Below are 46,482 nucleotides of genomic sequence, written 5' to 3'. Positions count from 1 at the left end.
AGAAAAAGCTAGACAAAGATTAGCTAAGGGTCATCTTAAAATAACTAGGCAACGTAAAGACTTTGCTGTGAAGTTAGCAAGGTGCGTAGTTCACTCTAACGATGTGATAGCTTATGAAGATTTAAGAGTTAAGCACTTAGTCAAGAATCACTGTCTAGCTAAAAGTATAAATGATGCTGCATGGTATCAATTTAGAGAATGGATAGAGTATTTTGGGGTTAAATATGGCAAGATAACAATTGCCGTTTCGCCAAACTACACTTCTCAAAACTGTTCTAGATGCGGTGAAATGGTGAAAAAATCTCTATCAACAAGAACCCATGTATGTCCTTGTGGTTGTGTATTAGATAGAGACGAAAATGCAGCCATCAATATTTTGAAGAAAGGACTAAGTACCGTAGGGCATACGGGAACTTTTGGGCTAGACCCAATAAACGCTTGGGGAGAGAATACCCCTACTTTCTCAGAAGTAATTCTGTCTAAGCAAGTAATCTCCGTGAACCAAGAATCCCCGTACCTTTAGGTCGGGGAGTGTCAATTAGAGATCTTGCTGCAACTGGGGTGGGGACAACCAACAGAGGCTTCCTATCAACGCAGTTTGCCTCACTCTGGAAGTCGAGGGTTTCATGCGGTTTATCCGGGAACTCGCCCCATTGGATAGGTTTTTCCCCATTTAGCCTAAGCCAAAATCCGTGGGGGCAACCGGTTCAATATCGGGATCAAAGCCTCTCACTTGATTGATGCGTAAACGGCTCCCTGATCCAAAGTATCAATTTAATGACAACTACTCTAACCGGATTTGATATTACCTCTTCTCTATCCACCTGCCAATAAGCGCTGTTTTAGCATCCCAAGATAGTCCGAACGAAACTTTCTTAGCTGGTAATCGCGAGGATCTTTTTCCCTTAAATCCATCCAAGCTTTTTCCCTTTTTTGCGAGTTCAATTCTCTGGCTACTGTCAACATTTCTTCTGTCACCTTAATTCCTGCTTGAGTCATAAATTCGTAGCCATAAGAATCCATAATCGGCTTTGCCACGCTCTCAATTATTTCAATTTCAGCATCGCTTAAATCTTGCTTAAATTTATCAATGTTAGCGAGTATCGGCGGCGAAGAATTAGTAGACCATAAAGCCGATAAGACAGCTATTTCTTGCGCTTCACTCGATTGGGAAACATCCAGCATCGAGTCTAAAAACTCAATCTCCAAAAACTGACAAATCTGCCGCAAAACCCCTTCTTGATGGGTCAAAAAATCCTCATATCGGATGGTTAAAACCCTCTCTGGATATTTTTCCGCAAGAGCCATAGCAGTCTCGTGGGCTTTAACCCAAGTTATAGCGTTTAGTACAGTATCGAACTCGTGAATAATAGCCCGATTAATACTATGGATTTGAGCTCGGGGATCGCGAACCACATTCAAAAACTTGATGTCTTCAAACAGAGAGATTAACTCTTCAGCATAATAGACGTTATCCAAGGATTTGTCCATCACTACTTTTGCCCCATGCTGTTGTCCTGCTTGAAACAACATTTCCCAAGCAACCGTATGCACGCAGCGAGGACGATCTTTAATACTCTCAAAAATAGCAACTGGCTCTAAAGCCACGTTTTGCCATTTCACCATAGTTGCATTTTGCAAACCGACTAAATCGATAACCAACTGAAAATAAGTAAAGTCATCAGCTAAATCCCCATAAAGCTCTAAGAGTGGCATAAAATCCACCAGATGCAGGGGGTAAGGAGAATAGAACTTGGGAGAAAAATTCAAGCGCAGGCGCAAGGCATGACTGCCACAACGCCGGATAGGAGTCATTAAAACTGGTTTTGGCCGTTTGTTTTTATTATTCATTGTCATTATTAAATTGAAGACTTCTGGGTAACTGTAGGCTAATAGTTAGGGCCCGGACTAGCATAAATGCTGCCAAAGATAACCATAGAATTTGATTACTACTAACATACCATGCCCAGATAGCTATAGGAGTAAATCCTAAAAAAAATCCACTTAAAGCTGAATTTCGAGGGGCGCTTCCGTCTGATAAACCTAAAAAGTAGCCATCCAGCATAAAAGCAACCGATAAAAAGCCTAGAACTGGCACTAACCAGGGAATGTAAATCTTAATTTCGTCGGTCACTTCAGCGTGGTTGGTCAACAGTCCAAATAGAGCTTCAGGAAAGAGGAGAAACACTAGGGCAAAGGAAAGCCCAATAAAGACACTATTTGCGACAGCGATCGCCACTAGAGAAGTCAATTTTTGAAACTCTCCTTTACCTCTAAAGTTACCGCTTAAAGTTTCCGTAGCAAATCCTATGCCTTCAATAAAAGATATAGTCAGTAAAATTACTTCTATCATTAAAGCATTTCCAGCTAGGATATTCGTTCCTATGGCCGCGCCTAAATTGGTGAATAAGAGCAAAGTCCCTCGATTCGCTAAAATTCTAATGAATATATCCCCGTTTAGTATAAAAGTTGCTTTAAACTCCAACCAATTCCAGAATCTTTCTGCCACTGAGAAGATTTCTTGAAACTTAATTTGCCGACTAATCCAGATAATTCCTATTAGCAAGGTTAAATACTGACTCAAGCAGGTAGATAAACCCGCCCCCCAACTTCCCCATCCCCAGCGAACTATAAAAAAATAGTCTAATAGCATATTGGCTCCGTTCCCTAGTGCAGTCATCCAAAGAACTTGAGTGCTTTTTTCTAAGCCTAGCAGCCAACCTATGATTACTAAATTTATTGCGACGGCAGGAGCGCCCCAAATTCGGGCATTAAAATAGGCTGCACCTGCCGTCTTAACTTCTGGACTGGCGCTTAAAAGATCGAACCACAACTTTTCCATGGGATACTGGAAAATTAAAATGGCGCTCCCCAATACTAGGGCAATGAAGCCATTGCGGAGGCAAACTAATAGTACAGTTTCTCGGTCATCTGCTCCTACAGCTTGAGCCGTTACTCCTGTGGTTCCCATTCGCAGAAAGTTCAGCAAGCGGTAGAGATAGTTAAAGATAACTGCTGCGACTGCCACTCCTGCCAAATCGTAGATTTCTGTTAGATGTCCTAAAAAAGCAACGTCAACTAAACCCGCTAGGGGAACCATGATATTTGAGAGGATATTGACAAATGCTAATTTATAGAAACGGACGAAAAAGCCTTCTTGTTTTAGTTGCAGTATGTTCATTTGAGTTACAGAAAAAAAATTACAATCCAGCTTTTTTGTGATGTATTCAACTCTCGATCTACTCGATCTAACTAAATTTCTTGAGGTTCACTAAGTTCATGATTGATTGTTCATTGTTTATTATCCCAAGCCAAAATCTGTCGGGGCAACCGGTTCAATATCAGGATCGAATCCCCCAACTTGATTGGTGCGGAGCATCCAACAGACGGCTCCCTGGGATAAAAAGGTTTTGGTGACCACATCATGGGCCAGTTTTGGCAACAAAGAGCGCCAACTGGCTAAGGTACTATAAATGGTTTTTGCCGGTTGCTCGATCGCAAATTGTCCCAAGGTAGCGCTATCCGATCGCCAATCTTCCCGTACAATCCTTAAGGGAGCCAATTGTTTCCTTAAATAGGGCCCCAATTGCACCAACTGCTCAAAACGTTGGCTTTGCTCATGGTGGGGATTAGCTTCTAACCACCGTTGAATTTCTCGATTAGCTTTAAACTGCTCTACAGTACGCTCGATCGCCCGATATAAGGCTTGGGAAGAATCCTGAACGCAGGAATTAATCGGCGTTACAAAGGTGGTTCCTGTGCCATCGCCAATGCGGTAACGAGCGGCCATAATATCCAATTCCAGGATAATATTATCCAGAACTGAAAAGCGTAGACCATCAAAATTATAGTCATCGGTCAAGGGACTAAACTTAATCAGAGTATCCCCAATCGGACGGCATCCCACCCATCCCCATTGGCGATCGCCGCTATAGCGTTCCCAAGATAAAGAGCCAGCAATAATCCCATCCGTGTTATGGGTATAGATTTGCCGATATTCAATCTCAAATTTTAGTGATCCAGTAAACGGATCTTCTACCACATGGGCAATTCCATAGGAAAAATGACCAAAGAAAATCCCCATCGGGGCAAACTCAGCCTTTTGTCCCCCAATTCCGCCATACATATGAATCAACAAGAGGCGATCGCCCGCATAAATGCCCCGATTGCTTAAACTCGCTTGATTCGGGTCATTCACCAATAGCACTTTAGAAATCGTCCCTTTTTTCGCCGGTAAATTCGCCCAACAGTCCCGGTCAATATAGCGTTGGGTGTCTCGTTTCCCTTCAATCATCCGATCGGCCGTCACCGTAAACAGACTCTGTGGAGCCAGAGAAAGTACCACAAATTCCCCTCGATCGTTTTTAGCTCCCGTAATTCGCCATCCTTGGGAATTAACTGGAGAGCGTTCAAGCTGATAGTTGGTGGATGGAAAAACCCCATGGCGATCGGCTACAACAGAGGGAATATAAACGGGTTCCTCCGGGCCATCAAAGTATTTTGACTGGGGATTATAATGGCGTACCTGGAAGCGGTCATCCCCCAAGGGGCCCAAGATCATAACTAACCCTTGGAAGCGTCCAGAAATTTGTACCGGTTCCCGACGAATCACCAGGGTGGGCCGTAGTCCCGGCTGTTCCAGCACCACCACTGGCCCTGATAATTTCACTAGCACATCATCCACCGGCCTTGCACCAGCTAATGACTCTAAGGGAGTGACGGCTAACCAATGGTTGAGGCGATCGGGATGCACATTACCCTGCTGTTTACTCACCCGCACCTGATCCACAAAATGTACATCTTTAGTCACTTCCTGGAACAAGGTCGCATCGGCCGGATCGTCACTCCAGCGCAAATTTACCACTTGACCCACCAAATATTGATACCGATCCTCCGTATGGTGAACTTCAAACAACACCCCGCGCAGGCGCTGCCGTTGATTCGCTTTCGGCAATAAGAGCCGTCCCATCCAAGTCCCCACCGGTTTATACAACTGACGATTTACCGTTTGCTCCAGGGGATAATAGAACGGATAACTCTCCGGTTGATTAAACAACACACTGCGATAGCGCTGATAATTACTCATTGCCACTTGGTGAGGATTTGTGCCCATTGTCCAATCCTCTAACAGGATACCGGTCATTAAATCCACCGTTTGATCCAGATAGCTACGTCCATCGGGTAAAAATGTATAATCATCTAACGGCCCCGTCGGCCCATCATGGCCCACAGGCCCCAAATCGATCAGACTAATTTTTCCACGACGTTTTGCCCGGTTCCAATTGGACTGCACCATAATCGGCCAACGTCCAGGAAATAGAACTGGCCCCAAGCGTTCCACATTATCTTTTTCGCCCACCAGATGATAGAGATGCTCCACCTCCATCGCTCCCGTATTTCCACTAATCACACCCGCTAGAGAAATCACTTCAATGTTAGCTCCTGTGGCTCCATAGAGATAGGAAACTGCCGCCATGGACATCTGTCCCCCCCCGCTATAGCCAATTAAGGTAATCGGGGTTTTACTCTCCACCTGATAGCCAAAGTTAATCAGACTCTCGAACAGAACTTGAGCCAGTCCTTGGTTTTGAATGGGGCCATAACGAGGATCGGCGGCCACTGCAACGGCAACAATATTACGAACATTGACAATAAAACCAATGGGACTATCGGGTGCTTTGAGTCTAATAGAATCAATAATGCGCCAGAAGAAGGCAAAGGGACGATTTTCCGTCAAGGGGCGGTTGGTGACGGAATAGGGCATAATCCCTTTGACAATTAAGATATTTTCAGGAACCTTATCTGCTAAACGATTGAGCAGGAGTTCCACATCAGGTAAATATTCGTGGGTTCCTTGGGAAATGCCGTCTAAATAGATGACGTAGCGGGAAATTTTGGTAGAATTGGAGGCTTGACGGACGGGGGTTCCAGGATAGCTGAGTTCTTCATCGCCATACCATCCAGCCCACCATCCTAGGCTTTCGGTTGGGGTGAGGATGATGGCGAACAGGAGCGCGATGAAGCTAATGATGCTCAGGTCTACAATTAGATCTACTGTTCGACTGAGGGATGCATACCAATTCGCTAGGAGTTGATAGGATGAGGGGGAAAGCAGGAAGGCTAAAATGATACCTATGAAGACGGCAATTAGGATTTTGGCATAGCCGGGAAAAGAACGCTTTGAGGGGGTGGGTTTGGCTTTTTCTTTGACCCAATTGGCTTTTTTCCGACCCTGATATCCGGCTCTGACTCGTTCTTCGAGTTCGGATTTATCCCAAACCAGTTGAGTACCAGCAACCGTATTCATGAGCCAACCTCCCAAGGCGGTAATGGGACGGCCAATGGTACGCTGACACAGTTGTAGGAAGAGCCATCCTAAAACAGCACAGCTAAAGGCGGGCCAGGTATCGAGTTGGGTAAGGGTTTCAAAACTGACGATAACGGCTAGGAAACTCCAGATGGAGAGAATGACCCCGACGGGTACACCTAGGTAGGGGATAGCTACTAAGAAACCGAGCATTTGAGGGGCATAGCTCAGGCCGATGATATTGGCCACTTCGGCAAACTGGGTATCGAGTTTGAAGAAGAAGTTACCGACAAACCAAACGCTCAGAGACCAAAATCCGTAGGCGATCGCAAATAAAAAGGCGGCAAAGGTTAAACTTAAGCCAAAGCGAATCGGTTTAACTTGATTAATATAGAGAACAATGGATTGACCGATCGCCTGAGCCATGCCCGCAGAGAGTACCACAATCAGGGCGACTCTGCCCCCTAATGGCAAGCTATTGATCAGTTCAAAGGCTTCTGGGTTAAGGGTTAATGCACTACTTACGAGATGCCAAAATTGATCGAGGGCAGTATCAGTCATGGGTTCTTAGTGGGGCCTATTGCCGTTGCATCCTGAAGGATTTTGGCTCGATTGTACACCGACTTGGTAACATGAGAGTACCAAGTTGAGAGCTTCAGATTGATTTTACTATTTTGAGGGCGATCGCCATGAGTGCTAATTCGCAAATTGTCGGTTATTTTCTCGAAGAAGCTAAGGAGCATCTTGATACCATTGAGCAAGGCTTGTTGGATCTTCAGTCCACGATGAAAGATCAGGAAAGTCTCAATGAATTATTCCGAGCTGCCCACTCGGTTAAAGGGGGAGCGGCTATGTTAGGTTTTAGCAGTATTCAGAAAACCTCTCACCGTCTTGAAGATAGTTTTAAGATTCTCAAAGAAAATCCTAAAATTGCGGTCGATCATAAGCTGGAAAATTTATTTCTCAGTGGCTTTGATGTGCTACGAGATTTGCTCGAACGAGTGCAAGGGCCTTTTGGACTTCGGGATGATGAAGCCAAACAGATTTTAGAGGAAGCTGAACCGCGATTTTTACAACTACAAGCTCATCTAGAAAGCCTTGATAGCGGTGGCCCAGGCATTGAAGAAGAAGTTACGCCGCCCCCTCCGAAGAAAGCGCCTGCTCCTGTAACGGCCTCTAGCAGTTCTGACTTTCCTCATCAAGTTACCCGCGTTTTACGGGAAATGTTACAAGTATTTAAGCAAAAGACGACCCCTACAAATCGTCAGCAATTAGAGGAAATTTGTTCTGGGCTGTTGAATTTGGATGAACAATCAGCCGAATGGATCTCTTTGGTAGAAACGGCGCAAACGGCGATCGCCAATACCCAAGCGTCTTATGAAACTTTAGCGCCTTTGGTGATTAAGGAGCTGAAAATCGCTTCAGAATTGGTTAATGTGGGTCGTACTCAAGAGGTTAAACCTTCTCCTGAATTGGCTCAATTAGCAGCATCAGCGACGGCTAAACGAGTAGCCATTAGTCTAGAACCGCAAGCGGCGGCTCAAGTGTTGATGGCTTCCTTTAATTCCAAGCAATTACAACAGTTATTGGTTGCTCTGAAAAAAGGTGCGGCTTAATTGTCCTTCAAGTGAAGGGATTTAAAGGGTGGGTTGTTCTGTTTCTGGCTCGGCAGTAAGATCGGTAGCTCTTTGACTAAAGAGTTGAAAATATAAGGAACGCAATCCTTCTTTAAGGGGAAAAGCCAAAAAGGTAATCGGGTTAATGGTCACAATAATATTGCGACTATCGGCTTTGGCTTGATGAATGATTTGCTCGGCAACCCAATCGGCAGATAAGACTCCAATGGGATTGAGATGACTTTTAAAGGGCCCTAAAATGAGTTTGCGGACAATACAAGGAGCATCCAAACGGCGCAGGGTGACTAAATCACCGATGGTGCGCTTGCTAAGTTCATATAAGGGACTAAAGGCGGGGGAAACTTCGGCTTCTGAGGTGTTCACCCAAACTTCTTTACAGGCCATATCTCGGTTGGTGTGAATGGTTTTGAGGAATAATTCCATCAAGCGCCAACTGGAAAAGGCGTTCACCTGATAGGAGGTTTCGATCGCCTCTGGAGTGCGATCGCCATGGACATTAATGCCATGATTGAGAATTAGGATATCAATGTTTTGCAGATGCTCTTGTAGTTCGGACTCTTTCCCCACTTGCCAAGAAAGAGTCGGGATAGTCACCTGTTTCTCGTTAACTGTAATTTCAATATTTTGAGTTCCAGAAGTGAGGGCGATGGGTTTTGCCCCTTGGTGATGTAACTGATACAGGAGCGATCGCCCCAAGGCTCCAGAAGCACCGGTTACCGCTACCGTTTTTCCCTTCAAAGATAAAGCTGTTCCCATAATCCGATCCACAAATGTAAATGTGCCACAAAAATAAGCATTCTGATGATCAAAATGATGCCGCCAATGATAACTGCGATTCACCAAGGTGTGACTGGGAATGGCATCAAACGCTCCCGGACGGTGGGTTGAGTCTGTCCACTCTTCCATTCCCGGAACCCCCGATCCTCGCCCTATGGCTGTCAATAGAAAGGTCGCTGAATAGATGATGGCAGCTCCCGTTCCCCAAAGCTGATCGTTGAAATATACAGCACCGATCAACCCTAAACTTGCAGAAAGCAGCATCACTAAACTTTCCGGCACATCATTGTACCAATGGGCTTTTTGATAAATTTCTGTACTCACTGGGTTTAAATCGGGGCGAAAGACGCGATGATGCCATACATGCAACCGGTAGAGGGGTTTCCAGACATGGGCTAGAGCATGATAACCATCGCGAACACATTCTACGGCCGCGATCGCCAGTAAGCCCCAGGCTAAACTCAGCCAGCTCAACTGATTGAGAGTATTCATCCACTCTGCCCACAGCAGACCATCGAAGGCAAACAAGAGCAGAACGAACCAACTAAACATACACACTCCTACAGACAACCCGTTTTCTTCCCCCTAGAGCATAGATCCTCTAGGGATTTCTTCCCAGTGTACAATTGCTTTCTCGTTAATCACCATTGAGTTTAACTATAGATATCTGCATCAGATTTAGCGGGGAAGGGTTCAAAGAATTCTACAATGGGATGTTGACTCTTACTGAAAAACTCCAGGTTAGGTTGTGAAACTCTTTGTTTACCATACGCCCGAATTAACCCCTACCGATCGTTTACCCGAATGTGCGATCGCCGTGGATGTTCTCAGAGCCACGACGACCATGGCTACAGCCCTCCATGCTGGGGCAGAAGCGGTACAAGTCTTTAGCGATATACAAAAGCTCATGGATGTGAGTAGCCAATGGCCGCAAGAGAAGCGCCTGCGGTTTGGAGAACGCGGTGGGGCAAAGGTGGAAGGATGCGATCTCGGTAATTCTCCCTTAAGTTGTACTCCAGAGGTTGTCAAAGAAAAGCGTATTTTTATGAGTACAACCAATGGCACTCGCGCTCTGCAACGGGTGGAAGCCTCTAAAACTGTGGTTACGGGAGCCTTAATTAATCGTCAATCTGTTGTTAATTATATTACTAGCCAACAACCGGAGAGTATTTGGATTGTTGGATCGGGATGGGAAGGGAGTTTCTCCTTAGAAGATACGGTGTGTGCTGGGGCGATCGCCCATAGCTTATTAACCGAATTTACCCTCGCTTCCCCGATCTCGGAGGTCAATGATGAGGCGATCGCGGCTGTAGCGCTCTATCGTCAATGGCAAGAGCGTTTAGTCGATCTGCTGCAACAAGCCAGCCATGGCAAGCGCTTACTGGGTTTGAATGGTATGGAAGATATTGAGTATTGTGCCCAACTCGATAGCCTCAATGTTTTACCCATCCAAAAAGAACCCGGAGTTTTAGTTTCCCATCATTAATCATTCGGAGGTGTTTTCATGAAAGCCATGGTTATGACCGCTCCTGGAGGCAGTGAGGTGCTACAACTCCAGGATGTGCCCGAACCTAAACTAGAAAATGAGCGACAACTGCTGGTTCGCCTAAAAGCGGCTGGAGTCAACCCCATTGACACCAAACTACGGAAAAGAGGAACCTTTTACCCCGATCGAATGCCTGCTATTCTCGGTTGTGATGGGGCGGGCATGGTTGAGGCGATCGGTTCAGGAGTACAAAACTTTAAAGTGGGTGATGCTGTCTATTTTTGCAACGCTGGACTCGGCGGCCATCCGGGAAACTACGCCCAATGGGCCACCGTTGATGAACGCTTTGTCGCCCACAAACCCACCTCCCTCAGCTTTGCCGAAGCTGCATCCGCCCCCCTGGTATTAATTACCGCTTGGGAATCCCTCTATGACCGCGCTAGGCTGCAACCGGGGCAAACCGCTCTCATCCATGCAGGGGCGGGAGGAGTCGGTCATGTGGCGGTGCAACTGGCTAAACTGCAAGGGGCATCCGTTTGTACCACAGTCGGCTCCCCAGAAAAAGCCCAGTTTGTCGAATCCCTAGGAGCAGACCGAGCCATCTTTTATAAAGAGACTGACTTTGTGCAAGAAACCCTTAACTGGACATCAGGAGAAGGGGTTGACGTGGCTTTCGATACTGTCGGGGGGGCAACCTTTGCCCAAACCTTTCCCGCCGTCCGTATTTATGGCCATCTGGTGAGCATTCTCTCTCCAGCAACGGATACGAACTGGAAAATTGCCAGAGACCGGAATCTGAGTATTAGTTTAGAATTGATGCTCACTCCCATGGTGCAAGGTCTAGTCTCTGCCCAACAAGATCAAGCCAAAATTCTTCAGCAGTGCGCCCGTTTAATTGACCAGGGAGACCTAAAAATCCATTTGGGCACGACCTTTTCCCTCAAAAATGCCGCAGCCGCCCATGAACTCCTGGAGAAAGGTTCAATGATGGGCAAAATTGCCCTCTTGATTGAAGACTAGGAGGCTAGGGAACAAGATATCTTTGCCTCCCTTTTCCTCTATATCTAGACCCTAGCTTGACACTCCCCGCTCTAAAGAGACGGGGATTCTTAAGCAGCCCATTCATGTCCGCTTTGCGGAAAATCGGACTCTTAAAGGCGTTGTCAAAGCGCCGCTACCTAGTCGGCTTAAATCAATTTCAAACCTTCTAGCTACCTTTCTGAGGATATTTGCTGCTCCATTGCAGTCAGCATTAATTAACCAACCAGCATCTGATTGATACAGACCTCGCTTAATTCGTTTTCCAGATGGCTTCCAGTTGTCGGGTTTCTCACCGTAAGTAGGAATAAAATCACCATCTAAGAATGAAGCTTTTGAAGTATATGATTCTTCAGTTTCTATGAATTGAATCCCATATAGATCGCTAAGTTGTTTAATTCTATTTTTCAGTCTAGCTGTAGGGATTAAGACGAACTCTTGATTAATCTTTCCTCCTAATTTAATGGACTGTTTTTGTCCTTCATTCCAACCCAACACTATTTTGCCAATCTTATATTTCAAGCAATGATCAATAACGATTCTTGCAGCTTTATTTATAGCATCTCGCATTTGACGATTACGCTTTTCGGTAAGAGCAGCAAGTTGCTTAGACCAGAATCCTTGTGGTTTACCTTCTTTTAGGATTGCCACTCGTTTATTATACCATTGATTCTTAGATTTGATGGGTTTGCCGTCAATAATAAAGCTATGTCCCTGAGTATCTACGCAAGTCAACCAATTATCTAATCCGTGATCGATAGACAAAGCATGACCGGTATCTAGTTCTTTTGGTTGTTCTGTCACCCCATAGACATATTCAGCATAGAAACAGCTATTCCGAGGTAGGATTCTAATCTCTTTAATTGAGTCCCAGTCTAAGTTTTTAGCCATAGGAACATAAAAGCTATCAATCCCAAACCAAGCTTTTACCTTAAGCCCTAATGGAACTCTGATTCCTTTTTCGGTAAGCTTGAGCCATTTTTTAGGATAAGAAACAGTAAAAAGTCCTTGTTTTCTGTATTTGGGCGGTTTAGGCTTAAACTCCAACTTCCCTTTCTTGAAAAGGCTAAGGAGTTCTTTGAAGCTTTTGAAAGATTCTACCACTCCATTACAAATTTGTTGGGCACTAGAGGCATACATTGCGCCAAAATGTCTATTCCACTTCATTGACCGACAAAGTTCAGCCCTACCCATGAAACGATGTTCTTTGAACCATATTTGTCTAGCCAAGTACACTGAACAATTGAATACTTTGTTGGCTTCACCACATAGATATTCCAGGATAGCCAACAAGTCTTTATCAGGATGCAATAAGTTTTGTTGACATCCTATTTTTTGATTATTTTTCTTCATGCTGTTATTATAATAGCATTGTCGATAAGTTTCAATCTGTCAACATGAGAGATCGATCAAAGGAATACCGCCATAGCAATCAATCAGTAGGTTTAGCCCATGTTCACCTAGTCTGGATACCTAAACGGCGCAAGAAAGTTCTGGTTAAGGGAATAAAGACTAGATTAGCTGCAATTTTAGGAGAAGTTGCAACTGAAAATGATGGGTTGATCAAAGGGTTAGAAATAGCCCCAGATCACGTTCATGTATTGCTAGAACATGGCTCTGATGTAGCTATTCATAAAATAGTCAAAGCTTTGAAAGGGAGATCTTCTCGATTGCTACGACAAGAGTTTCCTGTTCATGTCCGCTTGCGGAAATTGCTTAAACTTCCCAGTCTATGGACTCACAGTTATTTTTACGATACAACCGGAAAAATAAGTACAGCCAAAGTTCTAAAATATATGAACGATCCTCATCAGGGCGACTAAAGTCGCCCTGTCGCTTTTCCGCCCCGAACTAAAGTTACGGGGCTACCAAGCTCCCGTGCTATTTTCGTGTTGGAGTGAATTGTAGAATCTATGCCCTATCCTGTCCCCCCTCAACTTCCGCCGGTTGTTCATGCTATTCCCTATCAAAGTGTCAGTATTGCCGAGTCAACTGAAGGACTAGATTGGGCGGCTCCTGCACCTGTGGCTATTTCTGAAGCAGTAGAGAGTCCTGAAGCTGTTTCTATGGCGGAAGGGAGGAAGAGTGAACCAGAACAGTTGACTTGGGTAGGTGGACAGAGCCTATCCCCCATTTCTGCCCCGGAATTGTCTTCTCCTGATGATGAACGCTTGGTTGCCGGTAATGAGGCTTCAGCGTTAGGGGGTGAGTTGTCGGTGAGTTTGGAGAGTAAAGATCTGAGTCCGGAGTCGATGACTGAGCCGGAATTACCGCCAATTCCAGCTCCTGTGTCTTCCTGGGAAACGACTCCAGCTTCTGAGTTGATGGAAGAAGGGTTATGGGGGCATCGGGAAACTCTTGCCCAAACTCCTGCGATGGAGGCTCTTCCGGCTTCAGAAATTACGCCCCTTAACCGAGATCTTCCGGAGCCTGTTCCCCCTAGAGAAAGGGAGATCCCTGTGGAAGAGGCTGAACCGGAAGCGGTTGAGATTCCTATTGCTCCTCCGGGACAAGACTCAGTGATTGAATTAACAGCCGATCGCCAGGAATTTGACGATCAACGGCAGATTTTCACGGCCGAAGGTAATGTGGAAATGGTTTTTGATGAGGCGGTTTTGCGAGCAGATAAGTTACAGGTGAACTTGATTAACCGTTTGGCTCTAGCGGTGGGCAATGTTTCTTTAGTTAGTGGGGAACAAATTTTATTAGGCTCTCGCTTTTTCTATAATTTTGTGCAAGGAACGGGAGCGATTGAAGAGGCGAGAGGTGTTGTCTATATTCCTACTGCGGGAACGGATTTTGATTTTACGGATGATAGCCCAGATTCCCAACTTTTGCCTCCGGGAGAGCGGATTATTTTAGAACAACCGCCCACGGATGTTCGGGATGCTGGTGGTGTCATTATTAATGTGGGTGGTGGAGGGAGTGCGGCGACTACTAGCGTTCAACAAGGGGGACAGGTACGACGGGTGCGGTTTGAGGCGCAACGGTTGGATTTTACTCCTGAAGGTTGGCAAGCGGTTAATATTCGGTTTACGAATGATCCGTTTTCGCCGCCAGAATTGGAGGTACGAGCAGATCGGGCCCAGTTAAGGCGTATTTCTCCTCTGGAAGATGAGGTTTTGGCGACTCGTCCTCGGTTGGTGTTTGACCAGCGTGTAGGGGTTCCTCTGTTGCGCGATCGCCTGATCATCAGTAGAGAAGAGCGCGATCCGGCGATCGCCAATTTGGGCTATGATAACCGCGATCGCGGCGGTCTATTCGTCGAACGCAGTTTTGAAATCATTGAAACTCGCCGTTTTGCCCTCCGTTTAGCTCCCCAATTCCTGGTTCAACGCGCCCTAGGCTTCTCCAGTGATAACCGAGATGGAGAGAGGGTAGCGGAGGAAGATTTAGAAAACGATTCTTTTTGGAGTTGGATCGGTTTACGAGCCTCTTTTGATGCGAAGTTAACGGATCAAACCAATTTGCAAGCGAATGTCAGTTTAGCTGGACTCAATAATACCGGAGATACCGCCAGGGCAAATGTACAATTGCAACACTTAATTGCGAATCATACCTTAAGCGCTGAATATACCTATCGCAATCGATTTTATAATGGCTCCCTCGGCTTTCAAACGGTCGATCGCAGCGTCGGAGTTGTTTTTGCTTCACCCATTCAGTCGATTTCTGATACAGGCATTTTTGTCAATTATCAAGCCAGTTTCCAAAATATCTACGCTCCCACCGATCGCATAGAATTATTGGATCTGTCCAATTTGAGTGATGACCGAGTAACCTTAAATCGTACCCAGATCAGTGCTACAGTCCGCCGTCCCTTTTCTCTGTGGAAAGGGGAACCCTTACCGGCGACTCCCACAGAGGGACTCAAATATACCCCTAAACCGGTGGTTCCCTATGTCCAATTTTTAACGGGATTGACGGGCACAGCCGGATTTTATAGTAATGGCGAGAGTCAATCCTATTTACAAGCTTTAGTCGGATTGCAAGGACAATTTGGCCATTTCTCTCGCTCTTGGCTGGACTACACGGGGTTTAGTTTGCTCTATGCACAATTTCTTCCCACGGGAGAATCACCCTTTCGCTTTGATCGGGTGGCGGATGTGCGGGTTCTACAGCTAGAACTGAATCAACAATTGTATGGCCCCATTCGCATTGCGGCTCGTGCTGGGTTTAATCTAGATACAGGTAAAACCATCAGTACGGATTATATGGTTGAATATAGTCGTCGCACTTATGGCGTGACCTTTCGCTATAATCCAGAGTTGGGTTTAGCTGCTCTTGGATTTCGCTTGGGTGATTTTAATTGGAGCGGGGTGAGTCAGTCTTTTTCGAGTCCGAATATTCGCCAAGCAACTCCAACTGTAATTCAATCTTTCTAATTTTAAGTCCCTATTATCCATTCTCCCATGACGGCATCGGCAAACCCATGGATTAATCTTCTGGAGAGTATATCGGCTGGGCGCAGTGTCTCTGAGATGCGATCGCTCTGCTATGTTCCGGCTTTGCTGATTTACTATAGTTTTGACTTATCTGGATATCAGGTGGAAGAGTGTATCAATCGGTGGTTAGCTCAGTTTAAGGGGGATTGGCTGCGGTTGGCGATTGTGGAAGCTTTATATCAAGGCCGATATAAGATGATTTCTATTGAGCAAATTTTATATCTTTGGCAAAGACGAGGACAGCCGATCTGCCACTTTAACCATGAATTCGAGCAAATTGTCTGTAGTAAGTTGCCGGAAGATTTATTGCCTTTAGACTATCTGAGTGTAACTCTAGAAATCCTTCCTTCTGATCGTGATTTATCTCCCAAAGATCGGTTGGTTTCGGATGAGGATGAGTCTGAAGAGAGTTTCTCTATACGGACTAATGGGATTGCAGAAGTAGAACACAGTGGTGATCGCAATCTTGATGCTTCTGTACCGGAATCTTTCGGATCGGATGATTCGGCGATCGCCGTTGAATCAGAATCGGAACCGATCCATGGGGACTCCGATCCACTGCCCTTGGATCAGCCCCCCATCGATCAATTTTCGCCCCCTTTACCAACTTCTGAGTTTTATGTGAAACTACAAGCTTTTGCCCATGATTCTCCCCCCAGTTGAGTGCGTCTAGGGGAGTCAACAGGTTTCTATGCACCGATCTCCCTATCTCTCGCCCCCTCTGTAGCCTTTCCTACCCTGGTTGCGTCCTTGTCTTCCTCGTTCATGAGCAGAACTGATAATGGCGTTGTATTGTTCTGTGGATAAATGTTGGGGTTGGTAGGTTTCACCGGTTTGACGTTTTAAAGTGGAGACAAAGGAGCGTAAATGATTGTGAGAACCTTGTTCTAAATTCTGATAAAGTCTCTGAAGATCGGGGTTTTGAGTTTGACTGCTCCTCTCTTGTAAATCGGCAATATCGAGTTCTTCAATTTCTGCACCCACTTTGAGAGCTTCCACCAGGGAAACTTGACCGGTTCTGACCAGGGAATTGTATAATTGCTGTAAGTCTGGATTGGTAAAAACGCCTAGGTTTTTACCGGCGATCGGATCGTTGATTCCATAACGATTGAGGACGCTGAGAACGGCGCTCATATGCCGCGTTTCGCTTTGGGCAATATTGTCAAAAATACGCATTTGCCAACGCCTATATAGCGCTACATAGATATCATGGGCCAATTTTTCCTCTTCTCGCATATAGAGTAATCCTTCTGTTTCTGAATCACTGAGAGGATTCAGAACTAGATGAGGGGTTGAGTGCATCATTGGCTTCACTTCCGATAGGGTTTGTGGGGGATGAATCGTTGATAATGGGCTTAGATTAGGTAAGTTCGTGGTTAACGTCAAGATTAAAGACCACATGGGAGCGACTCCTTTATATATTTTAATCACTATTTAGTAGTATAGCTAAATAAAAGTTTTTTGGGGATAGTCTAGGAAAAAAATTAGGATAAGTGCCCTCAGTCAAAGGGTTTAAGCGCCGAAAGTTCCCGGAGCAATGGGGTTGATCGTGGGAAGATCCGATAAAATGAGTCTTTAATTGGAGGCTCAACCCGTGGTCTGGATCTATGGTTCTTGGGAGGAATAAAAATGAAAAAAAGGATACACTTCGTTGTATGGGGATTGGCGATCGCCCTCTTACCCTTAACCCGCGTGTTCACTTCTCAACAGCCATCGATCGCCCAAAGTTGGGGTTGGCCCTCATCCACCACCACAACCTGTAACTTAAATAACCGCTTTATTTTCATTCAAAATACCCAAGATCGAGATATTCCTGAAATTAGCCGCCTCACAGGAATTCCCCAGTACCAGATGCAAGCGTGTCATTTATTTCAACAGTCCGGCAGCCAACGGGAAGTAGTAGAAGGGCTACAAGCCTTAACCGAGGGTCAGAATATGGCTGCTGTTGTCCTTCCCTTGAGGGCTCGAGGCTATCAAGTTTTTTCTCATTTTGCTATTAGTCCGGATGGTGTAATTCCTTCCACAGGAGGCTTATCGACTGCTCGCTTGCCTAACCGACAATTTCCCCAACCCTCTCTAGAACCAGAGGATCTCAGGGAAAATCCGATCGAGAATCCCACCGCAAACAGTGAAGAGCGGGCTTGGGTGTTTCCTTCCCCCCTCGAACCCACCCAAACCCTCTGGCTTGCTCCTGTTCAAAATGCTCGTATTTCCTCCCCCTATGGATGGCGCACCACCCGCAGATGGGGTAGAGAACTGCATACAGGCGTTGATTTTGCCGCTCCTATCGGGACTCCAGTCCTAGCTACTGCCGATGGCGAAGTGACGTTTGCTCATGAATCTGCTGGAGAGGGAGGCTTAACGATTACTCTCTTACATGCTGATGGTACACGCACCCTTTATGGCCATCTGTCAAAAATTTTAGTCCGTCAAGGAATGCAGGTGCGTCAAGGAGATACCATTGGTTTAGTGGGAAATACAGGACAATCCACGGGGCCCCATCTGCATTTTGAAGTTTATCCCCCCGGTGTCTATGGGCAGCCGGTCGATCCTTGCAGCGCTGAGTATTTAAATTGTAGTAATGTGGCATCTAATCCTCAGAATCTATTACCTCAACGGTAATGATTCAGTAGCACAATCGGTTAAGATCTCTTTGTTGAGATGGTTTGAGTATGGCGCTGATGAAACGCTTCTTGCTTCCCCTGTTGTTATTGAGTCTGTCTGTCGTTGGGTTACTCAGTGGTTGTAGTGTGGCTGAAGTGAGCGCCCAAGAGCGGTTATTTTTGCCCTTATCTTTGGAATGGGTGGGAGAGGTAACCCTAGCAAAACAAGAGTTTGAGGGAACAACCGTAGGCGGATTATCGGCGATCGCCTATGATCGATTGGGCGATCGCCTCTATGCCCTTTCCGATGACCGCAGTCTTCACAGTCCCACTCGTTTTTATACCTTTAATCTGAACCTCGATCCCTTTCAACTCAACCTAGAAACCGTTACCCCCTTAAAAACCCCTGAAGGCACACTTTATCCACAAAATACCCTCGATCCCGAAGGGTTAGCCCTCACTCCCAACCAAAGCCTACTCATTGCCAGTGAAGGCATACCCGACCAACAGATCCCCCCAGCGATAGCTGAATATGACCGGGAAACCGGACAATGGCTCAATCAGCTCCCTATTCCTCGGCGCTATCTTCCTGACGCTTCAGGAGATGAGCAACAAAAGGGAGTACAAAATAACCTCGGATTTGAATCCTTAACCACCAATCCCATTGGCTCTGTTCCCACTAGAGGGGAACCCTTGCGCGTATTCGTTGCCACAGAAGCAGCCTTAACCCAAGATCGAGATCCAGAAGCCCAAGAATTATTCAATAGCAGAACGCGGTGGATGCATTATCTTCTCAGTGAAGGGCCACCCCTATTAGTTTCCGAACACCTGTATGAACTCGATCCCCCTGAACCGGGTATCGCCTCCCAAGGGTTAACGGAAATTTTGGCTCTGGATGAACCGGGACATTTTCTCACCCTAGAGCGCTCTTTTGGTTTATTGGGGTTTCAGACCAAGATCTTCCAAGCCGTTACCGGAGCAGCCACTGATATTTCTAATGTTCAATCTCTGAAAGGAAACTTAGGGGAATTGAAGGCGATTCGGAAACAATTGGTGTTAGATTTAGATACTTTAGATCTGACTTTAGATAACCTAGAAGGAATGACGTTTGGCCCCCGTTTTCCTGATGGCAGTCCTAGTTTAATTTTGGTCAGTGATGATAATTTTAATCCCCCTCAGAAAACGCAGTTTCTGTTATTTCGCATCCTCAGTTAAAGGACAAAGGACTTGGCGCATGTGTCGCATATTGGCGGGCAATTCAATTTTCAAGGCTTGTTCAATTAAGGGTGCAGGCACGGGAAAGTTGGGCGTAGCTTGAACGGCATAGCTGACGAGGGTTCCTTGTTGATAGTCTTGAAGATGAAGATAGGCGAGAAATTCGGAGAAAGATCCTTTAAGAAGTTGAAATTCTATGGCTTGGTTGAGAGTTTCCCGGATTTGTAGGTAAATTTCTACTTCTATCCGCAATAGGATAAAGTCTTTGATTCCTTTTTGATAGAGTTGTTGGTTTTGGGTTAAGACTTGACTGTGGGTAATATCGGGAAAATAATTGACCCATTGGGGATAGTTGGTGACTTTTTGCCAGCATTGTTGACGATTCAGGGGAAGATAGAGTTGAGCGATCGCACTGCCTCCTCCTAAGCCCCAGGGTTCTGTTTTGACAGCAATGTGACCGTCACGTAGAGAGGGAGAGGGTTGAGCGTTGCAGGTTTTGGTAATGTGGTTGATCCAGGGGGTGGCTCGATTCATGGTTATCGATTCAATTTTAAGACGTTGAAAGGGGTAGATGACCAACAATTTGGCGGTGATATTCTGATTCGCTCATTAACTCTTGGGTGCTTTCTACGCGATCGATAAATAGTTTTCCCTCTAGATGATCGAATTCATGTTGAATAATTCGTGCTACAAAATCGGTAAAGATTTGCCGTTCAGGTTTACCGGTTGCATTAATATATTCTACTTCTATTTCTGTAAATCGGGGCACTAAGCCTCGAATTCCAGGTACACTTAAACAGCCTTCCCATCCTTTGATTTGGGTGTCTGAATGACTGATGATCTGGGGATTGATCAGTGGGGTGGGTTCCATCAGGGGAGCATGGGGGTAGCGCAGATTGGGGCGAGAGGCCACAATGAGTAAACGGTAAGGTTGTCCAACTTGGGGGGCAGCAATACCTACGCCATTGGTAATTTTTGCTGTTTCAATTAAGTTTTGGATCAGGCTCTGAATCTGTGGATCTTTGGGGTTGGGTATGGGTTGAGCTAGGGTTCGTAGAAAGGGATGACCGAGTTGGTATATTTCTAAAGGCTCTGTCATAGGGGTTGAGGGGTTGTAGCGTGAACTGTTTTTGAGTGTAACTCAAGGGTAATGGGCTGATGCACAACTGCGGATAATATAAATGAATGTAACAGGCGATCGCCTAAAATTGCTGCAAACCGATGAGACTTCTGAGAAAATTTGGGCTATTGTAAAGAATTGTGAAGAAATTTTCATGAATCTTGTGCTAGATGCAAACAAAACTTAAGATTTGTCCAGAAGCTAATGATGTACGGATAGCCCCAATCCCTATCTAACCCATTAACCCTTACAACTCTTGGGAGTATTTTTAACTATGGCATTTCTCAAAAACTTACTCGGCGGCAAAAAAGATAACTTTCAAGTCCAATTTGATGACAGCCCAAAGCCTGAGACTAAACCGGTAGCCACTCCTGCACCTGCCGCACCTGAAGCACCAGCGCCTGCACCTGCTGCTGAAGCACCAGCTCCAGCGAAGAAAACCAAAACCAAAACCTTCAGAAAGGCAAAACAGCAAGCGGCTCAACCGGAAGCCCCCTCTGCACCTGCACCTGCACCTGCACCTGCACCAAAACCAGTTGCCAAAGCTAAACCGGCTCAACCGGTGGTAGAAGGAGGGTTTGCGACTAAGTATATGAATACGGGATTAGGAGAAACCCTGAGTCGTCGTCGTCCTGGAGCCAACATGAAAGGCTTTTTAGAGATGGCACGTAAAGCGAAAAACTAGGGAATAGGGAATAGGGAATGGGGAATACAGCAGTTTGCTCTGCTATGCGGTACACTTTGATCCCCCTAAATCCCCCTTAAAAAAGGGGGACTTTCCTATTCCCCCCTTATTAAGGGTGACTTTCTTATTCCCCCCTTAAAAAAGGGTGACTTTCTTATTCCCCCCTTAAAAAAGGGTGACTTTCTTATTCCCCCCTTAAAAAAGGGTGACTTTCTTATTCCCCCCTTAAAAAAGGGTGACTTTCCTATTCCCCCCTTAAAAAGGGTGACTTTCCTATTCCCCCCTTAAAAAAGGGTGACTTTCTTATTCCCCCCTTAAAAAAGGGTGACTTTCTTATTCCCCCCTTATTAAGGGGGGTTAGGGGGGATCTTTTGCTACTGCACCTCATTGCCGCGCAAGGTGCTGTAAGCAAAGGACACTCTTCCCCATCTTCCCCATCCCCATCAATGCCCGATTAAGTCTACGACAGCATCAATCAGGGTTTCATCATGGAAACTGCTTTTGGTGAGATAATAATCTGCGCCCGCTTCTAAACCTTGAATGCGGTCTTCCTCGCGATCGCGATAAGAGACAATAATGACAGGAATATCATATAAACGGGGATGGCTCTTCATTTGCTTCACCAATTCGATGCCATTCATCCGGGGCATATCAATATCACTAATCACTAAATCATAGGAATGGGTGCGAATTGCATTCCATCCTTCCATACCATTGACTGCGGTATCCACCTTATAGCCGCGATTTTCCAACAGTTTACGCTCCATCTCCCGCACGGTAATCGAATCATCGACCACTAAAACCCGTTGACGCTTGTCTCCTGGAAGGTTCTGAGCTTCATGTCCCACCCGCATCAGTTGACCCGTATTGAGAATCGTATCAATAGATCTGACCATATCCGAGACATCCACAATCAAAATGGGCGATCCATCTCCCATTAAAGAGGTGGCACTAATATCAGGGACTTTACCCAATCGGGGATCGAGGGGACGCACAACTAAATCCCGCTCCCCTAAAAACTGGTCTACCACTAAACCATAGGTATGGGGGCCATCACTGAGGATGACTACAGATAGCGCCCCTGAATTAGACAGGGGTGGAGCTAACTCTAGAACTTGATGGGCAGCAATTAAGCCAATATGCTGTTGGTTCATGGTGAAATATTGGCGATTTTCGACCTCGGAAATCTGTGATTTGTCCAGAGTCATAATTTGATCGATACGAGCGAGGGGAATGGCATAGGGTTTGCCGGAAATTTCTACGAGCAGGGTGCGAACGACAGAGAGCGTTAGGGGCAGTTGGAAGTGGAAACTGGTTCCTTTCCCCGGTTGAGACATTGCCCGCACAGTGCCCCCAACTTCCTGCACCATACTTTTAGCTACGTCTAAACCGACACCACGGCCAGAAATTTCGGTCACTTGTTGGGCAGTGGAGAAGCCAGGTAAAAAGAGAAACTCCATGAGTTCCGTCTCAGTGAGCTTGGTGGCGATTTCGGCATTGGCTAGATTTTTGTTGATGACTTTTTGGCGTAACTGTTCTGGATCGATGCCTTTGCCGTCATCGGTAATGGTGATGGCGAGCATTCCGCCACGGTGCAAGGCTTCTAGGCGAATTGTGCCTTCGGGAGATTTACCGGCGGCGATCCGGTGTTCGGGTTGTTCGATGCCGTGATCGGTGGCATTGCGGAGGATGTGGGTAAGGGGTGCTTCTAATTTTTTGAGGATGTCGCGATCGACGGGGGTGGCTTTACCGAGAATTTCTAAGCGGACTTGTTTATTGAGTTTACGGGCTAAGTCGCGAATCATACGGGGAAAGCCTTGGACTCCATCGACAAAGGGGCGCATGTGGGAGGTGATGACTTCTCGATAGAGGCGATCGGAGAGGTTGGCGGTGCGTTGGGCATAGAGTTCTAGTTCTTCTAGGCGATCGCCTAAAAAATCCAGAGATTCCTGTTCCTGGCTTCTGGCCTGTGCTAAAAGTTCCTTCCCTTCCTGCTCATAAACCCCATGTCCTAAGCTATCTTCTAACTGTTCTAGGGTGCGAGAGAGGTATACCATCCGCCGTTTCAAGGTCATCATTGAATCGGCATAGGGCTGTAGCCAATTGGCTTCGATTAGAGATTCTCCAGCTAATCCCATGATCCGATTCAAGTTTTCGGCGCTCACCCGAACAACGCGATCGCTCGTATGGCTCTGTTGTTGAGGGGCTGGACGACGCTCTGAACTCGGTTGGGTTGCCGTCGCTTCAGGTAACCGTAGGGCGATCGCTCCCTGACTCGGCTCTTCTGGCAAAGGAGAAGATGATTCAGGAGTCACCACTAGCACCGAACCTGATTCCTGTTTTTGGGGTTTATCCCCAGGGTTTAAAATCCCATTGACCTGTTCTCTGGTCATTTCGATGGATGAAGATTGCCCAACTAACCAATGGGCTAATTCATCATTACTGATATCACAAACACTACCGAGCCAATCCACCCCTTGCAACAAAATATCCACATCATCAGCAGTCAGAATCAGGGAGCCATTCTGAGCCGCCACAAAACAATCTTCCATTACATGGGCTAAATTCACAAATGCATCAAGTCCAATAATCCGAGCTGCTCCTTTAATCGAGTGAGCCGCTCGCATCAGTTGCTCTAGAGCTTGTGTCGATTGAGCATCACTTTCCAAAGCCAATAAACCCTCATTTAAGATCGCCACCTGTGCTTCGGCTTCCAGACGAAAGAGATCAATCATTGACTCATCGCCAGTTAGATTTAGGGTAGGCGCTTCCGATTTCTGTGGGGTCTCTTCCCTGGGCGCAATTGGGGGATCTGCATGTTGGGCAGATTCGGCGGGACTCTGTGCTGTATCTTGAGTTGGGAGAATCTCCTGATTGCTTTCTAGAGAAGGTTGTGGATCGGGCGATCGCGAAGCCAATAATGCAGCAATTCCCCGTTGAGTAATGCCCAAATCCCAAGAATGCTCACTCATCCAATGTTCAAAGCTTTCTCCCTCTACTCGACTCAGGGCTAAGAGTAAATCCCCAGCATGAAGCAAAAGATCGATTTGCTCATCACTCAAGATAACAGTCTGCTCTTGAGCAGCAATGAAGCACTCCTTAAGCAGTTGCGCTAAATCGGCTGTATCTTCCCGTTTGACGAGGCGAGCTGCACCCCAAACAGCATGAACCGCTTGAATGGCTTGCCCCAGTTCTTGCTTCGGTAAGGGTTGGGTTTTGAGTAAAAGAATGACTGGTTTGAAGAAGTTGACTTGAGTTTCTACTTCTTCCCGAAAGAGTTCCAGTGTTGAATACCCGCTCATAGTTATATCAATTAAAAATTAAAACTTAAAAAGGTTGCCCTCTCCCTTGGGAGGGACTGAGGGAGAAGCTACAAAATTTTATGGTTGAGGGTATAGAAGAGCAATTCAGAATCGAGATAATTCACCTGCTTGCCTTGCCAGTGAATAATACCCTGAGTATAGGCTTGGGTGGCTTTGGTAATCACCACTGGAGCATCCCGTAATTCCTTAAGGGGGAAGCGGTAGACTCCATGAACTTCATCGACAGGAAACACCCACTTATCGCTTCCTTGTCCAGCAACCATCATGCGCTGGGTTTTGCTGGGGGATTCTAGCAGGGTAGTTTCTAAGTGTAATAAATGGCTGAGGGCAGCGCAGAGCAAGATTTCACCGCGAATGTTAACCAGTCCTAAAAATAGTTGATTACTGCGATGGGGTAGGGGTTGAATGACGCAGCTAGAGGTGACTTCTTGCAGCATTTTGACGGGAAGGGCTAACCGCTCATTACCGAGTCGGAAGATAATGACGGAAATGGTGTCAACGGTATGGATAACGATGTCATCGCCTTCGAGGTCTTCTTGGGCGATCGCCGTTTCTGCCAGAATATCCCGCCATTCGTCTAGGTAATTCGGGGGCGGTTCCCTCTCTAGTAAGCTGTCTCCAGCTTCCGTGTAAACGGGGCATTCATAGCAATGGATAACGGTTTCCAATTGACCGCAGGAGCGATCGCCCCTGACTCCAATTTGATTCCAGCAGTCATGCAAGATGAGATGTTCTTCGATTGGCTGAGTTTGTATGCTCATAGGGGGAATGGGGGAATGGGGGAGTGGGGGAATGGGGGGATAGGGAGAGAGGGGGATTACTCATGACTCATGCAGAAATTTCCCGGCGTAGTCTTTGGGTTGTATCATCGAGTTGTTCTAAAGCATTATTGGTTTCTCTAAGCGCATCCACCGTTTGATGGGAAGCTTGGCTCAGTTGCTCCATCGCTTCGCTAATTTGTTGCGCTCCTTCCGATTGTTCTTCGATGCGTTGACTCACCTGTTCAAATCGGGGGGGTAAACTTTGGACTTGATGAATCACTTTGGCTACTTCATCACTAATTTTACTCACTCGATCCACACTGGTACTCACGGAGTGATTAAACTTATCCATCTCCATCACACCCACAGTAACGGCTGATTGCATATCTTTGACAATTTGCTCAATTTCTAGGGTAGCCACGGCGGTTTGATTAGCTAGTCGGCGAATTTCCCGCGCTACGACAGCAAAACCGGCTCCATATTCTCCGGCTTTTTCGGCTTCAATAGCAGCATTTAAGGACAGGAGGCTCGTTTGATCGGCGACCTTAGTGATGGTAATGACAACGTTGTTAATATTACCGGCTTTCTGATTCATCACCCCTAATTTAGAGGAGATGGAGGCAGTCGCTTCTACCAGTTGCCGCATCACCGTTTCCATCTCCACCAGTTCCTTCTGGCTATCATTGGCAGAAATGGCGGTATTTTGAGCCATACCTCCCACTTGTTCCATGGTGTTGACTAGGTTTTTGGCGGTGTTGGCAATAGATTGAGCTGTGGCAGTCACTTCGTTAGTGGATGCCAGTTGTTCGGCTACGGTGGCTTCTAGTTGTTTTCCAGATGCAGCAATTTGGGTGGCAGAGCTGGTGATTTGGACGACGGAACGTTGTAAGCTTTCAATGAGCGTATTACTGAGGAATCGGCCAAATAGCACAGCCAAGATGGGCCCTAGGATGATGGCAACGATGCTTAAAAATTGGGACTGGCGAATGGCTTGTTTAGCGTTATTTTCGGCTCTAATGGCTGTATCTTGGTTAATGGTGAGGGCTTCGAGCAGGGATGCGGTGGCAGATTCAAAGGAAGTACGGTTTTCTTTGGCGCGATCGCGTAATTGTTCTAAGAGTCTCGTGGCGTTTTCTGTCCTGCGAATTTCTACCGGATTATTCGGTTCTTGGGCGAGTAATTCGGCTTCTCTAGCATAAGGATCGAGAATGCCTAAACTCTCAAATTGCTGATTGAGTTGCAAAAAATCTTCATGATCGCTTTGCCATCTTTCCCAATTACTCACCAGTTTCTGATAATTTCTTTCTTCTTCATCAGTGCGAGGGGTGACTTGATATTGGTTGAACCCTTCATTAATTTGATCCCAGGCTGTGTCAATCCGTTCTAACTCGATCTGTCGTTCTTGGGGGGTCAATCCTGTGACTAAGAGGGCGCGTTCGGAAGATTCAATTTGGGTTTGACCTTCGTTAATTTTCCATAGTCCTACTAGACTGGGCAAGCTATTATCACTTAAGGTATTGATATTGGTCGTTAAGCGAATTGTGGAAGTAAAACCGACTAGGGCGACGATTAAAATCAAGGCTCCCATGAAGTTAAAGGCTGTTTTGATCCGACCTTGCAAGGGTTGATTTTTTAATAAGCTGTTCAAAATAAACACTCCTCATTTTTATGGAGAAAGTTTTGACATTTTTGCAACTCGCTGTTTTAAGCGTTCTGCACCGATTAGATCTCCTCTATTTTCCTTGAGTAAAGAGAGAGAAATCAGGGCTTCATAGCAGTGGGGATTCAGATAAAGGGCTTTCTGAAAATATCGTTCTGCTTCAGTGTTTTCGCTTTTGGCTTGATGGAGCATCCCCATTAAGAGATAAACTTCAACATGAGTATTATGCCTAATTAAATAGTTTTGACAATGGTTAAGGGCTTCGTCAAGTTTTCCCCTATCTGCTAATTGTCGCGCTAATTCTAAGTCCCTATTCAGAAGATTGGGGTTTTGTTGGGTTTGGCTCAATGAAGGTTTGGGGTTAGAATTAAGACTTTCAGGGAGCGGAGATGAATTTTTGTTGACGGGTAAGAAGGATGGTTTTATTTTTTCATTAGGAGGAGGAAATATCGTAGAGTGAGTTTTTCGATAAGCAAAGGTTAGGGGTTGACGAATGGAGATAAATCGATCGCTGGGGATTTTTCCCGCTTCTGCGGCTCCGATAAAGAGTAATCCATTGGGCAATAATAGACGATCTAGAAGGTTGAACACTTGAGTACAGGCAGTTGGCTCTAGATAGATCAAGAGGTTACGACAGAAAATGATATGGTATTGAGGGTGGTGAGGGGGAAAATAATCTAAAAGATTACCCTGGTAAAATTTGATCGTTTGTTGAACCCCAGAGATCGTTTGATAACCTTCTGGGGTGGGTTGAAAATAGCGATCGCTTCTAATGCTCTGTTCTCCCCGAAAGGCTCGCTTAGTATAAATTCCACATTTGGCTTTGGCGATCGCCCGTTGGCTAATATCGATCGCATCAATGGTAAACTGACGGGCAGATAAGCCAGCCTCAAAAAGAGCGATCGCCATGGAATAGGCTTCTTCTCCTGTGGAGCAAGGTACGCTCAACAGACGCAAGGGTTCAGAACCCAAGGTTATGAAGTCCTGCCAGTCCTGAATATTGCTGAGAAAATCAAATGGGCGGCGATCGCGAAAAAACCATGTTTCCGGAACCACAATCTTTTCAATGAATGTTTGCCATTCGCGATCGGACTGTTGTAAAACCTGGTAATAGCGCTCTAAACTGGGTAAACCAGAAGCAAGTTGACGATCTCTAGCCACCTTAGCAATTTTTCCAGAGCCAACGATCTGGGGTGAAATCCCTATTTTCTGACTCAATAAACTCTCAATATTCTCTAGGCTCATCCGTCTTCACTTCTCCTGCTGCGGCTAAATAAAACTGTCGAGCATCCGTAAATAACCGATCCAAGTGAATGCGCTGAATCATACCATTTTGATCCAGAATAATTCCCCCCAAATAAGGCGCTACATTCATATGTACATCCGAATTCACCAAGTCACTATCCGGTTTATCCAAAGTTTTAATAATTCGTTCAGCCATCAATCCCAAATAAGGCATTGTCCGATCCTCAGTCATAGAATTGACCATAATAATACGGGTACTCAACTTCACCCCACTCGGTTTTCCCTGAATCAGATGACACAAATCGATTACAGGGGCAATTTTTCCTCGGTAATTAAATAAGCCCGCCACATAATCCGGCACATGATTAATTTTCCTCAAGGGCACTCTAGGAATGACCTCTACCACACTCGAACTCTCAATGGCATAAGAATCTTTTCCCAGATAAAAGAGTAACATTAACATGGCAATTGGCCTGAAGTCTTTGGAACCACTTTCAACAGAGAGTCAGCCCTATGGGGTCTGACCCTACAGTGATACAACCAGGATAGTCCACTAACCCACTCAATGACCAGTCCATTTAGGTGATTGCAGGAAATCCGATCGCGGGATTCATCTATTTAACGTTTTCTGAGGAGCCGATTAAAAAGCTCTCTAATCTGACAAGATAGAGAGCAATAAATTAGGGTATTAATGATTCGTCAATCAAGCTTGTTGCTGAACTAAGCGAGCAATTTCGGTCTTGTCGAGTAAGCCGACTAAAACACCGTTGTCGCGCACGACAGGAAGTTCAGACAATTGTTTTTGTTCTAAGAGTTGTACAACTTCCAAAAGGGTTTGATTCGATTGGATAATTTCTGAGGTGGGAGTCGGTTGAACCAAGGCTTGAACCGTGGTTTCCGGCCATTCAGAGGTGGGAACCGATCGCATATCATCAATGGCAATTGTGCCTAACAGACAACCCTCTTCATCCACCACCAAGAACTTTTTCCATTGTTTTTGACCAATGACATAATTATTGGCAAACTCGCGCAGGGAGAGAGTTGAGGTAACAACGGGACTTTCGGCATGAACGGCATCTTCGGCTTTCAGGTGGGCGAGAATATCTTGCAAGGTTGCAGACTGGGCAGAACGACCGGCATTTTGCAACAGGAACCAACCAATTAGAAGCGTCCAAATACTCCCAGTAATGGGTACACCAAACAAAACCATTTGAATATTGAACAGGGAGAGTCCGCCGATCGCCACGCCAAACCAACCAATAATTTGTCCCATGCGACTGGCAAACACGACTGCCCGGTTCGGGTTTCCGGTAATTTTCCACACCAGAGCCTTGAGAATATTGCCGCCATCCAGGGGTAAACCAGGAATGAGATTAAAAAGGGCTAAAACCAGGTTAATGTAGGCTAAAAGCTCAATAATCGCCGCTAAGGGGGCACTCAGGGGTGCAGATATAGCGAGGGCAGTAAACAGACCAAAGAGGATTAAACTGACCGCAGGGCCGGCGATCGCCACCCAAAAGGCTTCAGCAGGAGTTTTCGATTCTTTCTCTAAACTCGCGAGTCCCCCAAACAGAAATAGGGTAATCGAATTTACGCCAATCCCCTGACGCAGAGCAACCAGACTATGGCCGAGTTCGTGTGCCAAAACAGAAGAAAATAGTAGTAGAGCAGCCCCTAATCCTAAAATCCAAGGTAAAGCTAAACCCAGTTGGGGAAAATTAGCGCTGAGAGTAGTTCCATAGTTGAGGGTCACTAAACCGAGAACCAGAAACCAGGACGGATTAATATAAAAGGGAATCCCAAAAAGACTGCCCACACGAATATTGCCATTCATAAAACACCTCTAATCTGAGATTGCATCATTGGGGAGGGGTGCGCCTCGCTCTCTCCATTGTAGCGATCGCCCCCTAGACAGTTAAGGGCATTTTAGGGGGATTATCCGTCCTTGAAAAGTTCGGCTCATGGGTTTAGAATCTGCCTATTCTCCCTATCCCCATGCCCCCATTCCCCCATTCCCCTATAATTTAACCCTATAATTTAAGATGATGCCTGGTTCTTCTGCACCTATCTCTCGCTCCTATCGCCAAGAGGATATTCAACAGATTTTGCAACTGGCGATCGCCAGCCAAGATCATCTAGAAGAATTTTCCTATGAACAGTTAGTGGAAATTGCCACCGAACTAGAAATTTCTCCTGAACAGTTAAAAGCTGCCGAGCAAGAATGGCAGGATAAAAAAGGAAAGCTTGAGCATCGTAAGGAGTTTGATATTCAGCGCTATCAAACCCTCAGAAAAGATGCGGGAAAATATATTATTGCCAATAGCTTTCTCGCCCTGATCAATTTGGTCAGTGTGGGCACATTATCCTGGTCTATTTATGTGGTTTTGATTTGGGGATTGCTTCTAGGGCTGAAAACCTGGAATACTTACCAGATGACTGATGCTGAATATGAACAGGAGTTTCAGAAATGGTATAATCGCAATCAGATCAAAGAAGCTGCCCAGAAAACGTGGGATAAAGTCAGTCAAGTTCTCTGGAAGTCCCATGAAAGGGAATAGGGAATAGGAAAAACAGTTTACCCAGTACCTGCCCTATTTTATTTCAAGTCTAATAACCCCTTTTCTTTTAACTTGGGATTAAAGCGCAATGAATCCTGAATATTTCGGGGTTGCAAGCGCTCTAAGATCTGCTCTTGAACTCGGCGAGCGATATTTTTTAACAGCTTAATTTTTTCTAATTCATCACTCGTTTCATAGGCGACCTTTTCCTCATCAGTCATTGACTCTCTGGCATCAATGGGATCAGTCCATTGGCTAAATGCATCCCCATTGCCCCAGGGAGTCGAGCCATTTTCAGTAATCCAAGCTTCTTTAATTTGTTCTAATTGGCTGCGGTTCGGCTTCTCAATCACATAGACTTTAAGCCAATAACAGGCTTGAGGTTGGCGTACCATATGTTGCTTGAGGCTCAGATAAATATCCCGCGAATAATGAACCAATTGCAAAACCTGATTGCGATCGAAGATGGCATAGACTCCAATTTGCTTAGAGAACTGTTCGGGAAATTGCCCCCGATCGTCAAGGTAGGGAATATAGTCTAAGTTCGCCAAAGGGGAGATTGCAAAGGAAGAAGACATAAAGCTGTGGGGGATAATTGAGTCAAGACTCTTATTTATATCATGGTGAGTTCAAGGTTTACAAGGGGAGTGGATGGAGGAAAAGAGCCGAAAAGCGGTATTATAAATCTAAGGGAAAAAATGAGGAAAAATACACCAATGAAAACACTCAATCCTCGTAACTCGACGTATAAGACCCTAGAACATCTGCTGCTGCGACAAAAGTGGGAAGAGGCAGACACAGAAACCGGTAGAATCCTGTTGCAGTTAAGCGATCGCACTTCAGAAGGCTACATCAGAAAATCCCATGCTCTAGCCATTCCATCCTCAGATCTACAACAGCTCGATCGCCTGTGGAGAGAACATAGCCACTGTCATTTTGGCTTTACGATCCAACAGCAGATCTGGAACCTCAGCCATCAGAACTATGCTGAGTTTGGGGAAAAAGTGGGGTGGAGATCGCCAGAAGTCTGGTTAAATTACGATCAACTCACCTTTAGCCTTGAGGCTCCCTTGGGGCACTTACCTGTGGCCAAACTGCTGATTCCTGTGGGGGATCAGCCCTGTTTCTCCTTTGTCCTCGGCACGTGGAGAATCGCCCTACTATCGCGCCGAGACCTGTAAAATAAACCCTATGACCAATCAACCCTTTCAACCCCAGATTCCTTCCTGTGCATGGCAACGCCCCCTTGGTTTAGGGTGGGATAACCCTTACACCGTGCGTTATGCTTCCAATTTAGATGATGGCCCTTGGCATGGAATGCCCCTTGGTGGCTTAGGTGCAGGATGTATCGGGCGATCGCCCAGGGGAGACTTTAACCTCTGGCATATTGACGGGGGAGAACATATCTTCAAAACCCTACCCGCTTGTCAATTCAGCGTCTTTGAACAAACAGACGACGGACGCAGCAAAACCTATGCCCTCAGTACCCAACCCCCCACAGACGGAACTCTAAGCAGTTGGCAGTGGTATCCCCCCACCAGTGCCATCCAACAAACGGGAACCTATAGCGCTCTTTATCCGCAAAGCTGGTATCACTACCAAGGGGTTTACAATGCCCAACTCCTATGCGAGCAATTTTCCCCCGTCATCCCCCACAATTATCAAGAAACGAGCTATCCTCTGGCTATCTTTGAATGGACTGCCCATAACCCCACAGATAAGCCCCTCACCCTGAGCATTATGCTCACCTGGGAAAATACAGTCGGTTGGTTTACCAATGCCATCAAAACCCCAAAAATAAAGGTTCGGGATGATGGATCGCCAGTGTATGAGTATCAACCTCGATGGGGGGAAAGCACGGATAACTATAACCGGTGGATCGAAAATAACTTTCGCGTGGGCTGCCTCATGAGTCAGTTGAGTACCCATGAGATCCCGGAAGAAGGAGAAGGGCAATGGGCGATCGCCACTATTGCGAACCCGGCGGTCGAAGTGTTTTACCATACCCGTTGGAACCCCACCAGTAATGGGGATGCGGTGTGGTCGCCCTTTGCCAGCGATGGGTCTTTGTCAGACTCAGAAGATGAAAGTCCAGCCGCATCCGGGGAACGGCTTGCTTGTGCGATCGCCGTCCGCTTTACCCTCCGCCCCGGACGCAGCCGCAAGATCCCCTTTATCCTGGCTTGGGACTTCCCCGTTACCGAATTTGGCTATACGCAAAAGAGCAGTGACTTTTCAGGGCAATTACCCTCAACAGGAGAAGAAACCGCCGGTCAAGCCATCCAATACTATCGCCGCTATACTGACTTTTTCGGCCGCAATGGTAAAAATGCCTGGTCAATGGTACGCACGGCACTGAAACATTCTGATACTTGGAAAGAAGCTATTAATGAATGGCGCAAACCGATTTTAGGCGATCGCGGCTTTCCCGAAACCCTCAAAATGGCCCTCTTTAATGAACTCTACCTGCTCACCGATGGCGGAACCCTCTGGACAGCAGGCACAGAAAACGACCCCATTGGCCAATTTGGCGTACTTGAATGCCTAGACTATCGCTGGTATGAAAGCTTAGACGTGCGGCTTTATGGCGGATTTGCCCTCACCCTCTTGTGGCCCAAACTCGAAAAATCGGTGATGTTAGCCTTCGCTCGCGCCATTCCTCAAGGAGACAATACCCCCCGAATAATTGGCTACAATCAAGCCCAAGCCGTGCGTAAAATTGCCAGCGCCACCCCCCACGATTTAGGCGCTCCCAACGAACATCCCTGGGAAAAAACCAATTACACCAGCTATCAAGACTGCAACCTGTGGAAAGATTTGGGCTGTGATTTTGTTCTGCAAGTCTATCGGTATTTTCTCTGGACAGGAGCCGAAGATCTGGAGTTTTTACAGGACTGCTGGGGAGCGGTTGTCGAAACCCTGGATTATCTGAAAACCTTTGATCGAGACGGGGATGGCATTCCCGAAAACTCAGGAGCGCCCGACCAAACCTTTGATGACTGGCAACTCAAGGGCATTAGCGCCTATTGTGGGGGATTATGGTTGGCGGCTTTGGAGGCGGCGATCGCGATCGGACAACGACTACAACAGTCTCAAAATTGGCCTTCTGCCGATCTTCAAGCTCAGATTGAGCAATGGTCAACCTGGTTAACGCAGTCTAAGCCACTGTATCAAAAAATGCTTTGGAATGGCCAATACTATAACCTCGACAGTGAAAGTAACTCCAAAGTAGTCATGGCCGATCAGCTCTGCGGTCAATTTTATGCCCAGTTGTTAAATTTACCGTCTATCGTGCCAGAAGACTGCACCCAGACCAGCCTAGAAACCATCTATCACACCTGTTTTACCCTCTTTAACCAGACCCAAAACCCAGATGGCGCTGCCCTCGGTGTAGCCAATGGCGTTAACCCCGATGGCTCGCCCGAAAACCCCAACGCCACCCATCCCCTAGAAATTTGGACAGGAATTAACTTTGGTTTAGCCGCATTTATGTTACAACAGGGAATGAAAGCCGAAGCCTTGACCATAGCAGAAGCCGTGGTCAATCAAATCTATACCCATGGTTTGCAATTTCGCACCCCAGAAGCCCTTACCGCAGCCGGAACCTTTCGCGCCAGCCATTATTTGCGAGCAATGGCCATTTGGGGACTCTACCAAGTTTCGGCAAGCGGACATGAATGGGTAATGGGGCATCAGACATCTTGATCCCCTCTTACCCCCCTTAAAAAAGGGGGGAAATTAAGTAAAGTCTTCCTTATTAAGAGGGGGAAAATTAAGAAAGTCCCCCTTTCTAAGGGGGATTTAGGGGGATCGAAAACAAAGCTTAACTATTGGATCGGGGTATGAAAAAACTATATCTAATTGCCTGTTTAATTCTGGGATTTCTGGCAGTAACCATCTGGCCCAGTTGGGGGACAATCGTGGATCTACCCGTTACACCTGTGGTAGATGTTTCCCAAACCCTTCAAGATTGGGTTAAATCTGAAGAATCCTCAGAGTCTAAATCCCCTAAATCCTTTGAGGATTTAATTTCTGGAACTCAGAAACAGGATGGATTATTTACTCTCTATAAAACTGAAGATAAGGAAAATATCTATTTAGAAATTGCCCCCGAACAACTGAACCGAAATTTCTTGTGCGTGATGACCCTATCGAGTGGCATTGGCGAAGGCTTTTTATTAAATGGAATGCCCATAGGCGAGGTGTTATTTCAGTTGCGGAAGGTACAAGACCGGGTGCAATTTGTGGTTCCCCAAACCAATTTTCGCACCGATCCCGGCGACCCTCTAGCGCGATCGCTCAATGAAGGCTTTAGTGATTCAGTTCTCTATTCCTTAAAGATTGAAGGTATTCACCCAGAACGGAAATCTCTACTGATTGATGCAACCGATCTGGTCATGGGAGAAGGTGATCTCAGTGGTTTATCTACGTTTTTGCCCTATTTGCTCAATGGAGCTTATTCAGTATCTGCCGATAATTCCTATATTACTGAAGTGGAAAATTTTCCCGAAAATCTGGAAATTGAAGCTCTATATGGGTTTAGTGGGGGAGGTTTCATCAGCTTGCCCAGCTTACCCGATAGCCGCGCTTTTAATTTAGCAGTGCATTATAGTTTCTCCTCCTTACCCAACCATGACTATCGTCCTCGGTTAGCGGATGAGCGCATCGGTTATTTTGTAACTGCTTATAAGAATTTTTCCAATAGCGATCGCCGCGATCCCTTCGTCCGCTACATTAATCGCTGGAACATCGAACCGGGAAAACCCTTAGTCTTTTGGATCGAAAATACCGTTCCCCTGGAATATCGCGAGGCGGTAAAAGAAGGGATTCTCATGTGGAATGAAGCCTTTGCCCAAGCGGGATTACCCCAGGCAATCGAAGTGCGACAAATGCCCGATAATGCGGACTGGACTCCGGCGGATATTCGCTACAATGTGGTGCGCTGGTCGAGTTCCTTTGAACCCATGTTTTATGGCATTGGCCCTTCTCGAACCAACCCCCTAACTGGGGAAATTTTAGATGCGGATATTTTGATTGATGCCAATGTGGTGCGATTGATCAAAGGCCAATATCAAACCCTGGTTAATCCTGACGCAGGGGGGGGACAACAACAGAGTTTATTGCAAACTTTTTGCCAAGATACCCTAGAAAACAGTTATTTACGGGGGGTTGACCTGTCGGAAGAGTCGGAAGCGAAAAAAGATCGCCTGTCTGGGTTTCCTTTAGCAAACTCTCTGTTAGACCGGGATGTGTGTTTTGCCAAAGAGTTTAACCGGCAATTGGCGATCGGAGCCACCTCCCTTTCTTTGACCCAAAATGTGTTACCTAGTAGCACAGAAATGGAGGATTATGTACAACAATTCATTCGTTTTTTAGTCGCCCATGAAGTCGGTCATACTCTCGGATTACGGCATAATTTCCATGGCAGTACCCTCCTGAGTCCCGAAGAATTACAAAACCCAGAAATTACGCGCACCTTGGGTATGGTGGGGTCAGTTATGGATTATGTATCGCCTAATTTAGCTCCTCCCGGAAAACCGCAAGGGGATTATTTCTCGACCAAATTAGGGCCCTATGATATTTGGGCGATCGAATATGGCTATAAGCCCCTCAATGCAGTTTCTCCAGAAGCAGAATTGCGAGAATTACGCCAAATTGCCCAACGAGCCGCCGAACCAGAATTGGCCTATGGTACAGATGAGGATTACATCAGTCGTCTCGATCCGGCGGTGAATACTTTCGATCTCAGTAATGATCCGCTCACCTATGCCCAATGGCAGTTGGAAAACGCCCAAGCGATGTGGTCTCGACTGAATCGGCGATCGCCAGCTCCCGGTGAAAGCTTTAGCGAAATGCGCGATTTATTCGATACCGTGTTTTTCTACTATTTCCGCAATGCCATGAATTTGACCCTCTATGTGGGGGGACAATCCTTTAATCGCCATTATGCGGGCGATCCCAATGGGGGACTCCCCTTTCAACCCCTAGCGGCAGAGGAGCAAAGAGCGGCATTAGGGGCGATAAACCAGTATGTGTTTTCCGCAGACGCTTTTCAGTTTTCACCCCACTTGCTGAATCAATTAGCCCCCTCTCGTTGGTCTCATTGGGGGGCATTCCCGGACTTATTTGAGTTGGATTATCCGATTAGCGATCGCCTCCTCTTTCTACAGCAAGTCGTCTTACGCTCTCTACTCTCTCCGACCCGTCTATCCCGTCTGCAAGATCTGGAGCTAAAAACCGATTCTACAGAAGAAGTTTTCAGATTACCGGAACTCTTCAGCACCCTGCAAGAGAGCGTTTGGACGGAAGTGAAAGATGGCGATATTGCTAACCTTTCGAGTATCCGTCGCGCTCTGCAACGGGAATATGTGGAAGTCTTGAGCCGGATGAGCTTACGACAAGTGAGAGTTCCCGAAGATGCAGTTACCCTAGCTTGGTATAACCTACGGGAATTGGAAGACCAAATCGATCGCACCTTGCGCCGACAGGGAAGAGGTTTGGACACTTATACAAAAGCCCATCTAGAAAAAACCCGCGATCGCATTGCCAAGGTTCTCGATGCTCCCCTAGAGTCAAAGTCAATGATTAAATAGAGCATCACAGCGATCTCAAAGGTGTTCATCTCCCTAAATCCCCCTTCAAAAAGGGGGACTTTTACTGCCCCCCTTTTTAAGGGGGGTTGGGGGGATCAAAATGTACCGCATAGCAGCGAAAATTGCTTTATCTCAATGATACTGTACTCCATTAGTGATCGGTTACCAAAAACTTAGTTAAAGCCGTAACCACACCATCCTCCTCTATCGAGGGGGCGATCCAATTGGCAATTTTTTGCACTGCCACAGGAGCATTACCCATAGCAATACCAATCCCAGCATACTTGAGCATTTCTAAATCATTAAAATTATCGCCGATCGCCATCACATTTTCTGCTTTCAAGCCCAACAAAGTTTCTGCTAAGTATTGCACCGCTAACCCCTTGTTCGCTTGAGGATGGGTGATCTCGAAAAACGTCGGTGTAGACTTAGTAAAATGCAGTTGATCTTGAGTAAAAGTGACGCATAAATCTGCCGCAAGCTCATCAATTAAGTCCAGATTTTCACTCAGGGCTAAAATTTTCGTCGGTTCCACACTTAGCAATTCCCTTAAATTAGCCACCACTTTAACGGGTGCAGAAGTACGCTCTAAATACTTGCGGGTATCTTCTCCCATATCTCCCACATACAAACAATCATCAATATAGAAATGAATGGTGATTTTATTTCGATAAGGAGATTGCTCTAGAACGTCAAGAATTTGGCTTGCTAAGGGAATAGGGACGGGAAAATGCTGGTGAACTTCGTTCGTTTTGGGGTCTTGAATTAAGGCTCCATTATAGCAAATTAGGGGCAAGCTCCCACCGATTGCCTCATAGAAGCGTAAAGCCGAGCAGAACATGCGCCCTGTAGCAACAGTGACTAAAATTCCCCGATCTTGGACTTGGGCGATCGCCTCTATCACTGGTTGACGGACTTGATTCGATGAACCGGCGATCGTCCCATCGATATCTAGGACTAAAAGTTTAATGTTGTCTCGATTACCCATTACCTAAACCTAGCTTAATTGAACCACCACTTGATTATTAAGCAAAGTTTGATTGGTTAGCAAATCATCCACCGTAATCCTTAAAAATCGCTCTCCATCCACTTGAAACAGCACCCTAATGCGGTCATTCCCAGGAATTCCCGGAGGATTTAAATTAGCAATAGTACGGGCACTTTCAGTATCATTGAGCGGAGTTACCGATCGCTTATCACCGCTCAAAATACGGGTAATCAGGCGATCGCCATCAAAATAGATTTCCGTGCCCCCCCTTTCTGCGCCCAATTCTCCCAAAACCAACTCAATTCTCGGTTGATTTTCCCCAGAAGCCCCTAACATTAACTCAACCGGTTTAGACATGGGATAGGCTTGTCCTTCCTGTATAATCGGATGCCAACCATGGGATTTAGTCCGTCGATTCCAATAGCGAATCCCATAGCTATGATAGAGAAAATCTTTCAACTCAATCCCTTGAACCAATTGCAGCGCACCATGGGCGATCGCCTCAAAGGGTTTATCACAACGTACCTGTTTTTCATCAAAATAACCCTTCACCCAATCTTGCACCGCCGGAATTTGGCAAGTTCCACCCACCAGTAACACCGAATCAATTTGGGATTTATTCACCCCTTGACGGGCTGCCTGTTGCAGAACTTGATCCATAATCGCATCAAGCTGACTAAAAAAATTACGGTCTTCTAAAATCGATTGAAACTGTTTACGAGTCAGTTTCAAATCATAACTTTCTAAAGAACTTCGGTCAAAATAAACCTCCGTCGCCGTAGGACGAGAGGACAACTGAATTTTTAATTTTTCCGCTAATCGAGTTAAAGACAAAGATTGAATCAAGCCATACTGAGCAATCAATTCATCCGTAATCCAATGGTCTAAATCAGACCCTCCTAAATTTAAGCCTGCTTTAGCAATAACCTGTGCGATTTTGGCCTGTTGGCTCGATTTTTCTGCAAAGGATTTTTCACCCCATTTCAGAACAAACCCTAGAGGATTATCCGATCTATTTTCACTTTTGACTTCATTACCCTTCAATTGTACCAAAGATAAATCTAAGGTTCCGCCACCAAAATCCACCACTAAAACTAAATTTTGATCCCCCACACCATACCCTAAAGCAGCAGCCGTAGGTTCATCAATAATTCTCACCTTATCCACTGACCAAGTTTGACACACTTGCCCTAACCAATGGCGATAGGTTTCAAAACTATCTACCGGTACAGTTACAATCAGAGACTCTTCCAGATTAATTTCCTTGAGCAAATGGTTCAGGAACCAAGTCCCAATTTGTTCAAAGCGAATGGTTACTCCATCGAGTTGGGGCAAAAAACCTTGAATGGGTGTGCCAATCCCCCGCTTAAAATGGCTAAAAAATCGCGTATCTTGAGCCAGATCCAAACCGCGATCGCGCACGGTTTGGCCAATCACCACTTGTTCTAACTGAGCATTTTCTACATAAACCAGACTAGGAATCAGGGGAGGGTTATTAGCCTGAGAGACTGAATATCCAGTAACCTTAACCGTTTCTGCTGTTTGGGTTACCGAATTCCAACGGCTAATAACCGTGTTAGACGTACCAAAATCGATTGCGATCGCCATAAGAGATTAGAAATGGTAGAGTTTAAAGGAAATTGCTATCACATATAAGCAGTCAAATTCTACCAAATCAGGGGGCAGTCAAGCTTGAAAAAACGAGTCACCCTTACCTTTACCCAGCGTTGGGTAAGAATGCCGGTTACCTACCGTTTAGCCAAAGATTTTAATGTGGCTGCCAATATTATTCGCGCTCAAGTTGCTCCTAATCAAGTGGGAAAGCTAGTGCTAGAACTCTCTGGAGACATCGATCAACTTGAAGATTGCATCGAATGGATGCGATCGCAGAATATCGAAGTCTCTCAAGCCACCAGCGAGATTATCGTCAATGAAGAAACCTGTGTCCATTGTGGACTCTGTACCGGAGTTTGTCCCACCCAAGCGCTCACCCTCGATCCAGACACCTTTAAGCTAACCTTCATGCGATCGCGCTGTGTCGTCTGCGAGCAATGTATCCCCACCTGTCCCGTACAAGCCATTTCCACCACCCTTTGACTCACAAAGGCGATGGCTAACGGCGATCGCAGTTGCACGATCAAATATTATTGAGTAATAGGGTTTGAAATCAGACAAGACTATTGTAAAATAGCTGTTGAAAGATTCCAAAATTTTCAAAAAGAAAAACAAAATTTATTTACTTATACTCAAGGATCTTTATTCTAACTTTTTTGATAAATTTTCATAAGCTTATAATTTTCTACATCTGCTGAGAGTCTTGATTGTTGACCAGTTGATGCTTTTTGTCCCATCCAATCCCTAGCATCCAACCATCCAAATCTAATCATTGGAAACCTTGAGTTCCCAGCTTAGAATCAAAAATTGATTGCCAAGATGACAAAACCACCTCGACTATTTCTTGCGAATCCAGAGGATGATCATCAACCAGCGTTTGCGTAACATTCAGCCATTGGTTGACAGATAGACCAGTATAGGGAGAATCCATCAGGACAGCCCCTCGAAAAGGTCAGCCGGTTTAACCTTGAGCGCACGAGCTAGAATAACAATGTTCAAAAGACTAATATTCCGTTCACCCCGCTCCACAGCACCAATATAGGTTCGATGTAATCCACAAGCCTCAGCAAGCTTTTCTTGAGATATGCCAAGCTTTTGACGAAGATTGCGAACATTATTACCTAATATATATCTTGGATCTTTATCATTCATAACTTGGGAAGCTCCCATAAAAGATGACGATAAGTCTACAGACAATAAGTAGCAATGATCCCCGCTCTTAATAGATCGGATACCAAAATTTAGCTAAAGGAAATACAGCACGATCGCCCCAAACCCGTACAATGGCTTTTGGCCATGAAGCTGTTTTCTCTCGTCTCCATTGCAGACCCTAGACAACAGGGGACTGGCAACGCAATTATTGTCTCTTCGCACTTGGAACTCAACAACTATGCCTCGTCGCAACGATATCAAAAAAATTCTTCTCCTAGGCTCCGGCCCCATCGTCATTGGTCAAGCCTGTGAATTTGACTATAGCGGTGTACAAGCCTGCAAAGCCCTCCGCTCTGAAGGGTATGAAGTGGTGCTGATCAACTCCAACCCAGCCACCATCATGACTGACCCAGAGACAGCCGATCGCACCTACATTGAACCCCTAACCCCAGAAATCGCCGAGAAGGTGATCGCCAAGGAGCGTCCCGATGCTCTCTTGCCTACCATGGGGGGACAGACTGCCCTGAACCTGGCAGTGGAGCTGGCGAAAAGGGGGGTACTTGATCGCTATGGGGTAGAGCTGATTGGGGCGAAGCTGGGGGCGATCGAGATGGCAGAAGACCGGCAGTTGTTCAAAGAAGCCATGGGGCGCATTGGGGTGCAGGTCTGTCCGTCGGGGACTGCCAGCACCCTCCAAGAGTGTAAGCAGGTAGCATCAGAGATTGGGACTTATCCCCTGATTATTCGCCCCGCCTTTACTTTGGGGGGAACCGGGGGCGGCATTGCCTATAACCAGGAAGAGTTTGAAGAAATGGCTCAGTATGGGTTGGACTGTTCCCCCACCCGCCAGATTTTGATTGAGCGATCGCTAATGGGCTGGAAGGAGTATGAGCTAGAGGTGATGCGAGACTTGGCGGACAATGTGGTGATTATTTGTTCCATTGAGAACATTGACCCCATGGGCGTGCATACGGGGGACTCGATTACGGTGGCTCCAGCTCAGACTCTGACGGACAAGGAATATCAGAAGTTGCGGGATGCCTCGATCAAGATTATTCGCGAGATTGGGGTGGAAACGGGGGGGTCGAACATCCAGTTTGCCCTCAACCCCGTGGATGGGGAGGTGATCGTGATTGAGATGAACCCCAGGGTGTCGCGCTCCTCGGCTCTGGCTTCTAAGGCTACGGGGTTTCCGATCGCCAAATTTGCGGCCAAGCTCGCCGTGGGCTATACCCTTCTGGAGATTCCCAACGATATTACGAAGAAGACTCCCGCATCTTTTGAGCCGACCATTGACTATGTAGTGACCAAGATTCCCCGGTTTGCCTTCGAGAAGTTTGCCGGCACTCCCGCCATTTTGACCACCCAGATGAAGTCGGTGGGGGAAGCCATGGCCATTGGGCGCACATTTGCCGAGTCGTTCCAGAAAGCTCTGAGGTCTCTGGAGACGGGCAGAGCGGGATGGGGCTGCGATCGCCAGGAAGTGTTGCCCGCTTTAGACTCCCTGCGCCAGGGGTTGCGCCAACCGAGTCCGGATCGGATTTTCACCGTGCGCCAGGGGTTGATGGCAGGCATGGGTGTAGAAGAGATTTATGAGCTGACGGGGATTGACCCTTGGTTTTTGCACCAGTTCGAGGAGATTTTGGCGGCCGAGCGGCGAATGAAGCGCACTCCCTTGTTGAGTCTGAGCGCCCAGCAGATGCGGGAAGTGAAGCAGTTGGGATTTAGCGATCGCCAAATTGCTTTTGCCACCGGCACGAACGAGCAGGCAGTACGCACCAGGCGCAAGGAACTGGGAGTTGTGCCCGTGTATAAGACGGTGGACACCTGCGCGGCGGAGTTCGAGTCGTTCACGCCCTATCACTACTCCACCTATGAGCAGGGGGAAAATGAGGTCATGCCTTCAGAGCGGCGCAAGGTGATGATTCTCGGTGGGGGGCCCAACCGGATTGGTCAGGGGATTGAGTTTGACTACTGCTGCTGTCATGCCAGTTTTGCCCTGTCTGAGGCCGGGTTCGAGACGATTATGGTGAACTCGAATCCGGAGACCGTTTCGACCGACTACGATACGAGCGATCGCCTATTCTTTGAGCCTCTGACCCTGGAGGATGTACTGAACATTGTGGAGTCCCAGGAGCCAGAGGGGATCATCGTTCAGTTTGGGGGGCAGACTCCCCTGAAGTTGACACTTCCCCTAGCACAGCAGCTCGAATCCTATCCCAAGACCCAGATTTGGGGCACATCCCCAGACTCCATTGACGCAGCCGAAGACCGGGAGCGCTTTGAGGCTATTTGCCAACAGTTGGGCATCCGCCAACCGGACAATGGGATGGCACGCTCTTCACGGGAGGCGATCGCCATAGCGGGGCGCATTGGCTATCCGGTGGTGGTGCGCCCCTCCTATGTGCTAGGGGGAAGGGCGATGGAGATTGTCTATTCCGACGCTGACCTGGAGCGCTACATGCAAACGGCAGTCCTGGTGGAGCCAGACCACCCGATTTTGATCGACCAGTTTTTGGAAGGGGCGATCGAGGTAGATGTGGATGCCCTCGGCGATCGCACCGGTGAAGTGGCGATCGGGGGCATCATGGAGCATATCGAACAGGCGGGGGTGCATTCGGGAGACTCTGCCTGTGCCATTCCCCCTTTCACCCTCTCGCCGAGTGTCCTGGGCGAGATTCGGGAGCAGACAGCCGCCCTGGCAGGAGCGTTGCAGGTGGTGGGGCTGATGAATATTCAGTTCGCCGTGCAGCAGGAGGTGGTCTATATCCTGGAGGCGAATCCGAGGGCATCAAGGACGGTTCCCTTTGTCTCGAAGGCGACGGGCAAACCTTTGGCGAAGTTAGCCAGTTTGCTGATGGCGGGGCAAACCCTGGCTCAGGTGGGGCTGACCGAGGAGATTATCCCCCCCCAGGTGTCGGTGAAGGAAGCGGTTTTGCCCTTCGAGAAGTTCCCCGGCTCCGATACTCTCCTTGGGCCAGAGATGCGCTCGACCGGGGAGGTGATGGGGATAGACTCCTCGTTTGCCCAGGCGTTTGCTAAGGCAGAGATTGGGGCGGGGGTGCGGCTGCCCCTCTCCGGTTGCGTGTTCGTCAGTTTGAGCGATCGGGACAAGGAACAGGTGGCAGGATCGGTTGCCCAGTTCATGGAGTTGGGTTTCACGGTGATGGCGACGGAGGGGACGCGCCGGTGCTTGATCGAGCATGGGCTGGAGCCGATAGAGCGGGTCTATAAACTCCATGAGGGTCGCCCGAATGTCCTCGATGAGATTAAGAATGGGCGCATCCAGTTGATTGTGAATACGCCTTCGGGGGAGGAAGCCCAGGCAGATGGCCAGTTGCTTCGGCGATCGGCTCTGACGTATAAGTTGCCGATTATCACGACGATTGCAGGGGCGCGGGCAACGGTGGAGGCGATTCGGTCTTTGCAGGGGGCTGAACTGGAGGTGAAGGCGTTGCAGGACTACATCCAGGGTTAGCCTTGCGCGGGAATTGTAGGAGGGGCTAATACCGAGTTCTTATGGATAGTATTGGCTTCTCCTTCCCTCTGTCTGTACCTACCACCCCATAGATTTTGAGTGATGCAACTGGCTCTAAGAACGCTATATCAAGGTCTATGGGGTTTTTTTCTCAAAAAATTTACAAAAATGTTGTAAACAATGCATTTCTTCATGAAGTTCCTGGGTAACCTATGGTGAATCGTAGGCTTACAGACCTATGGAGGTACTAATTCTTAACCAGTAGACGTTAACTTAAAAGAATGTTACAATACTTAACATAATAGAATTCCGGTAGATAATGACAATGACAAGCGAACTGATTTTAGTCACAGCAACATCTGTTGTAGGTCTTATCCTTGCTGGGCAACTGCTCCAACAGGAATCTGAATCTGCTCCAGAAGCAGAAGCCGTTCCTATCCCAGTCAGAACTGATGAGAATTAATAGTTAACTCTCTTGAGTCGATGGTGATGAGGCTTGCCAATGGCTGGCGCGATCTCCATCGAGCGATTGTTTCCTAGTTTTTGAACTAGCTTTCCATTGTTGTCAACCCAAGACGCAGACCTATGAAAACCGCCCAAAATCCCACCGATCCCGTTCGTGCTTATCTTCGCGAAATTGGCCGTGTTCCTCTCCTGACTCATGAAGAGGAAATTACCTTGGGTAAGCGAGTGAAGTGTTTAACTGATCTTCAGGAAAAGAAGGAAGTATTGGCTAAGGAAATTGGCCGCGAACCTAGTCTAGAGGAATGGGCTAAGATGGCGGAAATTTCTGTGCAAGAGTTGAGGAGGTCAATCGCCCAGGGAGAACGTGCCAAGCGGAAGATGGTAGAAGCAAATCTGCGTCTGGTCGTCTCGGTGGCGAAAAAGTATATTAAACGCAATGTAGACTTGTTGGATTTGATTCAAGAGGGAACCATTGGAATGCAAAGGGGGGTAGAGAAGTTTGACCCCACCAAGGGTTATCGGTTCTCCACTTATGCCTATTGGTGGATTCGCCAAGCGATTACACGGGCGATCGCCGAAAAAGGACGCACCATTCGGCTACCCATTCATATTACAGAAAAACTGAATAAGATTAAGAAAGCTCAACGGCAATTATCCCAAACTTTGGGGCGATCGGCAACCATTAATGAGTTAGCAGAAGAGTTGGATTTAACTCCCAAACAAGTGCGGGAATATTTAGAGCGCTCTCGCCTTCCTTTATCCCTAGATTTGCGTGTGGGAGATAACCAGGATACAGAATTAGGAGAGCTTTTAGAAGATACTGGGCCATCTCCAGAGGATTTCACGATGAATACTTCTCTGCGAGCTGAATTAGAGCAAATGATGGCTGATTTAACCCCCCAACAACAGCAAGTTTTATCTTTGCGGTTTGGGTTAGAAACGGGTCAATCGATGACCTTAGCTAAAATCGGCGATCGGCTTAATATCAGTCGTGAGCGTGTCCGTCAGATTGAACGGGAAGCTCTGGGTAAGTTACGCAAGCGGAAAGCAGATATGCGCGAATACATCGCCAGTTGATTTCTATTTCTCTGCTTGTGTGGTGTCCATTGATTCTCTCAAATCACAAGTCTGTTCAGTAGAGCAGACTTGTTTTATTTTGGATTGGGTTAGTGAGGTTAAATGAATGCAAGTCTAGTGATATCAAGTTCGCTTATTCATGTCCGCGAAGCGGAAATACCCTAATTAAAAATCCAGGGAGCAAGATGCTCCCACTCCAGTCATATCAAAGAATTCGAGGAGTGCGGGCATCTTGCCCGCTTCTTAACAAATTTTCAT

At 46.7% G+C, this 46,482-nt stretch carries 39 protein-coding genes; 19 read left to right on the top strand and 20 right to left on the bottom strand.

Annotated features, from left to right (window positions below; all coding sequences use genetic code 11):
- A partial coding sequence (locus PMG71_RS19815) for an RNA-guided endonuclease InsQ/TnpB family protein (RefSeq protein ID WP_283755452.1) occupies nucleotides 1–523 on the top strand: 523 nt, incomplete at its 5' end.
- Between the two features lie 293 nt (nucleotides 524–816).
- Here the strand turns inward: PMG71_RS19815 and PMG71_RS19810 are convergent.
- From PMG71_RS19810 to PMG71_RS19800, 3 genes are all read right to left on the bottom strand, one after another.
- Nucleotides 817–1,851 carry a sulfotransferase family protein gene (locus PMG71_RS19810; protein ID WP_283755451.1) on the bottom strand — a complete coding sequence of 345 codons (1,035 nt, stop codon included), beginning with the start codon at nucleotides 1,849–1,851 and terminating at the stop codon, nucleotides 817–819.
- Nucleotides 1,844–3,181 (bottom strand): guanitoxin biosynthesis MATE family efflux transporter GntT, encoded by a 1,338-nt coding sequence (gntT, locus tag PMG71_RS19805; protein ID WP_283755450.1) that lies wholly within the window; start codon nucleotides 3,179–3,181, stop codon nucleotides 1,844–1,846. The genes PMG71_RS19810 and gntT overlap by 8 nt, the downstream gene beginning before the upstream one ends.
- A 120-nt stretch (nucleotides 3,182–3,301) precedes the next feature.
- Complete coding sequence (locus PMG71_RS19800) at nucleotides 3,302–6,868, bottom strand: Yip1 family protein (protein WP_283755449.1); 3,567 nt, start codon at nucleotides 6,866–6,868, stop codon at nucleotides 3,302–3,304.
- Between the two features lie 128 nt (nucleotides 6,869–6,996).
- Here PMG71_RS19800 and PMG71_RS19795 point away from each other — a divergent pair, with 128 nt between their 5' ends.
- Nucleotides 6,997–7,923, top strand: a complete 927-nt coding sequence (locus PMG71_RS19795) for an Hpt domain-containing protein (RefSeq protein WP_283755448.1) — start codon at nucleotides 6,997–6,999, stop codon at nucleotides 7,921–7,923.
- Between the two features lie 21 nt (nucleotides 7,924–7,944).
- Here the strand turns inward: PMG71_RS19795 and PMG71_RS19790 are convergent, their stop codons facing one another.
- Nucleotides 7,945–9,195, bottom strand: a complete 1,251-nt coding sequence (locus PMG71_RS19790) for a bifunctional sterol desaturase/short chain dehydrogenase (protein ID WP_347179347.1) — start codon at nucleotides 9,193–9,195, stop codon at nucleotides 7,945–7,947.
- Nucleotides 9,196–9,469: 274 nt separating this feature from the next.
- Here PMG71_RS19790 and PMG71_RS19785 point away from each other — a divergent pair, with 274 nt between their 5' ends.
- Both PMG71_RS19785 and PMG71_RS19780 read left to right on the top strand, forming a co-directional pair.
- A complete protein-coding gene (locus PMG71_RS19785; protein WP_283755446.1) occupies nucleotides 9,470–10,207 on the top strand; it encodes a 2-phosphosulfolactate phosphatase family protein in 738 nt (245 codons plus the stop codon).
- Nucleotides 10,208–10,225: 18 nt separating this feature from the next.
- Entirely contained in the window at nucleotides 10,226–11,227 is a 1,002-nt protein-coding gene (locus PMG71_RS19780; protein WP_283755445.1) for a zinc-dependent alcohol dehydrogenase family protein, read from the top strand.
- Nucleotides 11,228–11,329: 102 nt separating this feature from the next.
- On the opposite strand, the gene PMG71_RS19775 is transcribed toward PMG71_RS19780, so the two are convergent.
- Nucleotides 11,330–12,598, bottom strand: coding sequence for an RNA-guided endonuclease InsQ/TnpB family protein (locus PMG71_RS19775; RefSeq protein WP_283755444.1), 1,269 nt, complete (start codon nucleotides 12,596–12,598; stop codon nucleotides 11,330–11,332).
- Nucleotides 12,599–12,642: 44 nt separating this feature from the next.
- On the opposite strand from PMG71_RS19775, the gene tnpA reads away from it, so the two are divergent.
- From tnpA to PMG71_RS19760, 3 genes are all read left to right on the top strand, one after another.
- Nucleotides 12,643–13,068, top strand: a complete 426-nt coding sequence (tnpA, locus tag PMG71_RS19770) for an IS200/IS605 family transposase (RefSeq protein ID WP_283755443.1) — start codon at nucleotides 12,643–12,645, stop codon at nucleotides 13,066–13,068.
- A 90-nt stretch (nucleotides 13,069–13,158) separates the two neighbouring features.
- On the top strand, nucleotides 13,159–15,627 hold the full coding sequence (locus tag PMG71_RS19765) for a DUF3769 domain-containing protein (RefSeq protein WP_283755442.1): 2,469 nt from the start codon (nucleotides 13,159–13,161) through the stop codon (nucleotides 15,625–15,627).
- Nucleotides 15,628–15,654: 27 nt separating this feature from the next.
- Entirely contained in the window at nucleotides 15,655–16,350 is a 696-nt protein-coding gene (locus PMG71_RS19760; protein WP_283755441.1) for a hypothetical protein, read from the top strand.
- Nucleotides 16,351–16,392: 42 nt separating this feature from the next.
- Here PMG71_RS19760 and PMG71_RS19755 read toward each other — a convergent pair whose 3' ends face one another.
- On the bottom strand, nucleotides 16,393–17,088 hold the full coding sequence (locus PMG71_RS19755) for a DUF2202 domain-containing protein (RefSeq protein WP_283755440.1): 696 nt from the start codon (nucleotides 17,086–17,088) through the stop codon (nucleotides 16,393–16,395).
- Between the two features lie 228 nt (nucleotides 17,089–17,316).
- On the opposite strand from PMG71_RS19755, the gene PMG71_RS19750 reads away from it, so the two are divergent.
- Together PMG71_RS19750 and PMG71_RS19745 are read left to right on the top strand one after the other, a co-directional pair.
- Nucleotides 17,317–18,309, top strand: coding sequence for a M23 family metallopeptidase (locus PMG71_RS19750; RefSeq protein ID WP_283755439.1), 993 nt, complete (start codon nucleotides 17,317–17,319; stop codon nucleotides 18,307–18,309).
- Between the two features lie 59 nt (nucleotides 18,310–18,368).
- Complete coding sequence (locus tag PMG71_RS19745) at nucleotides 18,369–19,505, top strand: esterase-like activity of phytase family protein (protein WP_283755438.1); 1,137 nt, start codon at nucleotides 18,369–18,371, stop codon at nucleotides 19,503–19,505.
- Here the strand turns inward: PMG71_RS19745 and PMG71_RS19740 are convergent.
- Nucleotides 19,485–20,039: an SRPBCC family protein gene (locus PMG71_RS19740; RefSeq protein WP_283755437.1), complete on the bottom strand. Its 555-nt coding sequence runs from the start codon at nucleotides 20,037–20,039 to the stop codon at nucleotides 19,485–19,487. The genes PMG71_RS19745 and PMG71_RS19740 overlap by 21 nt on opposite strands.
- Before the next feature lie 16 nt (nucleotides 20,040–20,055).
- Nucleotides 20,056–20,604 (bottom strand): peptide deformylase, encoded by a 549-nt coding sequence (gene def, locus PMG71_RS19735; RefSeq protein ID WP_283755436.1) that lies wholly within the window; start codon nucleotides 20,602–20,604, stop codon nucleotides 20,056–20,058.
- 82 nt (nucleotides 20,605–20,686) lie between these two features.
- Here def and PMG71_RS19730 point away from each other — a divergent pair, with 82 nt between their 5' ends.
- Together PMG71_RS19730 and PMG71_RS19725 are read left to right on the top strand one after the other, a co-directional pair.
- A complete protein-coding gene (locus PMG71_RS19730) occupies nucleotides 20,687–20,812 on the top strand; it encodes a hypothetical protein (protein WP_283755435.1) in 126 nt (41 codons plus the stop codon).
- An 87-nt stretch (nucleotides 20,813–20,899) separates the two neighbouring features.
- Entirely contained in the window at nucleotides 20,900–21,310 is a 411-nt protein-coding gene (locus PMG71_RS19725) for a hypothetical protein (protein ID WP_283755434.1), read from the top strand.
- Between the two features lie 443 nt (nucleotides 21,311–21,753).
- On the opposite strand, the gene PMG71_RS19720 is transcribed toward PMG71_RS19725, so the two are convergent.
- From PMG71_RS19720 to PMG71_RS19695, 6 genes are all read right to left on the bottom strand, one after another.
- Nucleotides 21,754–24,612 (bottom strand): hybrid sensor histidine kinase/response regulator, encoded by a 2,859-nt coding sequence (locus PMG71_RS19720; protein ID WP_283755433.1) that lies wholly within the window; start codon nucleotides 24,610–24,612, stop codon nucleotides 21,754–21,756.
- A gap of 68 nt (nucleotides 24,613–24,680) precedes the next feature.
- On the bottom strand, nucleotides 24,681–25,394 hold the full coding sequence (locus PMG71_RS19715; protein ID WP_283755432.1) for a chemotaxis protein CheW: 714 nt from the start codon (nucleotides 25,392–25,394) through the stop codon (nucleotides 24,681–24,683).
- Nucleotides 25,395–25,461: 67 nt separating this feature from the next.
- Nucleotides 25,462–27,042 (bottom strand): HAMP domain-containing methyl-accepting chemotaxis protein, encoded by a 1,581-nt coding sequence (locus tag PMG71_RS19710; RefSeq protein WP_283755431.1) that lies wholly within the window; start codon nucleotides 27,040–27,042, stop codon nucleotides 25,462–25,464.
- An 18-nt stretch (nucleotides 27,043–27,060) separates the two neighbouring features.
- On the bottom strand, nucleotides 27,061–28,299 hold the full coding sequence (locus PMG71_RS19705) for a CheR family methyltransferase (RefSeq protein WP_283755430.1): 1,239 nt from the start codon (nucleotides 28,297–28,299) through the stop codon (nucleotides 27,061–27,063).
- Nucleotides 28,280–28,762 carry a chemotaxis protein CheW gene (locus tag PMG71_RS19700; RefSeq protein WP_283755429.1) on the bottom strand — a complete coding sequence of 161 codons (483 nt, stop codon included), beginning with the start codon at nucleotides 28,760–28,762 and terminating at the stop codon, nucleotides 28,280–28,282. Before PMG71_RS19700 ends, PMG71_RS19705 begins: the two co-directional genes overlap by 20 nt.
- 240 nt (nucleotides 28,763–29,002) lie before the next feature.
- Nucleotides 29,003–30,133, bottom strand: coding sequence for a site-2 protease family protein (locus PMG71_RS19695; RefSeq protein WP_283755428.1), 1,131 nt, complete (start codon nucleotides 30,131–30,133; stop codon nucleotides 29,003–29,005).
- Nucleotides 30,134–30,341: 208 nt separating this feature from the next.
- Here PMG71_RS19695 and PMG71_RS19690 point away from each other — a divergent pair, with 208 nt between their 5' ends.
- Nucleotides 30,342–30,857 carry a 2TM domain-containing protein gene (locus PMG71_RS19690; protein WP_283755427.1) on the top strand — a complete coding sequence of 172 codons (516 nt, stop codon included), beginning with the start codon at nucleotides 30,342–30,344 and terminating at the stop codon, nucleotides 30,855–30,857.
- 38 nt (nucleotides 30,858–30,895) lie between these two features.
- Here the strand turns inward: PMG71_RS19690 and PMG71_RS19685 are convergent, their stop codons facing one another.
- Nucleotides 30,896–31,435, bottom strand: a complete 540-nt coding sequence (locus tag PMG71_RS19685; protein ID WP_283755426.1) for a GIY-YIG nuclease family protein — start codon at nucleotides 31,433–31,435, stop codon at nucleotides 30,896–30,898.
- Nucleotides 31,436–31,573: 138 nt separating this feature from the next.
- Between PMG71_RS19685 and PMG71_RS19680 the strand changes: the two genes are divergently transcribed.
- The 3 genes from PMG71_RS19680 to PMG71_RS19670 all read left to right on the top strand — a co-directional run bounded on the left by PMG71_RS19680 (nucleotide 31,574) and on the right by PMG71_RS19670 (nucleotide 37,450).
- Nucleotides 31,574–32,038 (top strand): GUN4 domain-containing protein, encoded by a 465-nt coding sequence (locus PMG71_RS19680; protein ID WP_283755425.1) that lies wholly within the window; start codon nucleotides 31,574–31,576, stop codon nucleotides 32,036–32,038.
- 10 nt (nucleotides 32,039–32,048) lie between these two features.
- The gene (locus PMG71_RS19675; RefSeq protein WP_283755424.1) at nucleotides 32,049–34,562 is read left to right on the top strand and encodes a GH116 family glycosyl hydrolase; all 2,514 of its coding nucleotides are present in this window, start codon (nucleotides 32,049–32,051) and stop codon (nucleotides 34,560–34,562) included.
- 137 nt (nucleotides 34,563–34,699) lie between these two features.
- Entirely contained in the window at nucleotides 34,700–37,450 is a 2,751-nt protein-coding gene (locus tag PMG71_RS19670) for a zinc-dependent metalloprotease (RefSeq protein ID WP_283755423.1), read from the top strand.
- A 151-nt stretch (nucleotides 37,451–37,601) separates the two neighbouring features.
- On the opposite strand, the gene PMG71_RS19665 is transcribed toward PMG71_RS19670, so the two are convergent.
- Complete coding sequence (locus PMG71_RS19665) at nucleotides 37,602–38,438, bottom strand: Cof-type HAD-IIB family hydrolase (protein WP_283755422.1); 837 nt, start codon at nucleotides 38,436–38,438, stop codon at nucleotides 37,602–37,604.
- 9 nt (nucleotides 38,439–38,447) lie between these two features.
- Nucleotides 38,448–40,046: an Hsp70 family protein gene (locus PMG71_RS19660; protein ID WP_283755421.1), complete on the bottom strand. Its 1,599-nt coding sequence runs from the start codon at nucleotides 40,044–40,046 to the stop codon at nucleotides 38,448–38,450.
- Between the two features lie 84 nt (nucleotides 40,047–40,130).
- On the opposite strand from PMG71_RS19660, the gene PMG71_RS19655 reads away from it, so the two are divergent.
- Nucleotides 40,131–40,535 (top strand): NIL domain-containing protein, encoded by a 405-nt coding sequence (locus PMG71_RS19655; RefSeq protein WP_283755420.1) that lies wholly within the window; start codon nucleotides 40,131–40,133, stop codon nucleotides 40,533–40,535.
- 164 nt (nucleotides 40,536–40,699) lie between these two features.
- Here the strand turns inward: PMG71_RS19655 and PMG71_RS24035 are convergent, their stop codons facing one another.
- Genes PMG71_RS24035 through PMG71_RS19650 form a run of 3 tightly spaced genes read right to left on the bottom strand, consistent with a single transcriptional unit; the run spans nucleotide 40,700 to nucleotide 41,204 of the window.
- The gene (locus PMG71_RS24035; protein ID WP_347179345.1) at nucleotides 40,700–40,789 is read right to left on the bottom strand and encodes a hypothetical protein; all 90 of its coding nucleotides are present in this window, start codon (nucleotides 40,787–40,789) and stop codon (nucleotides 40,700–40,702) included.
- Between the two features lie 32 nt (nucleotides 40,790–40,821).
- Nucleotides 40,822–40,983, bottom strand: coding sequence for a ScaI family restriction endonuclease (locus tag PMG71_RS24030; RefSeq protein ID WP_347179344.1), 162 nt, complete (start codon nucleotides 40,981–40,983; stop codon nucleotides 40,822–40,824).
- The gene (locus PMG71_RS19650) at nucleotides 40,983–41,204 is read right to left on the bottom strand and encodes a helix-turn-helix domain-containing protein (protein WP_283755419.1); all 222 of its coding nucleotides are present in this window, start codon (nucleotides 41,202–41,204) and stop codon (nucleotides 40,983–40,985) included. The genes PMG71_RS24030 and PMG71_RS19650 overlap by 1 nt, the downstream gene beginning before the upstream one ends.
- Nucleotides 41,205–41,442: 238 nt before the next feature.
- Between PMG71_RS19650 and carB the strand changes: the two genes are divergently transcribed.
- The 3 genes from carB to PMG71_RS19635 all read left to right on the top strand — a co-directional run bounded on the left by carB (nucleotide 41,443) and on the right by PMG71_RS19635 (nucleotide 46,224).
- Entirely contained in the window at nucleotides 41,443–44,682 is a 3,240-nt protein-coding gene (gene carB, locus PMG71_RS19645; RefSeq protein WP_283755418.1) for a carbamoyl-phosphate synthase large subunit, read from the top strand.
- A 319-nt stretch (nucleotides 44,683–45,001) separates the two neighbouring features.
- A complete protein-coding gene (locus tag PMG71_RS19640; RefSeq protein WP_283755417.1) occupies nucleotides 45,002–45,145 on the top strand; it encodes a hypothetical protein in 144 nt (47 codons plus the stop codon).
- Between the two features lie 122 nt (nucleotides 45,146–45,267).
- The gene (locus PMG71_RS19635; protein ID WP_283755416.1) at nucleotides 45,268–46,224 is read left to right on the top strand and encodes an RNA polymerase sigma factor, RpoD/SigA family; all 957 of its coding nucleotides are present in this window, start codon (nucleotides 45,268–45,270) and stop codon (nucleotides 46,222–46,224) included.
- The last annotated feature ends 258 nt before the right edge of the window (nucleotides 46,225–46,482 follow it).

This window comes from Roseofilum acuticapitatum BLCC-M154 (assembly GCF_030068475.1).
Classification (GTDB): domain Bacteria; phylum Cyanobacteriota; class Cyanobacteriia; order Cyanobacteriales; family Desertifilaceae; genus Roseofilum; species Roseofilum acuticapitatum.
This window is presented reverse-complemented; position numbering and strand designations above follow the sequence as displayed.

Coding starts and splice junctions, on each gene's coding strand:
- PMG71_RS19810 (WP_283755451.1), bottom strand. CDS start 1,851: ATGAATAATAAAAACAAACGGCCAAAACCAGTTTTAATGACTCCTATC.
- gntT (WP_283755450.1), bottom strand. CDS start 3,181: ATGAACATACTGCAACTAAAACAAGAAGGCTTTTTCGTCCGTTTCTAT.
- PMG71_RS19800 (WP_283755449.1), bottom strand. CDS start 6,868: ATGACTGATACTGCCCTCGATCAATTTTGGCATCTCGTAAGTAGTGCA.
- PMG71_RS19795 (WP_283755448.1), top strand. CDS start 6,997: ATGAGTGCTAATTCGCAAATTGTCGGTTATTTTCTCGAAGAAGCTAAG.
- PMG71_RS19780 (WP_283755445.1), top strand. CDS start 10,226: ATGAAAGCCATGGTTATGACCGCTCCTGGAGGCAGTGAGGTGCTACAA.
- PMG71_RS19775 (WP_283755444.1), bottom strand. CDS start 12,598: ATGAAGAAAAATAATCAAAAAATAGGATGTCAACAAAACTTATTGCAT.
- tnpA (WP_283755443.1), top strand. CDS start 12,643: ATGAGAGATCGATCAAAGGAATACCGCCATAGCAATCAATCAGTAGGT.
- PMG71_RS19765 (WP_283755442.1), top strand. CDS start 13,159: ATGCCCTATCCTGTCCCCCCTCAACTTCCGCCGGTTGTTCATGCTATT.
- PMG71_RS19760 (WP_283755441.1), top strand. CDS start 15,655: ATGACGGCATCGGCAAACCCATGGATTAATCTTCTGGAGAGTATATCG.
- PMG71_RS19755 (WP_283755440.1), bottom strand. CDS start 17,088: ATGTGGTCTTTAATCTTGACGTTAACCACGAACTTACCTAATCTAAGC.
- PMG71_RS19750 (WP_283755439.1), top strand. CDS start 17,317: ATGAAAAAAAGGATACACTTCGTTGTATGGGGATTGGCGATCGCCCTC.
- PMG71_RS19745 (WP_283755438.1), top strand. CDS start 18,369: ATGAAACGCTTCTTGCTTCCCCTGTTGTTATTGAGTCTGTCTGTCGTT.
- PMG71_RS19740 (WP_283755437.1), bottom strand. CDS start 20,039: ATGAATCGAGCCACCCCCTGGATCAACCACATTACCAAAACCTGCAAC.
- def (WP_283755436.1), bottom strand. CDS start 20,604: ATGACAGAGCCTTTAGAAATATACCAACTCGGTCATCCCTTTCTACGA.
- PMG71_RS19730 (WP_283755435.1), top strand. CDS start 20,687: ATGAATGTAACAGGCGATCGCCTAAAATTGCTGCAAACCGATGAGACT.
- PMG71_RS19725 (WP_283755434.1), top strand. CDS start 20,900: ATGGCATTTCTCAAAAACTTACTCGGCGGCAAAAAAGATAACTTTCAA.
- PMG71_RS19720 (WP_283755433.1), bottom strand. CDS start 24,612: ATGAGCGGGTATTCAACACTGGAACTCTTTCGGGAAGAAGTAGAAACT.
- PMG71_RS19715 (WP_283755432.1), bottom strand. CDS start 25,394: ATGAGCATACAAACTCAGCCAATCGAAGAACATCTCATCTTGCATGAC.
- PMG71_RS19705 (WP_283755430.1), bottom strand. CDS start 28,299: ATGAGCCTAGAGAATATTGAGAGTTTATTGAGTCAGAAAATAGGGATT.
- PMG71_RS19700 (WP_283755429.1), bottom strand. CDS start 28,762: ATGTTAATGTTACTCTTTTATCTGGGAAAAGATTCTTATGCCATTGAG.
- PMG71_RS19695 (WP_283755428.1), bottom strand. CDS start 30,133: ATGAATGGCAATATTCGTGTGGGCAGTCTTTTTGGGATTCCCTTTTAT.
- PMG71_RS19690 (WP_283755427.1), top strand. CDS start 30,342: ATGATGCCTGGTTCTTCTGCACCTATCTCTCGCTCCTATCGCCAAGAG.
- PMG71_RS19685 (WP_283755426.1), bottom strand. CDS start 31,435: ATGTCTTCTTCCTTTGCAATCTCCCCTTTGGCGAACTTAGACTATATT.
- PMG71_RS19680 (WP_283755425.1), top strand. CDS start 31,574: ATGAAAACACTCAATCCTCGTAACTCGACGTATAAGACCCTAGAACAT.
- PMG71_RS19675 (WP_283755424.1), top strand. CDS start 32,049: ATGACCAATCAACCCTTTCAACCCCAGATTCCTTCCTGTGCATGGCAA.
- PMG71_RS19670 (WP_283755423.1), top strand. CDS start 34,700: ATGAAAAAACTATATCTAATTGCCTGTTTAATTCTGGGATTTCTGGCA.
- PMG71_RS19665 (WP_283755422.1), bottom strand. CDS start 38,438: ATGGGTAATCGAGACAACATTAAACTTTTAGTCCTAGATATCGATGGG.
- PMG71_RS19660 (WP_283755421.1), bottom strand. CDS start 40,046: ATGGCGATCGCAATCGATTTTGGTACGTCTAACACGGTTATTAGCCGT.
- PMG71_RS24035 (WP_347179345.1), bottom strand. CDS start 40,789: ATGGGACAAAAAGCATCAACTGGTCAACAATCAAGACTCTCAGCAGAT.
- PMG71_RS24030 (WP_347179344.1), bottom strand. CDS start 40,983: ATGGATTCTCCCTATACTGGTCTATCTGTCAACCAATGGCTGAATGTT.
- PMG71_RS19650 (WP_283755419.1), bottom strand. CDS start 41,204: ATGAATGATAAAGATCCAAGATATATATTAGGTAATAATGTTCGCAAT.
- carB (WP_283755418.1), top strand. CDS start 41,443: ATGCCTCGTCGCAACGATATCAAAAAAATTCTTCTCCTAGGCTCCGGC.
- PMG71_RS19640 (WP_283755417.1), top strand. CDS start 45,002: ATGACAATGACAAGCGAACTGATTTTAGTCACAGCAACATCTGTTGTA.
- PMG71_RS19635 (WP_283755416.1), top strand. CDS start 45,268: ATGAAAACCGCCCAAAATCCCACCGATCCCGTTCGTGCTTATCTTCGC.